Below are 47,889 nucleotides of genomic sequence, written 5' to 3'. Positions count from 1 at the left end.
GCTTGCGCCGGCCTGACCACCCGCGCCACCACAACCAGCAGGCGAGCCGCTCAACGGCGAAATGTAGACGCCGAGGGCGTGATGAATAATCCGGGCTAGGAGGAGCAGTGTCAGCCTGAGTAGGACACTGCGCGCGGTGCGTGTTTTTCGACTTCATGGACATGACCACCTCTACAAAGACCGCCTGCACCGAGTCGCACCTCCTCCGCCAGTTCCCATACGAGCCGTGCTCTCCGCCTGACCGACCGCCGCGCTGAGTGGCAGGTTTCCTGGGGTTTTCACCGCAGACCTGTTGACTGGCCCGGCGCGGAGACGGCGGAAAATCGCTCTCCGGAGGCCCTTTCTCTCCGGACCTCCTGACTTGGCCGTTTTAGTACGGAACTCAAAAACCTAGGTCAAAGGCCGGTTTCAGCGCGGTCGAGACTTGCCCCGGTTCGAACCCTACTTGCCCGAAATCCGTGCTTCAAGAACGAAACGCTGGTACGGCGTCCAAGCGGTGACCGATCGGGCCACGAAAGGCCTTAACCGTGCGCCGCGAGCGCGGCGCCTGATTGAACCTCCTGACGCTTTCGACCTCTAATGCAGACATCTGCGTCTCCCAAAGATGGGAGGAAAGCTCCTTCGCAGCCTTTTGGGAACCCCGGAGCAATGCTGAAGAGTTCTTGACCTTCCGCCGCCTCCCGAGAAATTCGGGGTCAGTCTTCCACGGCTGGCATCAGTCCTTGCTCGAGCCACAGGGCCTCGTGACGATGAAGGTTCCGCAAAAGTAGACCAGCGCGCTGGGAGCCGCGATCCTGATTTACTGACAATGGAACTGGCTGTGCGGGGTCCTGTATTCGACGCAGAATCAACAATTGGATCAAGAGAAGGAGCATGCGTGTGACTGAGTAGAACCTCGAACACGCTGCTCGACTGTCGCCGATTGGCATCTTATCGGCACCATGCGCAATGTAATTACGAAATACGCGACCCAGTTCAGCAGCAGCAGATGCTCCAGACAGGCAGTATTTTTTCTCAATGGAGTCGACTGATTCTTTTAGCGCAGGGAGTTTTGAACAAATATGCCTGGCAACTCGATATGAAATATCAAATGCCCAAACATCCGAGGTAAGTCCAGGCTCGGCTTTAAATAGCTGGCGGGCACGTACGGGCACCTTGTCCACCGAGAAAAGTGTGCCAGCAGAAATCTCTGTCGCCGCCTCATAGGCATTCCAAACAAAATTGAAAATGATGAGCGCTGCCGCGTATTTGGAAGCAGCTTCTCTATCCTCTTCATCGTGCTCCCAAGCTGCACTGCACCACAGACCTGCCTCGCTGTCGTCCACGTGCGACGGGTCCGCGAACACGTCTTCCACGCTCGCCGCCATCTGCAGGGCATAGATCACACCGGGCCAAGTTTCCTCTGCTTGGCCTCGTATTCCAAATTGTCCCTCGAAATCGCAAACTACAATGGCGCGAAACAGCGCGACCATATGCTCGCGCAGCGGCACGATTTGCTCGGTCCAGCAGTCTGGTTTTCCGCAGCTGCAGTGAACATAGCGATCTGCGGGATCGATGGCGCGATACTTTAGCCTCGGCTTTCCATCCTCCGAGTACCCAATGCGCCCCAAATGGCCCAGAATTTTTAGCGAATCGGTATCCATGATGTCGACTCTATGCGGGTGCTGCTAATAACAGCCACCGATTTCGGCATCATTTCGGCCAGTCAATTCGATGGATGTAGACCGGGGTGGCGGTCCGCCCAAGGGCGAGTTTCTGTCTTCGGTGGCTGGGCGGGTCCGGTAGAGACGCTCACTTCTGATCGCCCTGACCAATCGGCCCCTTGGTCGCTCTATAACTTTTCAGCATCTCTCTCAGTTCGGCATAGCCTGGCCCTCTTCCCTCATTGTCAGCGATCCCGGCAGCCGCAAGTTTGCGGTCAAACGCCAACTGATCGGCTAGGCCCGGCGCGTCTCGCGGCAAGAAGCGGGCTTTGAGATACAGGACCATGCCCTCAGGCTGGTCGACCGAAACCCTCAGCCGAGTAAGGTCCACACGGGTGCGTTCGGCGCAGATGGGCAATCGCGCAGTCGCATCTTTGCAGGCGAAGAAGGTAAGCCGGCGGCCATCCAGTTTGATGTCGATGAAATCCGCTCCTTCGGTACCTCCGCGCAGAACGCCGGCGCAGCCAACTAGGACGCGTAGCACAGCGCCCAGACGATTTAGGGCGGGAGCATAGAAGCGGAAGGTGGCTGCGTCTCGCATGCCGCCGAGCCCAGCCTCAACAGCGGCACTCACAGCCTGACGCACGACCTCCGGCTTCCCGACCGAGAACAGCAGAGCGTTCGCCTCCTGCATCCCCGTAGCGTGACTTCCAAAAAATACGCGGAGATCTCGTTGGATCGAACGCGCGAGGGTCGTGTAGCGTGGTGCGCCGGGAAACAAGGTGAGGGCAAGGTGAATAAGCAGGTCTTCCTTTCGGGCTGTGGCAGCCGCGGCAAGGCCGTCTCGGTTGACGGAATCTGAGAGGCACAGGTCGGTGGCCCGCCCGATCGACACGTTGGCAGCACGCAGCCGCTCGCGGAGGGCACTGGGGACTTCCTCGGTATCGAGGACGCGGCCGCGGTCGACGATAGCCGCCCAAAGCATTTGCAACTCTGCACCGATTCGCTCGACGAGTTCCGGGCGAGCATTGACCGTTCGGCTCGGCCGTTCCGGGGAGTGCCAGCCCGAGTGCCGAGTGATATCGCGGACCTGACGCCTGAACAGGACCTCCTGCTCAAGGTCCTTATCTCGGAACACCACGAAGATACCTGGCGCAAACGCAACCGGCGCGTCGCCAAGGGTCTCCGCGATGAAGTCACGGAGCTCCTGCTGGGCGAAGTACTTCTGAAAGGTCCCGCGTGCCGTAAGGTAGCCATCGCCATGGGGCCGCAGGGCGCCGAAGCTATATTTGCCGAGCGGCATCACGGCGACACATAGAGCCCGCTTCGCGAACCTATAGGCGGCTGTGAGGGTTTCAGCGCGTTCATGCCGATCCTCGATGACGTTCAGCACGAAGCCAAGGTTGACGACGTCTGCCGGCCGCCGCAGGCCGTCTGGCGCATAGTGAGGATCCCACCCGTGCGCCTGGAAGCCATTGGCCGCCAGTGCCGCCACATCGTCGCCCTGACCGCACCCATAGTCGAAGACGGTGTCTGCTTGGGTGAGGATGCGATGAGAGACCAAGACCTGGACTGGCTGTGATAGGTCACGGCGAGTGATCGCAGTGCGATGCCGAACCACATCCACGATTGAGGTGCTGCCGGTTTGGTGGACACGGAGATAAGGTTTTTCAACCGTATCGGAGTTCCAGATGCAGCGACGAGTGTTCAGCCGAGAGTTCAAGCTTGAGGCGGTGAAGTTCGGCGGCGTTGAAGTCGACACGAAGGGCAATGGGGGGTGGCATGGTGAGCCTCCGAGGATCACCAGCTTGAATCACATCAGCCCCGCGTCGGGGAATCCCCATTGTGAGTCAGGGGCCACGGGAGTTGGTATTAGCTGTAGACGCCCAGCTATTTCCGGTTCCGGGTCTGGCACAAAAGGTCATAAAACCTACCAATAGGGCTATACGAGATGCAAGTGTGAGATGTAGCTTTATCGGCAGACCGCTGGCTCGGCAGCTCGCTTGATTCGGCGGTCTGAACGTGCCGAACATGGAACAAAAGAGATGTCTGGCGCGACGGTCCGCCGTGTCTCAGGCCACGCATGTCGCCGCTTGCCCTGCCGGGCTCGCATCGGCGTGAAGGCGCGCTTCGCTGTCCAGCAAAGCTTGCAAACAATGAAGGGTGCCAAACGCCCTGCATATCAAGGAGAACCTCCATGACACGCCGCCGCGACCTGATTCTGGGCAGCGCCGCTGCCGCCGCCGCAGCGCTTTGCCTGCCGCGTTTGGCCGCCGCCACCGACTTCCCCGATCACCCGATTCGTCTAGTGGTGCCCTTTCCGCCGGGCGGGAATCTGGACTTCACGGCCAGGCTGTTGGCTCCGACGATGTCGCGCGTGCTTGGGCAACCCATCGTGGTCGATAATCGCGCCGGGGCCGGTGGGATACTGGGGAGCGAAGCGGTCGCCCATGGCCGACCCGATGGCTACACCTTGCTTGTTGGCTCGAGCGGCCCGCTCTCGCTGCTGCCGGTCACGACGCCGAATCTCCCCTTCGATCCCGTGCGCGATTTTGCGCCAATTGGGCCCGCTTACCGCATCCCCATTGTGCTGCTGGCCTCGCGCAATCTATCTGCGAACTCGCTTGCCACTTTCCTGGAACTGGCAAAGATGCGGCGAGGGCAGCTCTCCGCCGGGTCGTCCGGAATTGGAACCGGCGCACATCTCGCCATCGAACTGTTCAACCACGGCAGCGGCGTGCAACTCCTTCATGTCCCTTACCGCGGCACCGGCCCAGCCTATTCTGATCTGATTGCCGGCACGATCGATACACTCTTCGATCAGCTTTCCAATGCACTGCCGCTACACCGTGATGGCCGCGCGCGGATCCTGGCCGTCGGCTCGGCGGAGCGCGTGCCGGAGCTGCCGGATGTTCCCACTCTCCGCGAGGCGGGGATTGTCCAGCCTGAACTTAGCACCACGATCGGATTGCTTGCACCGGCCGGCACTCCAGCCGCCGCTGTCGAAGCCCTGCGCGCGGCCTTGGCGATGGCCTTGGCGGATGGTGTCGTGCGCGAGCGGTTGGAGAGCCTCGGCGCCGAGATCGCCACGCCGGATGACGTTACCCCGGCGCGGTATGCGGCCCTGATCCAGGAAGAGCTTGCAACATCGCGCGCCGCCGTCGCGCTACCAGGCGTCAAGCTCGAATAGCGAGCCCCTTCGGGCGCGGACCGCGCGACGAAGGGTTACCTTCCTTCCACGCAGTGCAAGAAAGCTTATTCATGGAACCCGATCACGACTTCACTTATATCGACTGCGCCGAGATCGATACTGCCACCGCCTATCGTCTGGTTGTCGGCTGTGTCGTCCCGCGGCCTATCGCGTGGATCACCACAGTCGATGCCAGAGGGCGGGTCAATGCCGCGCCGTTCAGCTCGTTCAACTATGTGGCGACAAGTCCTCCCATGCTGGCGGTCAACATCGCGACTCGTGCTGGTTCCGAAGGTTTGGTCAAAGACACGGCGCGCAATATCCGCGAGACCGGGGAGTTCGTCGTGAACGTCGCGACGGAGGCCATGATGGAGGCCATGCATCTCTCCGCCCAGGAATTTCCGCCGGAGATCAGTGAGCCAGAGGCCCTCGGGCTGAAGTTGCTTCCGAGCCGCCGCATCGCGCCGCCGCGGATCGCCGGCTCGCCCGTGCACATGGAATGCCGATTGGACCAGGCGGTGACACTCGGGCGGGGCATCAATACGCTCTACATCGGAGAGATCGTCGCGTTTCACCTCGCCGGCACCGTGTTCGATGGCACGCGGGTCGATAGCGTGAAACTGCGCCCGATCGCGAGGCTGGGCGGGCCCTTCTATTCAGCGCTGGGCGAGATCTTCGACCGCCCCATGCTGCAGCGTCCGCCTGGCGGTGAGGGTTGGGCGAAGCCGCCCGGCGGTCAGGCCTAGCGCCCGACCGCCTTCGTGGCACCAGGGCGTCGGCGAGGTTTTCCCTACCCCGTCACGCTCGCCAGGACTTCCTCTTCGGCAACCAGATGGACTTGTAACAAAACTTCCAGCGCGAAAAACGCCCGGCGCAACTCGGCAACGCTCGTCGCCCAGCCGCCCTCTTGCCCGGCGGCCTGCAGCAAAGCTGTGACACGATCGACCAGCTGCTCGATTTCAGTGTGCATGCGGATCAGTGGCGCCATCGGATCCTGCCCGCCCAGACGCAGGGCGGCGGCAGGGTAGAGCGCACGCTCCTCCTCGCGTTGATGCGGCAGGAGTTCTGTCCGCAAGCGAACCTCAAGCGCCTTCAGCGAAGGCAACTCTGATGCCGTGGCCCCGATCGTATCGCCCGCGGTCCTCAAGGCCTCCACGAGGCGTCGTAACTCCGCATGCTCCGCCGTTCGCTCCTCGAGCCCCGCCTCGGCCGGGAGCAACGAGGCCTCGGTCTCGGCCGATCCGGGGCGCAGCGCGGTCAACGCGAAGAGAATCGCGAAGACGTCGATAGCCTCCTGCACGAAGGCCCCGGTAAGCGGCGCGAGAAATCCTGCCGCAGCCACTCCCATCGCGCAAATCGATAATCCCATCCCGATCAGGATGGCCGTAAGCGCAACCTGCCGCGTGCGTTTGGCGATTGCGATGGCCTCGGCGACGCGATCGATCCGGTCGACCAAGAGGACAACATCACTTGCCTCGGCCGCAGCGGCGGTGCCGGCGGCACCCATCGCAATGCCGACGTCGGCGGCCGCGAGCGCCGGAGCGTCATTGACACCATCGCCAACCATCGCAGTCCGCGCCTTCGATGCCTCCGCCCGGACAGCAGCGATCTTCTCGGCTGGGGATTTTTCCGCCAGCACCGCATCCAGGCGCAATGCGCGTCCCACCGCAGTTGCCGCTGCGATGCGGTCGCCGGTGAGCAAGGCAATGCGGTTGACGCCGAGTGCCCGCAGTCGCCTGACGGCTGAGGGCGCTTCCGGCCGCAGCCCGTCGGCCATGACGAAGGCTGCGACGGTATGCCCATCGGCCGCGAGCCAGGCGATCGATCCCGCGGCTACCTGCGACGCGAGGCCGAAGGCGGCGCTGGTGTCGATGTGCGTCTCTTGCAGGAAGCCCTTGCTGCCGAGCGCCAGCGACAGTCCATCCACAAGACCCGTGACGCCGCCACCAGGGCTTTCCGTCACCTCCACCGGCTTGGGCAGATCGAGACCCCGCTCTTTTGCTGCGGCCACCAAGGCTGCCGATACCGGATGGGTGGAGCCCTGGGCCAGAGCCCCCGCCAGGCGCAGCGCCGCGTCGCGTCCCAGTGCGGGATCGGCGTCGACCGCGGCAAGGCGGAGCCGGCCTGGGGTCAGGGTGCCGGTCTTATCGAAAAGCACCGTCTGAATGCGCGACAGCCGTTCCAGGGCTCCACCGCCTTTGACGACGATGCCGCGCCGGGCCGCTCGGCCGATGCCTGCAATCAAGGCGATGGGCGCGGCAAGGATGAGCGGGCAGGGGGTCGCAACGACCAGCACGGCCAAGGCCCGCAAGACATCCCCCGTCGCGGCCCAGGCCCCCCCAGCGAGAAGCGCCGTCAGCCCGACGAAGCCGAGGGCCCATCGGTCAGCGAGGCGGACCAGGGGGGCGCGCGTGGTCCGGGCCTGCTGCGTCAGTCGCAGGATGGCCGCATAGGTGCTCGCCCCCGCATCCTGAAGTGCCCGCATCCGGAAGGCTGGGCCTGCGTTGATGGCGCCGCTGCGGAGCGCAGCCCCTCGCGCCATCAGCCTGGGCAAAGGCTCGCCCGTCAGCATGCTTTCATCCAGGGTGGCGCCATCCTCCTCCAGCGCCCCATCGGCTGGTATGGTGTCGCCCGGGCGGACCAGCAGGCTGTCTCCGGGGCGGATATCAGCGACGTCGATGTCGATGATGCCGTTCTCGGTAAGCCGTGCCGCCCGGCGGGGCGCGCGGGCCATCAGATCGGTCAGCGCGCCGGCAGCCCGCCCCTCTGCCCAGGCTTCCAGTGCCTCCCCGCCCGCAACCATCAGCGCGATCACTACGGCGGTCGCGCCTTCTCCGAGCGCGACGGCGCCAAGGATGGCCACCAGCGCCACCGCATCGACCCCCACCCGCCCGCCGAGTAGCGATCGCGCCAAGCCGATGCCGACCTGCGCCGCGACCGGAAGGGCAGTGGCTGAGAAGACCCACCCCGCCGTTGGTGCTTGGCCCGCGAGCAGGAGGACGACCCCCGCAACAAGGCCAAAGAGCACCCAGGCAAGCAGAGCGAAACGCGGCATCAAGGTAGCTCCCCGGGGTCGGCTGCGTGGTCCTGCGCTATGCTCTGAGACGTGAGGACTTGCGGCGAGCCCAACCTCTGCTCAGCGCAGCGCCGTGGTACAGTGCAGTCAGGACGGTATCGATAGCGAGGCCGATGCCTGCTGTGACGGGCGAGCATTGGGCAGGCCGTAGGCACGCCCGATGGTCGAGCGACTCGGGCCGGCTCGGCGGCAATGGCCCTGTGATCGGTAGTCGCTAGCCCCGTTGCAACGCCGCGGTGGCGAGACCTGCTGCGATCAGCGCCCCGCCGCCGACCCTGTTGCAGGCCCGTCGAACGTGCGGCTGCCGCACGGCGCCGGAGAGCCGCCCGGCCAACAGCGCATAGGCCGCCGCGTTCATGGCGCCGAGCGTCACGAAGGTCACTATCAATGCAATCGCTTGTGGCACATAGGCGGCGGCAGGGTCGATGAAGAGCGGGACGAAGGCCACGAAGAAGGCGATCCCCTTCGGGTTCAGCGCCGTCACGACGAAGGCCTGGCGCGCGGCGTGGGCGGGCGGTAGCGGTGGGACTGCCATCGTGCCGACCGGGGCGCGCCACTGCCGCAGCCCGAGCCAGACCAGGTAACCGGCGCCCGCTACCTTCATGATCGTGAAGGCTGTCGCCGACGTCGCGAGGATTGCACCCAGCCCCGCCAGGGACACGGACATTGCCACTGCATCGCCCGCCGCCACGCCCGCCACCAGCGGCAGCACCTGTCGCCAGCGTCTCAAGCCGCCCATCGGCGCCGCGGCCAGGGACTGGCCGATGACCATCAGGATCGTGGGTCCCGGCACCACCAGCATCGCCGATGCTGTGGCGACGAAGGCAAACCAGAGCTCGATGCGCATCGAGGCTTATTCCTCCGCCGGGTGGGTTTCGGGAAACATCTCCCGCGAGGCTTCGGCAAAAAGGTCGGCTTCCGTGCGGCGCGTGGTCCGCGCTTTGGGTGTCGTCGAAGCAGGCTCCGGAGCCGGGGCGGCCGGCTTGGCCCGGCGGCGAACGGAGGCGGGCTCGGCGGCGTCGAGTGCTGCTGCCAGATCCTCGATAATGTCCGAGACATCCTCCAGCCCGACCGAAAGACGCACGCTTCCGCCAGAGATGCCCAGCCGTGCCCGTTCCTCCTCCCCCAGACGCATATGCGTGGTGGTGGCGGGATGGGTCACGAGGCTCTTCGCATCGCCGAGGTTGTTCGAGATGTCGATCAGCGACAGTGCGTTCAGCGTCCGAAAGGCCGCATCCTGCCCGCCCTTCAGGTCGAAGGTCACGAGGGTGCCGCCCGCGGCCATCTGCCGCTTGGCCAGCGCATGCTGCGGATGGTCAAGCCGGAAGGGGTAACGAACCTGGGCCACCTCCGTCCGCTCGGCCAGGAAGTCGGCGACGGTGGCAGCGGCGCGACACATTGCGGGCACACGCAGATGCAGCGTCTCGAGCCCCTTGAGGATGGTCCAGGCGTTGAAGGGGCTCAGCGCAGGGCCGGTGTTGCGGATGAAGGGCTGGAGAATCTCATCCACCCATTTCTGGCTGCCGAGCACGGCGCCGCCGAGCACGCGGCCCTGGCCGTCGAAATGCTTTGTGGCGGAATAGACCACGACATCGGCGCCGAAGTGCATCGGGCGCTGCAGCAGCGGCGTCGCGAAGACATTATCCACGACCACGATGGCGCCGGCCGCGTGAGCGAGGTCGCAAACCGCGCGAAGATCGACCAGGTCCAGCATCGGGTTGGACGGCGTCTCCAGCAGGACGAGCTGGCACGGCTTGCGGAAGGCGGCCTCCCACGCGTCCAGATTCTCGCCATCCACGAATTCCGCCTCAATGCCGTAGCGCGGCAGGAGGGTGGAGACGATCCAGTGGCAGGAGCCGAACAGCGCCCGCGCCGCGACCACCCTGTCCCCCGCCTTGAGGTGGGACAGCATGGCGGCATGCACCGCGGCCATGCCGGTAGCGGTGACGCGACAGGCTTCCGCCCCCTCAAGGGCCGCCAGACGCTGCTCCAGCATGGAGACGGTCGGGTTGCCGAAGCGGCTGTACTGGTAGTGCTCGACCTCATTGCGGAAGGTCGCCGCGGCCTGCTCGGCACTGTCGTAGACGAAACCGGAGGTGAGGAAGAGCGCTTCCGAGGTCTCGCCATACTCGCTTCGCATGGTGCCGCCACGCACCAGCTGTGTCGCCGGGCGGTAGGTCTTGGCGGGGGCGGGCGGGGTCTTGGCCATGGTGCAGCTTTCGGCATCCGGATACGACTTGCATCCAAGGGGCCCGGCCCGGTCAGGCGCAATCCCCCCGTAGGAAGACGACACCAGGCCGTTTAGCGCGATTGTTTTTCGCATCCTGGTTGAAGGGATGCGACCCTGAAGGGACCTCGCCGCAAGCTGGCCGGACAAATCGCGAGGGGCGGGGGTGCCGCCACTGCTTGCGTAGAGCCGGCAGCCCTTTCGGGTCAAGCGGCGGGCTGGACGTGGCCGGCGAGGGCAGGGTAGGATGCAGGCCGCGCGGGTGTAGTTCAGAGGTAGAACGTCAGCTTCCCAAGCTGAATGTCAGGGGTTCAATTCCCCTCACCCGCTCCATCCCCCACGACCCACCGTCTTATATGCCGCTTTTCCCGGCACGCGCCGGTTGCCGATTGCGCGTTCAGGCGCCATCGTGCCTGCCACGAACAAGCACCGGGAACTCGGCAATGGCTCAGCGTGGCGTAAGATTCGGCATATTTCTGGCGCCGTTTCACAGGGTTGGTGACAATCCGACGCTTGCGATTGGGCGCGATCTCGAATTGATCCAATGGCTTGACCAGTTGGGCTATGACGAGGCCTGGATCGGCGAGCATCACTCCGCCGGCTGGGAAACCATCGCGAGCCCCGAAGTGTTCATCGCGGCCGCAGCGGAACGCACCCGGCATATCCGTCTCGGTTCGGGTGTCACAAGCCTGCCCTACCACCACCCGCTATTGGTAGCGCAACGCTTTGTGCAGCTCGATCACATGACCCGCGGGCGAGTCATGATGGGGGCAGGGCCGGGGGCATTGGTCTCCGATGCCTATATGATGGGCATAGATCCGGCCCATCAGCGACGGCGCATGGAGGAATCGCTCGATGCGATCCTGCGTCTGCTGGCTTGCGAGGAGCCGGTCACTATGAAGACCGACTGGTTCGAACTGCGCGACGCGCGGCTGCACCTCGCCCCCTATACCGATCCCCGCTTCCCGATCGCCGTCGCCACCAGCACCACGCCGTCTGGCGTGCTGGCTGCGGGAAAGCATGGGCTGGGGATGCTTTCGCTCGGCGCGGGCCTGGCAGGCGGTCCTCAGAAACTGGCCGAGCAATGGCGCCTCGCGGAGGCGACCGCGGCCAAACACGGAAAGACCATGGATCGCCGGGACTGGCGCCTGGTCGTGAATGTCCATGTCGCCGAAGATGATGAACGAGCGATGCGGGACGTGCGTCTGGGCGAGCGTCTGGAAACCGTTACCTATTTCTCGGAGACTTTGGGGCGTCCACCCATGCGTTCCGAAAACCCGCTGGCCGAAGGCCTCGCCGCCGGCACCACATTGGTGGGTTCGCCGGAAACGGTGGCCGCCGGGATCGAGCGCCTGCTCGGCTTCACCGAGGGCGGCGCTGGGGCGGTGCTGTTCCGGGCGCATGAATGGGCCAATCGGGAGGACACTCTGCGGAGCTACGAGCTGTTCGCCCGCTGGGTCATGCCACGCTTCCAGGGCTCGCTGGTCAGCACCACCGGCTCGCGGGAATGGGTCAGCAGCCATCGCAGCACCATCTTCGCCCCGGCCATTGAGGCGATGAAGCAGGCCTTCGTCGCGGCGGGTCAGGACGTACCGGACAGCATGCGCTTGCGGCTTCACGACGAGACGGCCGCCAAACCCGAGGAGTGAGATCCATGAGCCTCTCCTTCACCCCGCTGCATCCCCTATTCATGGCAGAGGTAAACGGCGCCGATCTGACCAAGCCGTTGCCGGAGGACCAGGCGGCCGAAATCGGGGCGGCGATGGACCGCTATGCCGTGCTGGTGTTTCGCGATCAGGATATTGACGACGCCCAGCAAATCGCCTTCGGCACCGCCTTCGGCCCATTGGAGGCGGAGACCGCGACCGTCGATGCCGATAAAAGGCGTCTGCAGCACGCCCAGATGAACGACATTTCCAACCTGGACGAGAAGGGGCAGCTACTGGCGGCCGATGACCGCCGGCGGATGTTCGCCCTTGGCAACCGCCTCTGGCATAGCGACAGCAGCTTCAAATCCACGCCAGCCCGCTACTCGCTGCTGCACGGCCGCGTCGTCCCCCCGGAGGGCGGCGAGACCGAATTCGCGGATATGCGGGCAGCCTGGGACGCGTTGGACGCGAAATCCCAAGACAAGCTGCGCGATTTGGTTTGTGACCACTCGCTGCTCTTCTCGCGCGGGCTTCTCGGTTTCTCGGACTACACGGATGACGAGCGTCGCAAATGGGAGCCGGTGCCGCAGCGCCTGGTGCGCCGCCACGAGGGATCTGGACGCTTGAGCCTGTATCTTTCGGCCCATATTGGCCGCATCCATGGCTGGCCGGTGCCCGAGGCCATGGCGATGATCCGCGATCTGATGGAGCACGCGACTCAGCGGGAGTTCGTGTACCGCCATAATTGGCGCCGCCAAGATCTTCTGATGTGGGACAATCGCTGCAGCATGCATCGGGCCCGCCCCTTCGAGGATCGTGCCTACCCCCGCGACCTGCGCCGCGTGACGATCCAGGATAGCCGGCCGACGCTGGAACAAGCCGCGGCCTGACGGGTCACAGGCTACAAATCGGGGGCGGGACATGAACGCATATCGCACAGTGGCAGAGCTCCTGATGCGGGGCGCGCCCACAGCCGCCGCCCTGCGTGCCCCCGACCAGCGGCCGAGCCTTGATTATACCGGGCTGCGTGCCTTGCTGGCGCAGACAGTCGCGACGCTGAATGGCATCGGAATCGGGCGCGGCGACCGGGTCGCCATCGTGTTGCCCAATGGCCCGGAGATGGCGACGGCGTTTATCTGCGTCGCCGCGGGAGCGACGACGGCGCCGCTCAACCCTGGCTACCGCACCGAGGAGTTCGCATTCTACCTCGAGGATCTGAAGGCCTCGGCGCTCATCGTGGCCAAAGGCACGGAGACGCCGGCGCGCACGGCAGCGACTGCCCTTGGGGTCCAGATACTCGAACTGGTGCCCGGCGAGGCGGCTGGCTCCTTCACCTTGGAGGGGGGCACCGCCGGCAAGGCGGCCCGCCCCGGCCTTGCCGAGGCAGAAGACGTCGCACTGGTCCTGCATACCTCGGGCACCACAGCGCGGCCGAAGATCGTGCCGCTGACGCAGGCCAACATCACCGCCTCGGCTGCGCATATCGAAAGGTCGCTGTCGTTGGCCGCGGATGATTGCTGCCTGAACGTGATGCCACTGTTCCACATTCACGGGCTGATCGCGGCCGTGCTGTCCTCGCTGGCCGCGGGGGGAGCCGTGTGTTGTTCGCCCGGCTTCGACGCGCTTCGTTTTTTCCGCTGGCTCGATGAGGAACGGCCGTCCTGGTACACGGCGGTGCCGACCATGCATCAGACTATTCTCGCGCGGGCGGAACGTAACCGCGAGGTCATTGCCCGGGCACCGCTGCGCTTCCTGCGATCCTCCTCCGCCTCCATGCCGGCTGCGGTGATGCGGCAGTTGGAGGAGGTGTTCGGCGCGCCGCTGGTGGAGTCCTATGGCATGACCGAGGCCGCGCACCAGATGGCCTCGAACCCCCTCGCCGGGCCACGCAAGCCGGGATTGGTTGGCCTGCCTGCGGGCCCCGAAATGGCGATCATGGCCGAGGATGGCAGCCTGCTGGCGCAGGGCGAGATTGGGGAGGTCGTCATTCGGGGCCCCAATGTGACGGCCGGCTATGAAGCCAATCCCGAGGCCAATGCCAAGGCCTTTACCAACGGCTGGTTTCGCACTGGCGATCAGGGGATGTTCGACCCTGATGGCTTCCTGATGCTGACAGGACGGCTCAAGGAACTCATCAACCGTGGTGGCGAGAAGATTTCGCCGTTGGAGGTCGATGGCATTCTGTCGGACCACCCTGCTGTGGCCCAGGCGCTGACCTTCGCGATCCCGCACAGCAAGCTTGGCGAAGAGGTCGGCTGTGTCGTGGTCCTGCGGGAGGGAATGGTGCTGACTGAGCGCGAATTGCGCGACCACGCGGCCCTGCACCTGGCCGATTTCAAGGTGCCGCGAAAGGTCGTCTTCTTGGCTGAGATACCAAAGGGTGCAACCGGCAAGTTGATGCGGATCGGCCTTGCTGAAAAACTGGGAATCGCCTTGTGAGGATTGCGATCTTCGGCGCCGGCGCGATCGGCGGGCTGATGGGCGCCCGGCTCGCCGCCAAGGGCGCAGCGGAGGTCACCATAATCGCGCGGGGGCCCCATCTCGCGGCAATGCAGGCAAAAGGCCTGACGCTGCGAAGTGGTGGTGAGGAGATGACCGTCCATCCGCGCTGCGTCGCAACAGCCGAAGAAGCCGGTCAGCAGGATTACGTCGTGGTCACGCTGAAAGCGCATTCACTCCCTGGCGCTGCACGGCAGATGCAGCCTTTGCTGGGGCCTGAGACAGCGATCGTTTCCGCGGTGAATGGCATACCCTGGTGGTATTTCCATAAGCTCCCCGGCCCCTTCGAGGATAGGCGGGTCGCCTCGGTCGATCCCGATGGCACGGTGTGGGATCTGCTTGCACCGTCGCGTGCGATCGGCGCCATCGTGTACCCCGCTGCCGAGGTCTCCGAACCGGGCGTGATCGAGCACAGCTATGGCGACCGCTTTACCCTGGGTGAGCCTGACGGCAGCCGTACCGCCCGCGTGGCGGCGCTGTCCGAGGCGCTGATCGCCGCGGGCTTCAAGGCGCCGGTACGCCCCCGTATCCGCGACGAGATTTGGGTCAAGCTCTGGGGCAACCTCGCCTTCAATCCGATCAGTGCGCTGACGGAGACGACTTTGGATGTGATCACCGGTGATCCCGGTCAATGCGGCGTTGCCCGGACGATGATGCTGGAGGCCCAGGCTGTTGGGCAGGCACTCGGCATCCGCTTTGGCATCGATGTGGACAAGCGTATCGCCGGCGCCGCCGAGGTCGGGGTGCACAAGACCTCCATGTTGCAGGATCTGGAGCGCGGCCGCCCCATGGAGATCGACGCTCTGCTTGGGGTCATTGTCGAGTTCGCCGAAATGACCGGCCTGCCGGCCCCGACATGCGCGACTGTCCTGGCGCTGCTGCGGGGCAGGGCGCGAGCCGCGGGCCTTTATCCGTAGGGGTTGGCCAACACGCCGATCCCCTTGATCGACACCTCGACCAGCATTCCCGGCCGCATCGGCAATGCGCCCAGCGAGGTGCCGCAGGCGATCACGTCCCCAGCGTGTAGCGTCATCTCCCGAGATATCAGGGAGACGATCCGGGCCGGGGGCAGGATCATGTCGGATAACGGATAATCCTGCCGCACCCGTCCGTTCAGCGCCGTCTTCACCCGAAGGCTCGACCAGTCGAGCCCCGTTGCGATCGCCGGGCCGATCGGTCCGAATCCATCGCAGCCCTTGGCCCGCGCCCATTGTGGGAAAGAGGGATCAGCGATCAGCAGGTCGAGCGCCGTCACGTCATTCACGCAGGTAATGCCGAAGATCGCGCCTTGGGCCTCGGCTTCATCCAGATCCTTGCAACTCCGGCCAATGACCAGGCCGAGTTCACCCTCATACAGCACACGCCCGGTGTAGCCGGACGGCGGCCGGATCGGGTCCCCCGGGCCGGCAAAGCTGCGGGGCGATTTAAGGAACCATAGCGGCTCGGTCGGGATGGCATTCCCCTGCTTGGCCGCTGCCTCAAAGAAGTTATTCCACAACCCGATGAAAGCTCCCGGAACCACCGGGGCCAGCAGGCGGGCGTCTGCCAACGACACCACCTCGCCCGTCGATCGTGGCGCCTCGAACATGTCGCCCGCATGGACGTGGATGCGCTCCCCATCCAGCAGGCCAAAGCCGGTCGCCTCGCCGTGTCGGAATCGGACCCAGAGGTCAGCCATGGTGCAGTCGCAGACCCGGTTCGTGCCACGGCATCGACACCAGCTTGCCGGTTGTGGAGAGGGTGATATAGGCGGTCCGCAGATCGGCCCCGCCAAAGCAGATATTGGTCGGCATACGCTCCGGCATCTTCGCCACATGCAGGATCTCGCCTGTGGGGGAGACGGTGGTGATCTCTCCGGCAACCAGAGTGGCAACGCAGATATTGCCCGCGGCCGTCACCGCCAGGCTGTCCAGGCGCCGATAGCCGGGGAATTGGCACAGTACTCGCCCGCCGCAGCTGGAGGGCCAGGGCTCCTTCCGCAATTGGCCAGGCCCTTCGACATCCCAGGCCCACAGCCGCCCGGTCTCCGTTTCCGCTGCATAGAGGGTGCCGCCATCCGGCGAGAGGCCGATGCCGTTCGCGCCGCCAAAAACCGGATAGCCGGCTTCCACGATCCGGCTGCCATCGCAGGCTCCCCAATAGACACCGCCATGGTCGCGGTCCCGGGCCCGGACCTTGCCCAGGTCACTGAACCAAAACCCACCCTGCCCATCCATCACGATGTCATTGGGGCCGCTCAGCCGGTGCTCGCCGATCCGGTCGTAGAGGAGGGTGACCTCACCGGTCTGAGGATCGATCACCTCGATGCGACCACCGGAATAATCGGCGGACTGCCCCGTGGGACGCAGGATTTCCTCGGCCTCAAGCCAGGAAAAACCGCCATTGTTGCAACAGAATATCTTTCCGCCTGGCCCCATGGCAATCCCGTTCGGCGCGCCGCCACGAGATACCACGCTGCGTCCGCCGTCGGCTGCGATGCGTGAGATACAGCCGGCTTCGATCTCTACCAGCAGGACCGAGCCATCGGCACAGGCGATGGGCCCTTCGGGGAACCGCAGTCCCTCGGCCAAAGTTTTCAACTCGTTCATGCGTGCTCCCCCAGGTTTGGGTGACAGCATGCCCTAACTCCCGGTGCCTTCCGATCCCCCATTGGGCGTCAATCGCATTCGCACGGACAGACCTTCGGGGGCGAAATCGAAGACCGCAGCATCCTGCCCATCGTACCGCGCGAAGGCGGCCTGGATCAGCGCCGAGCCAAAGCCACGGCGTCCGGGAGGCGGCGCGACCGGCGGACCGCCGCGCTCTTGCCAGTCGAGCAGCACATCGCCGTCATCGGTCGTCAACCAGCTCAATGTGACCTGTCCGCCCGTCACGGACATGGCGCCGTATTTCGCGGCGTTCGTCGCAAGCTCGTGCAGTGCCAACACCACCATCATGGCCTGCTGCGGCCCGAGCAGGGCGTCCCCACCCTCACCAGCAGCGACGACGGCCTCACCCCAGGGACCCAAGGCCGCCGAGACCGTGTCGTTGAGTGTGCTGGTGGTCCAGCCGCCGCTGTTCAACATGTCCTGCGCCCGGGCCATGGCCCGGAGTCGGGCGCCGAAGGCTTCGATGAAGCGCTCGCCATTACCGTCCGCCCCAGCCCAGGTCTGGCCGGCCAACGCCTGGACGGTCGCCAGAACATTCTTCACCCGGTGCTTCAACTCGAACAGCAACAGATCGCGCTCGCCTTCAAGCGCGCGCTGGTCCGTGATGTCCTGCACTGCGATGGTCAGCGTGACGGTGTATCCGGCCTGTTCGGCGCGATGCAGCACACGCCAGTGCCGGGTCGTCGCCCCGATGTTTCGCGCGACGACGATTTCCCGCAAAAGGCCAGGGTTCGCCAAGGCCTCGCGAAAAGGCTGGTCGAGCTGTTCTGCCAGATCAGGGGCAAGATCTGCCACGGTCATGCCGATTTGCGCCTTGGTCTGTCCTTCCTGTGCTTCAGCAAGCCAGGGGTTGATCGCGAGGAACCGGAGGTCGGCGTCCAACACTGCCAGCCCCAGTGGCGCAGTGGCGAAGACGCCGCTGGCGCGCGCCGTCGCTTCGGTTGCCCGGGCACCCGCCGAGATGGCCTCGGCTTCGGCGGCACGGGTTCCCTCCAACGCCGCATCCGCCGAGGCGCGGCTGCGGCGCAGCGCCACAAGCAGCATCGTGGCGCCGAGACTTGCCAAACCGAGGACGGCCCCCAACGCCAGCGCCATGCGCCAGCCCCCTGCGATCTGAAGGCGTCGTGCGGCCTCGGCCGTCTCGCCGCGGAGCAGGCCAGCTTCGTTGCGCGCCTCGTCCATCAACCTCCGTCCCTCATCGGTGCGGATGAGGACGATGGTGGCCTCAGGTCCCTGCGTCCGCAGAGCGGTGAGGGTGGCTTCCAGCTCGGCGAGCTTCAGATCGGTCAAGCCGCGCAGGCGCTCGGCCCGTGCGGCGACGCCAACGGGCTGCCGCACGCCCGCTGCCCGGCTCAGTAGTGTCGAGGCGGCAGCACGTGCGCCTGTGACACCGGCGTTATAGGAAACGAGGTACTCGGGTTGGACCGTCAGCAGATAGCCCCGCTGGGCCGTCTCGGCCTCGCGTAGCTGCCCGATCACCACCTCGGCCTGAAGTGCCAGCGCGTCGAGGCGCCGGGTGGTGCGAATATCCTCGGTGACGGTCCAAATACCTGCGCCCACAGCCAGCGCTGTGCCGGCAAAAAAGGCGATGGCCGCAAGCCCGAGGCCCGAGCGCAGAGCACGTCGCCGCATCGTACGTTCGCCAGGGGGAGGCGGGAACGGGGTCGACTGCTCCAGCGCGCCCGAGCCGTCTTGCAGGAGCCGGTCCGTCGCGGAGGGAAGCATGCGTCTTCATAGGGGGGGCGCCGGGCGGCAGGCAAGCACTTGCAGCCACGGTCTTTTGACGTCTCAGGAGCGGCGGCGTCGCCAGCGTCCATCCAGCAGAACAAGACCGCCCCCAATCAGCAGCATGCCAAGGAGCTGACGCAGCATCAGGGCCTCGCCCAGTCCCAGCCAAGCCAGCAGGATCGCCGAGGGCGGAACCAGAAACGTGACCAGCAGCGCATTGGACATGCCCGCCAGGGCAACGATGCGGAAATAGACGAGGTACGCCAGACCCGTGGAAAGCAGCGCAAGGGCAAGAAGTGACAGCGCCGCGGTCCGGCTCGGCACAGGCAGGAGCCATGGCCGGTCGACAACGAGCATCACCGGAAGCAGGATCGTGGCCGCGAGGCCAAGCTGCATTGTCGCAGCCACCAAAGGCTTCAGCCCATGCCGTCGAAGCCGGCGCGCGTAGACGCCCGCCAGCCCATAGGACAGTGCCGCCCCGAGGCACGCCAGGATTGCCAAGGTCGCCGCCCCCTGTGGCCAGCCCATCAGCACGACGACGCCCAGAAATCCGGCGCCCAGCGCCGCGGCGCGCATCGGCGTGAGATTGTCGTCGCGGGTCAGGAAATGGGCGGCAACGGCCCCCCAGAGCGGAGTCGTGGCATTTAGGATGGAGGCCAGCCCCGCCGTGATATGCGTCTGGGCCCAGACGATCAGACAGAAGGGCAGGGCGCAGAGCAGCACCGCGATCACCGCCATGTCCCGCCAAGCGGCCTGGGCGCGCGGCAGAGGCTCGTTGGTCAGCCACAGTGCCATCCCGAGCGCCGCGGCGCCAATGCTGATGCGGATCCAGACGACTGTCAGTGGCGGCACCTCGCGCACGGCAAGGCCGATGAAGAGGAAGGAGCCTCCCCAAAGCAGGGACAATAGCCCCAGCATCAGCCAGGCTTTCAAAGGAACGGGAGGAGAGCTCATTCTACCAGGCTGCGCCATGCCTGCGCTGGGCGCGCTCCGGTTCTTGCGGTCAGCGCCGCCTGGTCTCTGCCAGGACCCCGGAGTCGCGAAGGGCTCCAATTTCCACGTCGGAGAAGCCGTGGGCGGTGAGAACCTCCTGCCCATCCTGGCCAAAACAGGGCGGCGGGCGGCGGGCACCGCCTGGAGTCCGGCTCATCTTGATCGGCGTGCCGAGGGCGCGGAACCAGCCATCCTCCACCACCATCTGCCGATGCGCCGCATGCGGAGAGGCCATGGCCTCATCCACATATTTCACAGGACCGGCCGGTAGCCCGGCGCGCAGCATTGCGTCCGTCAGGGCGTGGCCATCGGCCTCCGCGAAGCGACCATTCAAAATGGCGTCGAGATCCGCGCGATTGGTGACGCGATCGCCGTTGGTGAGGAAGCGTGGGTCGGTCGGCAGATCCGGCAAATCCAGGAACGCACAGAATTTGCGGAAGGCCGGGTCATTGCCGATGGCAATGAAAATTTCGCAGGTCCGCGTTGCATATTTCGAATAGGGGCTGATGTTGGGATGTGGATTGCCCGTCGCGATGGGGCGCTTGCCATTCAGCAGATGGTTCGCCGCCTGCGGATGCAGCAAGGCCATCCCGCAATCATGCAGCGTCATGTCGAGATACTGGCCGAGGCCGCTGCGGGCGCGTTCCTGCAGGGCCATCAGGATGGCAATCGCGGAATACAGCCCGGTGGCCAGATCCACGACCGGCGTGCCCATGCGCAGCGGCGGATCGCCGTTGATGGACATCAATCCGACCATGCCCTGAATGACCGCATCATAGCCCGGCAGCCCGCCGAGCGGCCCATCCGCGCCAAAACCCGAGACGCGGCAATGCACCAGGGCAGGAAATTTCTTCGAAAGGGACTCCTCATAGCCGAGGCCCCATTTCTCCATCGCACCCGGCTTGTAGTTCTCGATCAGCACATCCGCGCCTTCGAGCAGCCGCAACAGCACGGCTCGGCCTTCAGGCTTGCCGAGATCCAGAGCCAACGACTTCTTGTTCCGGTTCACGCCAAGAAAATAAGAGGCATCGCGGCTGCCGTCGTCATGTTCGGCGAAGGGAGGGCCCCAGTCGCGAACCTCATCGCCCTGGGGCGGTTCGATCTTTATCACTTCGGCGCCGTGATCGGACAGGATCATCGTGCAGTAGGGACCGCCGAGCACGCGCGTCAGATCGATGATCTTCAACCCGGCGAGCGCGCCAGGGGACAGCGCCATGCCCGTCTTGTTGGTGACGGCGTCGTTCATGCAGCGGCTTTCCTGTCGAATACCCGGGCGCAGAAGGCGGGGTAGGTTTCCATCATCTCCGCACGGATCGGGCCGCGCAGCAGCGCCAGATCCGCCTCGGTCGGGTCGGGCGTGCCAGGCACTTCGGTCGCCTCATCATAGTCGAAACCGGTCGCGGCGCGCACCCCAGCCGCGGTCTCCCCGGGATGCAGGCTCTGCAAGCGGAAGCGACCACGTTCGGCATCGAAGGAGAACACGCAGCGCCCGGTCACCAGGGCCTGCGCCGTGCCGCGCCGGAACACATCAGGCGGAGAAAGGCCCGGCGCAGAGATATGGGCAACGCGATCCACCAGGACCCGGGGAGAATGTTCCTCGCGGAACAGGATCGTGCGCGGGCACATGAAATACATGAAGGCGCTGCCGAAGCTTCCGGGAAACCGCACCGTGCCGCCCGGCCACGCGCCAGTACCGAGCAGGTTCAGATTGGCCTGCCCGTCGATCTGCCCACCGCCGAGGAAGAACAGGTCGATGCGGCCCTGACCCGTCAGGTCGAATAATTCCCGCGAGCCCTCCGTAAACGGATTTCCGCTACGCTTGTGCAGAAGCGAGAGCCGCACCGGATGACCCCGTTTAGCCACCAGCCAGCAGGCGGCAGCAGGGATTGGACTGGCCGCGCCGACGGCGATGTGGCGCGCTGGCGGCGCAGCCGGGTCCAGAATCAATTCGGCAAGCGCGACCGCAAGGCGTTCCTCGAGCGCAATCATGCCGCCACCGCCCGGCCGAACACTTCCCGCGCACACCAGTCGTCAAATCCGGCCTGCGTCTGCGCGGCGCGGGCATAGGTCGCGACGTACTCCGCATCGAAGCTATATTCATCCAGCAGAGCGACGGGATGCGCACCCCGTTCGGCGAGGGCAACCGCCTCGACATAGGTGCCGCTGATGGTGCCGGGGGCCAGGCGTTCATCCTCCAACAGATTGCCGTCAAAGAAGCGTTCCACGGTGACAAGCACGCGCCGGGATGCATGTGCCAGGGTGGCGCATTCGCGTCGACGTCCCAGCCAGACATTGCCGTCGCGATCAGCCATCACGGCATGGAACGCCGCAATATCGGGCGAGAGCGCGGGAAGCAGCACGATCCGGTCGGGCACATCAGAAAGCGGGTTCTGAACAATCTTCCAATCCGGCCGGTGAAGCAGGATGTCACTGCCGATCAACCCGCGCAGCGGCATGAAGGGCACGCCCTTTTCCGCGGCCTGCAACATGGCGTGGATGGCCGGGCATGTGGCATCCCGCATGACGATGCTGCCCGCACGGATCGCCGCCGAAAAACGCGGCGCGAAGCCGGCCTCGCCGAGAGAAACGGCGCTGCTCTGCACCTCGGCAACGCAACCGGCGCCGATCAGCAGATCCGTCGCGAAGCCCGAGACCGGGACGCCGAGCAAGCGCAGGTTCCGCACGCCCCTGCGTACCAGCGCTTTGGCCAGTGCTACAGAGGGAAGGGAATTGTCGGGCGGCAGGGCAAGCATGGCGCCATCAGGCACCGACGCGGCCATCGCTTCGATCGTGATCATTGGCTGTTGCTCCCATCCGTCGAGGCATCCGGCATGCCTCGTGGCGGCCTCACCATCCGCCATTGTGATGATGCCATGGCACTGGCGCGCTGGCCATCGGGGCGGGAAGGAGGAGATGTGCGGTAGCCGGCGGGGGCTTGCCATTGGTCGCTGGGCGGACGTAAGAAGGTGGTATTGAAACGAGATATTAGTCTCACTATGATCCTGCCTACCCAAGCACGATGAAGCAGGAGCAGATCATGGTCATCGTCTCCCCAACTGGAAATTTCTTCCCCACTGACCTCACTCTCGATGAGCCGCGGCATTCATTCCACCCGGCCTAGCCCCTGGTGGGCTGACCTCCGCCCATGAACCGCCGCCGCTTCCTTCGATACGATGCCCGGTGCCGTGGGATGCGCCGGCAGAAGTGCCGCCTGGTGTCTGGCTTGAATACCTCGACAAGCTTGCCGCCCAGGCTCGGCGCGCAGCGTGAAGGTTGGAATGCGTGCTGCGGAGGATCCTCGCCTGCCGGGGGGGGGCGCTGACATCGGAGCCCAGACGCTCGCGGAGAAAGCACCGTAGGGATGTGACTTTGGGAGCGACCACGTCCTATCGAATGGACCGGCGCCGTTGGCGCTCTGCGGGGACTTTGTGGCGATGCAGCGATCTATTGCATGCATGCCAGATCAAGAATTTTCCAACAATAGGACAAATGTTTTACGAAAAGACTATTATCTTAACGTTCTCTATATTTTTCGTATCAGCAAAAGGAGGCTGTCATGGCGTTAGCCCATAGCGAAATGGACCGGAAGATCGACGAGCACTTCACCTACGAGGCCCAGGACAACGTCGATGGGGTCTTGGCAACCCTCACGCTGGATGTCGAACATGACATCGTCGGCTGGCCTGGCGGACCTACTCTCGGCCGCGATGGAGCCAAGCCGTTCTACGAAACATTATTTTCCGATCTGTCGGACGGCCGAATCGAATGTTTGAAGCGACTCTACGGCGACGACTTTCTCGTCGATGAATCGATATGGCGGGGTCGAGCGCCAGGCCGGCCCTTCGGCTTGGATGGCCGGGGGCGACCGCTGGAATTCCGCCTGCTGCACGTGATCGAGTTTGCAGAAACGGGTGACATCAAGCGGGAAAATGTCTGGATTGATCTGGCCGCGATCATCCAGCAACTGCCGCAAGTCTGACGTGGCGGAGGATGTGACGACCATTCCTTCCAATCAGAAGAAGCGGACGCGGAAGGATTTACTCCAGGCCGCGTCACGCCTGATGAAGCAAGGAAAGAAGCCGAGCCTGGAAGAAATCGCCGAGGAGGCGCTGGTCTCGCGGGCCACTGCCTACCGCTACTTCCCCGGCGTGGAAGCACTGTTGATCGAGGCATCGGTTGATGTTGCGATGCCGCGCGCCGAGGATTTGTTCTCAAATGGCCTGCATGAGGATCCGGTGACGCGCCTACAACGCCTAGATAGCGCGGTCCATGATATGGTTCTGGCCAATGAGATGCCGCTCCGCATGATGCTTATCCATTCGATGGAACGGAACGTCAGAGGTCCCGGCGATCTGCCAGCGCGGCAAAATCGGCGGACGCCGCTCATTGAGGCGGCACTTGCGCCATTCCGTGAGGAATTCACGCCGACGGCGCTCAAGCGGCTGACCAGGGCACTGGCGGTTGTCATAGGTACGGAATCCATGGTGGCGACCAAGGACGTCCTGCAAATGCCAGATCCCGAGGCTCGGAAGATGAAGCAGTGGATGATCCGCGCCCTGGTTGAGGCAGCACGTAAGCCCCCCCCGCGCGGGTGATGCGCGGGGGGGGCGGGGTCAGCCCTTCTTCATATCCGCCTCATAGCGGGCCTTGGTCTCGGCGTTGGCCGGGTACAGGCCTGGCAGCGGAACACCGCGGCCGACTTCCTGCATGATCCAGGCTTCCAGCTGCTCCTGCTCGACGGCGGCGGTGGTGACTGCTTCCAGCAATGCCGCAGGAATGACCACGGCGCCATCGCCGTCAGCAACGATGATATCGCCCGGGACGACGCAGACACCGCCGCAGCCGATCGTCTCTTCCCAGCCGACAAAATTCAGGCTGGCGACTGAGGCCGGCGCGACGGTGCCCTTGCACCAGACGGGTAGACCGGTGCCGGCCACGCCCGCTCCATCGCGAAGCATCCCGTCCGTCACCAAGGCAGTGACTCCCTTCTTCGCCATGCGGGCGCAGAGGATGTCCCCGAAGATACCGGCATCCGCGATTCCCATGGCATCGGCCACGGCGATGCAGCCCTCTGGCATGGCCTCGATGGCGGCACGGGTGCTGCGCGGGGAAGACCAGGATTCCGGGGTGGACAAGTCTTCACGGGCAGGCACGAAGCGTAGTGTGAAGGCGGGGCCAACGAACCGGCGGCCCTTGGCGGCATCGGTGAAGGGGACCGGGCCGGAAATATAGGCGGTCCGGACCCCCTTCTTGAGCAGCACCGTAGTGAGCGTGGCCGTGGTGACGCACTCGAGGGCGGCGCGGATTTCGGGGGAGAGGGTCATGTCAGGCTCCGATGGTGCGACCGGTGAAGCGCGGAACGCAGGTGTTAGCAAGACGTCGGCACCGATTCGGCCTGGGTTCCAGTGGCGCGATTGCCGCCCCCCTCATCAACAGATGAAGCGGTCGCGCATTGGCGGCTCGACGATAATCGTGCCTACCTCGACATTAATCCCCGCGGCGATCGGAGCGGGTGCCCCGCGGGCGCGGGCAGACCGCTTCAAGCGATGCTCGGCGCCGCGATGCATCTTCGCCCCCGCTCATCAAATCGCCGCCGGTCCCACTGGCCGATCCCCGCGGATCGTCGTCCGGTACAGCGTTCGGGCCTGATCTGGCGGGCAGCCGGTCGCCAGATGCTGCACCGCCCGGTTATCCCAGAGCACCATGTCATGCGGCTGCCATTGGTGACGGTAGGTGACCTCCGAAGCCTTGGTCGCGGCGAAGAGGATGTCCAGCAGGCGCCGGCTTTCCTCTTCGGATACGCCTAGAATCCGACTGGTGAAGCCTTCGCTGACAAACAGCGCCCGGCGGCCGGTCGCCGGGTGCACCCGGACTACGGGATGCACCACCGGCGGGACTGCGGCACGCTGCGCCTCCGTCAGCGGGGCGCGGGTGCCGCTGGCGGTCAGGATATCCATGCGGAAGGCGTAGGAATGTTCGGCCTCCAGGTGTGCGATCTGCGTCTTGATCGCCTCCGGCAGCCCATCATAGGCGGCGTGCTGGCTTGCAAAGAGCGTGTCGCCGCCGTCGCGCGGCAGGATCTGCGCATGCAGGGCGCTGCCGAGGCTGGGTTCAGCCAAATAGGACAGGTCAGAGTGCCAATAATGACCGGCATCGGCGAGGCCGATGTTCTTGCCATCCCGCTTTTCATTGGAGACCAGCAGGATCTCAGGTGCGCCGGGCAGCAGGAACTGGGAGAGCACATGGATTTCCAGCTCGCCGAGCCGGCGGCTGAAGGCGATCTGGACGGCGGGTGAAATCTGCTGATCGCGCAGCACCAGCACGGAGTGGGTCTCGAAGGCCGTTTTCAGCGCTTCGAAGCTCGCGTCGTCCAGCGCCGCCAGATCCACATCAGTCGCCTCGGCGGCGAGCAGCGGATGCAGGGGGGCGATGTGCATGGGGTTTCTCCTGGTTTCTTCGTTACCGACAATCTCCACCCGTCGCCCGAGGCTGCCAAGCCCTCCGTCAAGCGTCGCGCAATGCAGCGCCGGCCGCGAGGGGCATGAGTGGCGCCAACAGCGCGGCCTGGGCCGCCAAGAACAGCAGGAAGGCGCGCGGGGAGACCCCGCTGGCCTGGGCCTCGATTGCTCCCGCGGCGAAGATCACGGCCGGGATGGCGAGCGGCAACACCAGCAAGGGCAGGAGCACCCCACCCCGCCGCGCGCCGAGCGTCAGGGCTGCCCCCAGCGTGCCTAGCAGCGACAGCACGAGCGTCGCAAGGCCGAGCGCCAGCATCGCGACCCCCCAAGCCTCGATCGGCAGGTTCAGCATCGCCGCCGCGATCGGGACCGCCACCAGCAACGGCACGGCCGTCGTCAGCCAGTGCCCGGCCGCCTTGACCATGGCGAGGCCGGCAGGGGAAACGCCCGAAAGCAGCAACAGATCGAGTGAGCCGTCCTCGGCCTCCGCCCCAAACATCCGATCGAGGGGCAGGAGGGCGGCGAGCAGCATGGCTGCAACCAGCGCTCCAGGTGCGAGCCGTGCGAGAGCGGCCGGTTCGGGTCCCACGCCGAAGGGAAAAAGTGCTGCGACCAGGATGAAGAACAGCACGGCGCCAAGGCTATCGCCGGGCGTACGCAACGCCAGACGCAATTCCCGCTCCAACAGGGCGATCATAACATCAGCTTCCTGGCACCTGGCAGAGGGAGCGGCAGGTGGGTGGCGACAATGACCATGCCCCCCCCGGCCCGATGCGCGGCCAGCAGCGTGCCAAGCTGCTCCACCGAGATAGCGTCCAATCCCACCGTCGGCTCATCCAGCAGCCAGAGCGGCGCCTGCCCGAGCGCTAGCCGTGCCAGCGAGGCCCGCCGCCGCTGGCCAGCCGAGAGGGCACGTACCGGCAGATTGGCCAGCGGGCCAAGCCCGACGGCGGCTAGCGCTGCACCAACCGTCGTCGACGAATCGCTCGACAGGCGGGCGAAGATCGCCAGGTTCTCGGCGACGGTCAGGCTTGGCTTGAGCGCATCGGCATGGCCTAGCCAACGCAGGCGGCGGGCATGGGCGGGGCGGTCCTCGGCGGTGTCCTCGCCATCCCAAAGCACACGGCCCTCGGCTGGCGCCAGCAGCCCCGCAAGGATCCGCAACAGGCTGGATTTGCCCGCGCCATTGCGCCCGGCGAGGACCAGGGCCTCCCCGGCGGTCAGCCCAAAGGACAGCCCGGCGAAGACCGCCCGCTCTCCCCGCCAGCAGGCGATCGCATCAACCGCCAGCACACGGCACCCCCCGCATTGTTTCGAAGCCCCCCCCTGCTATAACCCCCGCCATCGCAGTCAAGACAGGATCGATCCCCATGCGCATGATCGGGCAGGACACGCTGAAAACTCAGCGCACACTTTCAGTGGACGGCAAGACCTACCACTATTTCAGCCTGCCTGAGGCCGCGAAGTCGCTGGGCGACATTTCTCGCCTTCCCTACAGCCTCAAGGTGCTGCTGGAGAACGTCCTGCGTTTCGAGGACGGCCGCTCCTATTCGGTCGCCGATGCTCAGGCTGTGGTGGATTGGCAGAAGGAAGGGCGCTCTTCCAAGGAGGTGCCGTTCCGCCCGGCCCGCATTCTGCTGCAGGACTTTACCGGCGTGCCGGCCGTGGTCGATCTGGCCGCCATGCGCGATGCGCTGCTGACCCTTGGTGGCGATCCTCGCCGGGTGAACCCGCTGGTGCCGGTCGATCTGGTCATCGATCACTCGGTGATGGTGGATTTCTCGGGCACGCCGACCGCGATGCAGAAGAACGTGGACGTCGAGTTCGAGCGCAATGGCGAGCGCTATGAGTTCCTGCGCTGGGGCCAGGAAGCCTTCGCGAACTTCCGCGTGGTCCCGCCCGGCACCGGCATCTGCCACCAGGTGAACCTGGAATATCTGGCCCAGGTCGTCTGGACGATGACCGATGCCGGTGATGTCTATGCCTTCCCGGACAGCTGCTACGGCACCGACAGCCACACCACGATGGTGAACGGCCTTGGCGTGCTCGGCTGGGGCGTGGGCGGAATCGAGGCCGAGGCTGCGATGCTGGGCCAGCCGATCGCCATGCTGATCCCTGACGTCATCGGTTTCCGCCTGACCGGCAAGCTGCCGGAAGGCGTGACTGCGACGGATCTGGTGCTCACCGTCACGCAGATGCTGCGCAAGAAGGGTGTGGTCGGCAAGTTCGTTGAGTTCTTTGGCGAGGGCCTCGCCAGCGTGGCGCTGGCCGATCGGGCGACCATCGGCAACATGGCGCCGGAATATGGCGCGACCTGCGGCATCTTCCCGGTCGATGATGTGACCCTGGAATACCTCCGCCTGTCCGGCCGCGACGAGCACCGCATCAACCTGACCCGCGAATGGTGCAAGGCGCAGGGCATGTTCCGCGATGCCTCGACGCCGGACCCGATCTTCACCGATGTGCTGGAGCTCGACCTGTCGACCGTGGTGCCGTCCATGGCTGGGCCGAAGCGGCCGCAGGACCGGATTGCACTGCCGGGTGTCGCCTCTTCCTTCAACAGCGACCTGGCCGCCGGCAATATGGGCGTTCCTGGCGACAAGGCCGACCTGCGCCTACCGGTCGAAGGCGTGGATTACGATATCGGCAATGGCGACGTGGTCATCGCGGCCATCACCTCCTGCACCAATACCTCGAACCCCTATGTCATGGTTGCGGCCGGTCTGGTCGCACGCAAGGCGCGCGCGCTCGGACTGATGCCGAAGCCCTGGGTGAAGACCTCCCTGGCCCCCGGCAGCCAGGTGGTGACGGAATATCTGGACCGCTCCGGGTTGACCGAGGATCTGAACGCGCTCGGCTATGAGACGGTCGGCTACGGCTGCACCACCTGCATCGGCAACTCCGGGCCGCTGAAGGATGGCATCGGCGAGGTCGTGGACAGCAACAAGATGGTCGTCGCCTCGGTGCTCTCGGGCAACCGCAACTTCGAGGGCCGGGTGCATGCCAGCGTGCGGGCCAACTATCTCGCTTCGCCCCCGCTGGTCGTAGCCTATGCGCTGGCCGGTTCGGTGAAGATCGATTTGGCGACGGAAGCGCTTGGCGTCGGCAGCAATGGCCAGCCGGTGTACCTGCGCGACATCTGGCCCACCACGGCCGAGGTCAACGACACTGTCCATAAGAACGTGACGCGCGAGATGTTCCGCGAACGCTATGGCGACGTCTTCAAGGGGCCGATCCAGTGGCAGGCCATCCGGGTCGATGCCGATAGCGACACCTATCGCTGGAACTCGGGCAGCACCTACGTCCAGAACCCGCCCTATTTCGAGGGCATGCAGAGCGAACCGAGCCCGATTGCCAGCGTGCATGGCGCCCGGGCCCTCGCGGTTCTGGCCGACAGCATCACGACCGACCACATCTCGCCTGCCGGCAACATCAAGAAGGCGTCGCCGGCCGGTGAGTACCTGGGCGAACACCAGGTCCGGCAGGAGGACTTCAACTCCTACGGCGCCCGCCGCGGCAATCATCAGGTCATGATGCGTGGCACCTTTGCCAATATCCGCATCAAGAATGAAATGGTGCCGGGGACCGAGGGCGGTGTGGCCAAGCACTACCCCTCGGGCGATATCGCGCCGATCTATGACGTGGCGATGCGCTACAAGGCCGAGGGCCGGCCGCTGGTGATCTTCGGCGGCAAGGAATACGGCACCGGCTCCTCCCGTGACTGGGCGGCCAAGGGCACCTTCCTGCTGGGGGTGAAGGCGGTCATCGTCGAAAGCTTCGAGCGCATCCACCGCTCTAACCTCGTCGGCATGGGCGTGTTGCCGCTGATGTTCAAGGATGGCGAGAGCCGCAAGACCCTCGGCCTGACGGGTGATGAGGTGATCGACATCCTGGGCGTCGAGCAACTGTCCCCGCGGATGACGATGGAAATGGTGATCCATCGCGCCGATGGAACGACCCACACCACCACCTTGCTGTGCCGCGTCGATACGGCCGATGAGGTCGAATACTACAAGAACGGCGGCATCCTGCAGTACGTGCTGCGCGGGATGGCCAAGGAAGCCAAGGCGGCCTGACCAGTCGCCTGGCGCGCTACGGCGCGCCAGGCGACTCCCTCTCACCCCCTTGCGTAACAAGTGATCTACAGGTCAGGCTTTGCCCCAACCGTCGGCCTCGACGCCGCGGTCTGGAGGAAGCCATGAGATCACATCCTAACCGTCGCGTGTTGCTTGGCGGGCTTGCGGCCGCGGCGCTGATACCCTCGGCCCGAGCCGCAGGCGTTGCCGGCGCCGTCCCCTTTTCTGGTGGTGCCGAGGCGCCCCGGCTGATCGTCCCCCCCGGCGCCACCGACTGCCACCATCACATCTACGATTCGAGCTTCCCCGCCGATCCGCGCACGTCGCTGCGGCCACCCAACGCTTCGCCCGCCGACTACGAGGCGCTGCGCCGCCGGCTCGGCACATCGCGTTCCGTCCTGGTCACCCCCAGCACCTATGGCACCGACAACCGCCTGCATCTGCAGGCGATGCAGGCACTTGGTCCGCAGCGAACGCGTATGGTCGCCGTGGTCGATACCAGTGTGACGGATGAGGCGCTGCGGTCGATGCACGCAGCGGGGGTACGCGGGATCCGCTTCAACCTCGTCCAGGCCGGGGTTACCACATTCGACATGGTGGAGCCGTTGGCCGCGCGTATCGCGCCCATGGGCTGGCACATCCAGTTCCATCTGCTCGGGCCGCAGATCGCGGAGAAAGAGGCAATGATCCGGGGCTTGCCGGTGCCGGTGGTCTTCGACCACCTCGGCCGCATTCCGCAACCGGAGGGGGTGAACAGCCCAGCCTATGCGGCCGTGCGCCGACTGCTGGATGGCGGGCGGGCCTGGGTCAAGCTGTCCGGTGCTTATATGGACACCAAGGTCGGCGCCGCGGGGAATTGGGCCGATACCGTGCCGATCGCAGCCGGCTATGCCCTCGCCGCCCCGGAACGCTGTGTCTGGGCCAGCGACTGGCCGCATGTGACCGAGGGGGCCGAGAAGCCCGATGATGCCCGACTGCTGGATCTGCTGACCGAATGGGTCCCGGATGACAGGGTGCGGCATCGCGTGCTGGTCGAGAATCCGTCCCAGCTCTACGATTTTCCTAGGGGCTGATCCGCTGCAGGGTGGCCTCCACCCTGTAGAAGCACCACGACCAGGGCGATGGCGCAGAGGGCTGCCATCGCCCAGTAGGCGCTGCCGCCAGCCGCAGCATAGAGCGGGCCGGCGGCAAGAGTGAGCACGCCCAGTGGTAACCCAACCCCAATCGCTGCATGCAGGGTCTGGGCGGAGCCCTGTGCATGCGGCGGCACCAATTCGACGAGCGTCCGCATCGCGGCCAGATGCTGGCAAGCGAAGCTGGCCGCATGCATGGCTTGAGCAAGGGCGAGGGCGGGCAGCCAGGCGGTCGTCCCTGTAATCCCCCAACGGATGAGCCCGAAGCTCGCCGCGATCATGGTGAGTCCACGCCAGCCGAGCCGGTCGACGAAACGCCGTGCGACCAGGAACAGGAGCACCTCAGCCAGGACCCCCTCGGACCAGAGCAGGCCAATGACGGTGGGGGAATGCCCCTCGGCCAGCCAATGGATCGTGCCGAAGCTGTAGTAAAGCGCGTGGCTGCCCTGAATCAGGCCGGACAGTAGCAAGAGCCGGCGGAAGGCCGGCAGGCGCCAGGCCTCGCGCAGCCCGCCCTTTCGGCCGGCGGTGCGCGGCATGGGTGGCAATGCGCTGGCCGCCAATGCCGCGCACAGGAACAGTGCCGCGACAATCCATGGCAAAGGCGCATGTCCGACTTGGCCCACCACAATGCCAGACAAGGTGGCAAAGACGATGAAGGCGAGGCTGGCGAAACCCCGAACCCGTCCATAGTCGAACAGCCCGTGCCGCGCCCCTTGAACGGTCAGCATTTCGGCGATCGGCAGGAGCGGCGCCTGAGCCGAGCTGTGCAGCACCTGCACCAACAAAAAAACCAGAAGCCCGGACGCCATGCCGAATCCGCCTACCGTCAAGCCGGCCAACAATGCCGCAATCGCCAGAAGCCGGCGCGGGTCGCCGAGTGCATCCACGAGCCGCCCCGCCAACGGCCCCGATATGATTCGGGTGGCACTACCGGCCGCGAGGACGACGGCAACCTCGGTCGAGGAGAGGCCGGAGGCCGCCAGCAATGCGGGAAGGAAGGGCAAGAACACGCCGACGGCGCCGAGCAGCGCCATCAACAACAGGGCATGGGCGATACCGGGGGACACGGCTGGTAAACTGCACATCCCACGGCGCCCCCGGCAAGCCGTGAACCGGCGATCAAGCGCTGGCGCGCACCCGCGTCAGGAAGCCATCGACCGTGCCTCGCAGAGCTGCGGACTGGCCCTTCATCGCCTCCGCGGCCATCACCAGATCGCGTGCCTGCCCATCCGCCTCGCGCGAGACGGTGCCCAGTGAACCGATCTGGCTGCTGACCCGTTCCGTGCCCCGGGCGGCGGCGGTGCTTGCGCGGGCAATTTCGGCCGTTGCGGCGCCCTGTTGCTCGACCGCGGCGGCAATACTGGTGCTGATCCCCTCCAGATCTCCGATGGTGCCGGCGATGGCGCGGATCGCCTCCACGGCCTCTCCGGTCACCTGCTGCATCGCCCCGATCTGGGCAGAGATCTCCTCAGTCGCCTTGGCGGTCTGCGCGGCCAGATTCTTCACCTCGCTTGCCACGACGGCAAAGCCCTTGCCGGCTTCACCGGCACGCGCTGCCTCGATCGTCGCGTTCAAGGCGAGCAGATTGGTCTGCCCCGCGATGTCACCGATGAGGCGCACGACATCGCCGATTCGGGAGGCGGTTTCCGCCAGGCTCCGCACGGTCCCGTCCGTCGCCCGTGCTGCCTGTGCCGCGCGGCTGGCGGCTGCGGCGCTCTCACCGACGCGGCGTGAGATCTCGGCAATCGAAGCCGACATCTCCTCGGCCGCGGCCGCGACGGTGGAGACTTCATTGGCGGCGTCTCCAGCAGCACCGACGACCGCATCGCCCGCGGCCAGGGTTGTGGCGGCGGTGTCCCGGATCGCGCTGGCGGCGCCGTCGACGGTGACGGTCGCATCAGTCATCTCGCCCATCGCCTTGGCGACATCGCTCTCAAATGCAGCGACGGCTTTGGCCAGGCTTTCGCCCCGCTGGGCCCGAGCCAGGCCTGCGTCCCGCGCCGCGGCCTCGGTCTCGGCGTTGCGCAACAGGGCCTGACGCAAGGCCTCGGCCGCAACGGAGATCTGGCCGATCTCATCCTTCCCCGCCAAGCCAGGGACCGGTGCGTTCAGATCGCCCCTCGCCATACTGGCAAGGCGCTGCTGCAGCGCGCGCAAGGGGCGCAGCGCCGTGCGGCGCAGCGTGATGACGGTGAGGATGCTGCTAAGCAGTACGGCAAGCGCCGCGGCGCCTTCCAGGATCCAGGCCGATTGCTGGGCGGTGATATCGGCATGCGCCGAGCGAGCCTCGCTTTCGGCGGTCGCAACTGCGGCAGCGGCGGAGAGGCTCGCGTTCAGCGCCTGACGATTGGCACGGTTGGCGTCGGTGTTTCCGAGCGCTTCGGCGGCGGCGGGCCCATCCTTGCGGGCTGCCTCGATCATCGCGTTGCGGAATTGGACGAAGCTCGCGACATCCCGGTCCATCGCCGCAAGGCCCGGCCGCGCTTCCGGCGGCAGGGCTGCACGCCAGCCCGTGATCTCCTCCTGCAAGGCGCCAAGGGCGCGGGTGAGGCCCGCGGCGAAGCGGGCGACCTCGGTAGGATTCTTGGCGATGTACAATCCACGGCTTTCCATCACGACCTCGGTGACGCGCCCATTGGCGCGTTCGGCGTGCATGGCTGCTCTGGCCCCATCATCGGCGAGCGCGACATCCGTGCGGTACGAAGCCAGCAGGCCAACCGCGAGCGTCGCGGTGGCGAGTGTCGCCACCCCAAGCAGCGCGAAAAGTGCCAGGAGGCGGGCGGCGAGCGACCGGCGCAGCAAGGTCATTGACGTATCCTAAGGGCGTGGAGGAACGCCTCTTTTGCCCGCGTCATCATTGCTATGCGGTGAACGCCGTCGCCGAGGTTGCCAAACGGGGTCGCGCCGTCCACACATTTCCCAATGTCCGATTTCAGCCCCCCCATGTTCGCCTCCCGCGTGAAGGCCGTGCTTGGGCCCACCAATACCGGTAAGACGCATCTTGCGATTACCCGGATGCTGGGCCACGCCTCCGGCATCATCGGATTCCCGCTACGCCTGCTTGCGCGGGAGAATTACGACCGAATGGTCGCGGCCAAAGGGGCGCGCTACGTCGGCCTGATCACGGGCGAGGAGAAGATCGTCCCGCCTGAAGCCAAGTGGTTCGCCTGCACGGTCGAGGCTATGCCGCTCGATCGCCGCACCGAATTCCTGGCCATCGACGAGGTGCAGCTCTGCGCCGATCCGGATCGGGGCCATATCTTTACCGATCGGGTGCTGCACGCCCGCGGCCTCGTCGAGACGATGTTTCTGGGCGCCGAGACCATCCGGCCGCTGCTGCAGCGTCTGGTGCCGCAGATCGAGATCGAAACCCGCCCGCGTCTGTCGCAACTCACCTATGCGGGACCGGCGAAGCTGACGCGTCTGCCCCCGCGCTCCGCGGTCGTCGCCTTCTCCGCCGGCGAGGTCTATGCGATTGCCGAAGCGATCCGTCGCCGCCGGGGGGGCTGCGCCGTGGTGATGGGGCGCCTATCGCCGCGCACCCGCAACGCCCAGGTCGCGCTGTACCAGAACCGGGAGGTTGATTTCCTGGTAGCGACGGATGCCATCGGGATGGGGCTGAACATGGACGTGGACCATGTCGCCTTTGCTGCCTTGCAGAAGTTCGACGGACATCGGCCGCGGCCGCTAACCACCCAGGAAGCCGCCCAGATTGCCGGTCGCGCAGGTCGCGGCCTGCGCGATGGTACCTTTGGCACCACGGCAGAATGCCCGGGGCTGGACGAAGATCTCGTGCATGGGATCGAGGCTCACCGCTTCGAGCCCCTGGTCGCCATCGCCTGGCGCAATTCGAACCTCGATTTCTCCAGCATCGATGCGCTACTGGACAGTTTGGCTGCTCTGCCGCCGCAGGCTGGCCTTGCCAAGGGCAATGACGCGACCGACCACATCACGCTGAACGCCCTCGCGCGCGACGAAGCTGTCCGCAGCATGGCGGGCGGAAGGTCCCGCGTGAAGCTTCTGTGGGAAACCTGCCAGATCCCGGATTTCCGGAAACTCGCCGATGACAGCCACACCCGCTTCTGCCAGCGCGTCTTCACCCATCTGGTTGAGGATGGCGCCTTGCCCGAGGACTGGATCGCCAGCCAGATTGCCACGACCCATCGCACGGATGGCGACATCGACACGCTGATGGCGCGGCTCTCGGCCATTCGGGTCTGGGCCTATGTCGCAGCCCGCGGCGACTGGCTGCGCGACGCTGATCGCTTCCAGAATGAAGCCCGGGCCGCAGAGGACGCGGTCAGTGATGCGCTCCACGAGCGTCTGACCGCACGCTTCGTGGATCGCCGCGCGGCCCATCTGATCCGGGCGTTGGATGATACCGAAGAAGAGCTGCTCTCTGCGGTGACGCGGCAGGGCGAGATTGTGGTCGAGGGCCACTCGGTGGGCAAGATCGAGGGGTTCGTATTCACCCCGGATCCCTCTGCGGTCGAGGCTGACGACAAGAAGCTGGTCCTGCGCGCCGCCCGCCGCGCTTTGCGCGAGGAGATGCCGCGCCGGGTCGGGATGCTGGAAGCGGGCAAGGACGAGGATTTCGCCCTTACCAACCTCCATCGCATCCTGTGGGAAGGCCATGAGGTCGCGCGGCTGAAACTCGGCCCTGAGCCCATCAAGCCTCAGGTCGAGCCCCTGCCGTCCGAGTTCCTGGATGGTCCGGCGCGCGAGCGGGTGCGGGTGCGTCTTCAGGCCTGGCTCGATGGCGTGATCGCGCGCGACTTTGCGCCGCTTTTCAACGTTGAGGCCAAGGCGGCCGAGGATGCCGCGCTGCGTGGCCCAGTCTTCACCTTGCGTGAGCACCTGGGCCTACTACCGGGTGGCACCGATCCACGCATGAGCCAGGATGACCGCGCCAAGCTGAAAGCGATTGGCGTGCGTGCCGGGCGTTTCGCGCTTTATGTGCCGGAAATGCTGAAGCCCCGCGCCATGGCCATGCGGGCGCAGATCTGGGCCCTGCATGCGCAGCAGAAAGTGCCGTCGCTGCCTGGCGGCGGCTTGGTTTCGACATCACCGGGACTGGACTGGCCGCGCGGCTTCGGCGCCGCGATGGGCTGGATGCCGATGGGCGCGGCGGCGCTTCGGCTTGATGTGGCGGAACGCATCGCGGGCGAGTTGGGCCATATGACCCGGCGAGGCCCCGCCGTGCTGCCTCCGGAAATTGTCAGTCGGATGGGGGTGAAGGCGGATGCGCTGGCCGGCGTGCTGGCCGCACTCGGTTTCGCCCAGGTCCCGGCGGAAGCCTTGCCGGAGGGCGCCTTCGGTCCGCCGACACCGCCGCTGGTTGGTCCCCGCCCGCGTGGGCATGAGGGCCAGCCGCGCCGTCGTGGCGGCGAGCGCCCGCAGCAGAACCGTGCGCCGCGCTCGGAAGGTGAGGCGGAGCCCGCCGAGACCTCCGCCCCCACCGCCGAGGGCGCCCCCGCTGCGGCTCCCGCCAGCCGCCCGCCGCGCCGTGATGGCCCGCGCCAGGACCGCCGCGACCGCCCGCGCGGACCGCGCCCGGCCGAGGCCCAGCCGCCGACCGAGGGCCAGCAGGCCCCGCCGGCGCGGGAGGCACGTCCCGCTCCTGGCCGTGAGGGGAGCACTCGCGAAGGCGGCAATCGTGGTGCCGGTGCTGCGCCGCGCCGCGACGGTCCGCCGCGCGAAGGGCAGCGCCCTTGGCAGCCGCGTGGGCCTGAGGGTGCTCGTGGTGGCGCCCGTGGAGGCGACCGCGCTCCGCGCAGCCAAGTGCTGTTCGAGCCGAAGCCGAGCGGCGGCCGTGGGCCCGATCCAGACAATCCCTTTTCCGTCCTGGCGAATCTGCTCCGCAAGCCCTGAGGTGTCTGCCGCCCCGTGACCGAGCCGTACCAACGCCTGGATTTCTGGCTCTGGTGCGCGCGGGTGGCGCGCAACCGCGCGGATTGCGCCAAGTTAGTGGAAAAGGGACGGGTCCGGCTCAATCGTCAGTCGACCGACAAGCCACATGCCAAGCTGCGGCCGGGCGATACGCTGACCATCGCGCTTGGCGGCAATGAGCGTGGTGTGATCCGTATCTGGACGGTATTGGCGCTGGCTAAGCGGCGTGGCCCGGCCAGCGAGGCGCGCGCCCTGTATGATGACCTTTCAGACGCCGGCTAAACCAGGTCGCGCTGTTCCAGCCCTGGCACGGTCGGACCGGGCCCACCCGGCGCCTCTGGCCCGCCTCGATCCTCATCCTCAGGCCCGACGGCGCGTGCCTCCAACTCGGCGATGCTGGGTGAGATGTTGGTCGTAGTGGCATAGGCACGTATCGCCGCTTCGATGATCGCCGCCACGGAACGACCCTCCCGTGCTGCCAAACGTCCGGCGAGAACGAGCACCTCAGGGTCGATTTTCATGGGGAACTTGTCCATTAGGCTATCTCCTTGCCGGTGCCTCCAACTGAAATGCGCTGCATGGCGGCTGGTTGCTGGTTGGTAGCAGCGGCACGGCCGTTGCTCCTGGTCGAGCATGCGCTTCGCTCTGCCGTTTGCCCTCGTCCTGATGCTCTCGCTCCTGCGCGCCGCCGGCGCCGATGAGCTTCCGGGGCCCTTGGCCAGGGATGGCGGCTGTCGGGCCGCGATCGCTGTCGCCGAGCGCGAAGCATCGATTCCGCCGGGCTTGTTGCAGGCGATCGGCCGGGTGGAATCCGGCCGCCGCGACCCCGCCACAGGCGCCTTCGGTCCCTGGCCTTGGACCTTGAATGCCGAGGGGCGCGGCCAATTTTTCCGCTCACGGGAGGAAGCGATTGCCGCTTTGCGGCAGCTTCAGGCGCGTGGGGTTCGGGTCATTGACGTCGGTTGCATGCAGATCAACCTGCTGCACCACCCGAATGCCTTTACCAGCCTGGAGCAGGCTTTTGATCCGTTGGCTAACGCCCGCTATGCCGCGCGTTTTCTCCGCGGGCTGCAGGATGCCTCACCGGAGTGGCTGCAGGCGGCAGGGCATTACCATTCGCATACACCGGATCTCGCCGCCACCTATCGTGCCCGGATCGCAGCGGCTTGGCCGGAGGAGGCGCGGCTGGCCGGCGGGCATCCGGCCTATGTCGCGATGAGCCGGCCGCCAGTGTCGCTACCAGTGGCAAACCGGGGGGGCGGCCTGGCCGGTGGGACGATGCCATCGCTATCGCATGGCGAGCGCGGGCGAGGGATCGAAGCCTATCGTGCGGCGCCGATCCCCCTGGCCTCCCGCGCCACCCCTCGTCTGCTCGGGGGGCGCGGCTACTGACTATGGCCTCTTCGGCTGCCTCAGCCTTTGCTGGGACGCGGGAGGCGAGTGCCCCCAACCTCCGTTCGTCTCAAGTGAACGTCAGGCCGGTCCGGTGAACTCCGCCCGCACTGCGGCGGTGTGTTCGCCAAGCCCTGGCACCGGGCCCAGCGGTCGAACTCCATCGGAAAGCACCGCCGGTGGCGCCGCCAGGGCCACTGGACCACCCGGTGTGGCCACCTCCACCCGCCGCAGGGCAGGGTGCGAGGCGAGCCCCGCCATGTCATTGACGAAGCCGAAGGCAATATCCGCCGCGCGCAGCTTGGCCGCACAGGCGTCGCGGGTCAGCGCGGCAAACCCTTCTCCTACGCGGGCATCCACCATGGTCCGATGGGCGACGCGTTCGACATTGCTCCTGAACCCTTCGCGCTGAGGCAGCGTCGCATCCCCAAGAAATACCGCGCAGAGGCGCGCGAATTCCCGCTCGTTCTGGATACTGATAAGTACCAGCGCCCCATCGGCGGTGGCGAAGGCGCCATAGGGGCAGATCGAGGGATGGGCGAGGCCGACGCGGGCCGGCGCGGTCCCGGTACCTTCGAAATACAGCAGCGGGACGTTCATCCAATCGGCCATGGCATCGAATAGGGAAACGGCGATACCGCTGCCCCGTCCGGTCAGGCTGCGGGAGATCAGCGCCTCCAGGACCGCGGATTGGGCGTTCATCCCGCAGGTGATGTCGCAGGCGGAAACGCCCACACGTCCCGGACCGGCCGGGTGCCCGGTGATCGAGGCGAGGCCGACCTCGGCCTGAACCAGCAGGTCATAGGCCTTCATGGTCGCGTAATCGCCGCTCTCGCCATAGCCAGAGATATCGACGGTGATCAGCCGCGGATATTTGGCGCGCAACTCCGCGCTTCCGAAGCCCGCGCGGGCCATCGCCCCAGGCGCGAGATTTTGAATGAAGACGTCGGCGCGGGCGATCAATCGGTCCAGCAGCGCCTTGTCCGCGGGCGCCTTGATGTCGAGGCAGACGCTTTCCTTGCCCCGATTCAGCCAGACGAAATACGTGGAAAGTCCCTGAGCCGCCGCATCGTAGCCGCGGGCGAAATCACCCTCGGCGCGTTCGATCTTGATGACCCGTGCGCCCGCATCTGCCAGTCGCATGGAACAGAAAGGGGCGGCAACCGCCTGCTCCATCGCGACGACGAGCAGGCCTTCGAGCGGCCGCATCAATAGGAACGTGGCAGGCCGAGCACATGCTCGCCGATGTACGACAGGATAAGGTTCGTGCTGATCGGCGCCACCTGATAGAGGCGCGTTTCGCGAAACTTCCGCTCGATGTCGTATTCTTCGGCGAAGCCGAAACCGCCATGGGTCTGTACGCAGGCCTCAGCTGCGGCCCAGGACGCCTCGGCCCCGAGCATCTTGCCCATGTTGGCTTCCTCGCCGCAGTTCTGGCCCGCCTCGAATTTTTGGAGGCCACGCTGCAGGATGCCTTCGGCCGCGCGCATTTGGGCGTAGGCGCGGGCGATGGGGAACTGCACGCCCTGGTTTTGGCCGATCGGCCGGCCGAAGAGCACGCGCTCCTTGGCATAGGCGGTCGCCTTCCCGATGAACCACTTGGCGTCGCCGATGCATTCGGCGGTGATCAGCAGGCGCTCGGCGTTCATTCCGTCCAGGATATAGCGAAAGCCCTTGCCCTCGACGCCGACCAAGGCGTCAGCCGGGATCACCATGTCGTCGAAGAACACCTCGCAGGTGTTGTGATTCATCATTGTGCGGATCGGCCGAATGGTCAGGCCATTGTTCAGCACCTTGCGCATATCGACGAGGAAGGTGGAGAGCCCCTCGGTCTTCTTCGCCACCTGGTCGCGCGGTGTGGTGCGGGCCAAGAGCAGCATCAGGTCGGAATGCTCGGCGCGACTGGTCCAGATCTTCTGTCCCTTCACGACCCAGGTATCACCCTCCCGGCGTGCCGTGGTGCGCAGCGCGGTGGTGTCCGTGCCCGACGTGGGCTCGGTCACACCGAATGCCTGTAGGCGAAGCTCGCCCGAGGCAATCTTGGGCAGGTACTCGGCCTTCTGCGCCTCGCTGCCATGCCGCAGCAACGTGCCCATGATGTACATCTGGGCGTGGCAGGCTCCGCCATTGCTTCCCGAGGCATGAATTTCCTCCAGGATGGCTGCGGCGGCGGAGAGCGGCAGGCCGGAGCCGCCGAATTCCTCGGGGATGAGGGCGCCAAGCCAACCTTCGCGCGTCAAGGCGTTAACGAATTCAGTTGGATAGCCCCGTTCGGCATCCAACTTACGCCAATATTCACCAGGAAAGCGTGCGCAGAGTTTTCCGACTTCACGCCGGATTTCCGCGTGAGGGTCCGCCTCCGGATTAATCGACTGGTCCATGCCCATCCCCAAATATTGCGCCGCTTCGGCGCTGCTTGCTCATCCGACCGTGTCCCCTACGGGACGCGGTTGCAAGGGGCACGGAGGCGGATCAGCAGTTGCGTCCGGCACGCGCCCGGCATGCGGGCTGACCAAAAGGCGGGGACAATACCAACCCCGCGAGGCGCAACCGGCTCCCCATGGCGAGGGCATGGCCCATCGCACAGTAGGCGTTTTGAGGTGGCAGGATGGCGCACCAGGCCGCCAGCGCCTCAGTACGGCTCGCACGTTGGCAGATGGTGCAGGCAAGTAGCAGCAGGGTCTCATCCCCCACTACCTGGGGCGTCGCGGGCAGGCCAACGCGAAGCGAACGACCCCCCGCCACGGCCCGGATCATGGCCTCGGCAGGGCCGGCGGCGTCGCTCGCATCCTCAGCGACAAAGGGCGGCATGATGGCGGGCAGCGTGGGGCGGCCGCTGAGCCATGCCGCGGCCCATCGCCGCGTGACGTCGATCAACAACGCCTCCGGCAGGGGCAGATCGGCGGTGTCATGTCCGGTCCAGGGCCAATCGGGAAGTCCGCGGGTCGTCATCGGCATCTCCATTGAGGTGTTGATTACAGAGAATGCGAGTGATTCGCAATTGAGAAGCCTCACTTGCCGTATGGCGCGCGGGATGGTCGCATGGCCCATGCCTCATGCGCCCGTTCCGTCATCTCCACTGCGCCAGATCCTGGTGCTGGCGGCTCCCACCAGTCTGATTGCCGCCATTCAGGCTTGCGCGCAGATCGCCGAGACGATTCTGGCAGCCCGCCAGGGCACTGCGGCGCTGGCGGGCTGGGCGGTCGTGTTACCCTTCGCCCTGCTGATGCAACAGATGTCCACCGGGGCGATGGGGGGCGGAGTTGTCGCGGCGATCGCGCGGGCCCTCGGTGCGGGCAAGCCGCAGGAAGCCTCGGCATTGGTGTTGCATGCTCTGCTGATCGGGCTTGGCTTCGGGCTCGGCTTCATGCTGCTCATGGCGGGCTTCGCCGAGCCAATCCTGACCGCGGTGGGCGGTGCCGTGGTGGCAGCGGCTGCGACACCCTATGCCGTCATGTTGTTCGGCCTGGGGGCGGTGCCGGCCTGGATGGCAAATACCCTGGCCTCAATTCTGCGCGGCGGCGGGCAGCATGGGCTGGCGGCGCGGACCATGGTCTGGGCCTGGGTGCTATATCCCTTGTTCGCCTGGGTGCTGGCAGAACCGGCCGGGCTTGGGCTGCCAGGCGTGGCGCTTGCATTTGGCCTGGTGTTTCTGGCGGCCACTCTCAGCATGGGGTGGCGGGTCGCCACCGGTGGAGCCGGGTTCATGCCGCACTGGCGGGTGGGTGTTCAGGCGATGTTGTTTGGGCGCATCCTCAAGGTTGGGCTGATCGCCTGCCTTCTGGCGACGATGGCCAATCTGACCACCATTTTGGTCACGTCGCAGCTTGCCCCTTGGGGAACGACCGCCGTCGCCGCCTATGGCATCGCCGCCCGGTTGGAGTTTTTGATGGTGCCGCTGTCCTTCGGGATCGGATCGGCGCTGACGGCGCTTGTCGGGCGGGCTGTCGGGGCAGGGGATTGGGCGCGGGCACGCACGTTAGCCTGGGCTGGGGGCGGGCTGGCGTTGGTTGCGGCGGGATCGGTCGGGATCGCGGTCGGGCTGTTTCCTGGGGCTGTTGCGCGCGCATTCACGGGGGATGCGGCGGTGGTGGCGATCGCGGCCACGGTGCTAGCGATCACGGGCCCGGCGCTCGGCGGGTTTGGTTTGGGCATGGCGATGTACTTCGCCTGCCAGGGGGCCGGGCGGATGATGGGGCCGGTCCTGGCTGCGTGCTGCCGCATCGGACTGGCGGTAGGCGGCGGCTGGGTGCTGGCGGAGCCCTTGGGGATGGGGCTTACCGGGCACTTCTGGGGGGTGGCGGCAGGGATCACGGCCTATGGGGTGGTGACCGCGGCGAGCGTCCGGCGGGGCATTTGGGGTGGGTGAAGCGTAAGACCGAAGCGGTAATGTCAGCGACCGGCCGAGCGCAGCACCGAGAGTGCCGCAACCGCATGTTTCTGTCTGAAGGCCGCGACCCTAAGAGCCTGTGAGGCTCGACGGCGACCCTTCTGATGTGCCGCCGCAGCGATCCGCTCACAATACGAGAGGACATCCCCGCCGCTATCGGGCAGACAATAGGGACGCTCCAGGCGGACGATTCGCTTCTTAACAACCGCCAAAACGGCTGGCCGACCCAGGATGGACCTGGTCGATCCATACACTCGTCCGCTGCTCTGTGGGCGCACCCGGGTGCAGCAGCGGGGGAGGGGAGTCTTGGTTATATCCATAGATGCTGCTTTCAGCCTGCCTTGCGCAGGGCGTAGGGTGATGTGGCTGACCCGTGGGCTGATGATCGCACTGCTCGCCGCCGCCACCGGCTGCGCTCCGGGGCTGCAAAGTCAAGCTGCCGGAACGCCTGCTGCGGCTCTGTTGCAAGGCGGCTTTGCCACGGTACTCAGCGCGGGACCTGGCTCGGGTCCCCACGGGTCAGCCATTGCGATGGACCGGGAATACGTCCTGACCAGCGCACATCTCCTGCGAGCGGGTGAAAGAAGCCTCTGGTTGCGTCGCCCTGATGGCATGATGGCCCATGCACAGGTCGTCGCGCTGGGCGCTGGCCTCGACTTGCTCGTACTTCGAACGGAGGTGGATTTTCTTTCCGCCCCCAAATTTGCACATCGCGCCCCATTGGCCGGCGAGGCGGTTTGGGCGCTTGGCGCGCCTGGCATCGGGCCGTCATTGTCCGTGGGACGGGTGGATTGGGCGCAGGTGGTGTTGGAGGGGAGCGGTCCTGGCTTCGTCGCCCAGATGCCGGCGCTCATGGGCTATTCGGGCGGACCCGTCGTGAACGCCGATGGCGCGGTGCTTGGGCTGACCACTGCAATGCTGCGAACCGGTACGGCAGTGACCCTGGGCCATGCGACCGGTATCGATCTCGACGGTCTGACACAGGGACAAACGCGGCGTGTATTCGCGTTGTCCGCAGAATCGGCGCTAGCCGAGGCGCGGCGGCTCACCGCCGCCGCGGCCCAGGCGATTGAACGGCACGTCAGCGCCGGTGCAGCACTTCGAGATCCCAGGGCGCCCGGTTAACTTCCCGCATCGCATCGGCGCGACTTACGCCGATGTCATGGAGCATCCGGGCATCCATCTCTGAGAGATCCCGGCGCGTCTCGATGGCGACCCAGGCGCGCTTCAACCCCTGCGCGAGACCGCGCAGCAAGCCGGCCCGGAAACGCGGGCCAGCAAGGGTGGGGGTGTGGCCAAAGAACTGGGCGGACATGGATGGTCTCCTGTTGAGATCGCCTCTGTGCAGGGCCGGTTCGAATAAGCCAAACGAGTTGTTTTGACAGGGCGCATCAATTCCATTGATGTGCCACTCATGATGTCGCTGCCCCCGGGACTCGACCCCGATCTGCTCCGCGCCTTCGTGCTGATTGCCGAGGGTGGCAGCGTAACGCGTGCTGCTGAGCGTGTTGGCCGCACCCAATCGGCTGTGTCCATGCAGATCCGTCGGTTGGAGGAAGCGGTCGGCCAGACGCTGCTGATCCGCACGCCGGGCGGCATGGTCCCGACCCCGCGAGGCCTCTGGCTGCTTGAGCGCGCCCGCGCCGTCCTGGCCCTGAACGACGAAATACTGGCAACGTTGCGAGCGCCACCGATGACCGGCACGGTTCGGCTCGGCACCCCGGATGATTACGCGCTGAATTGGCTTCCCGGCATTCTTGCCCGCTTCGCCGAGGCGCATCCGTCTGTCGAGCTGGACGTCACCTGCTTGAACTCCGGTGGGCTCGCGGAGCGCATGCGAGCGGGGCAACTCGACCTCTCGCTGCTGACCGAGGGGCACCAGCCGCACGGGATGATGGGCAAGCAGATCTGGCGCGGTCCATTGCGCTGGGTCGGCAGTCCGAGCCATGCCTTGCACCGCCGGGACCCATTGCCGCTGGCGCTGGCGCTGGATGAATCCGGCTGTCCCTGGCGGCGGGCGGCGCTGTCTGCGCTGCACGACGCAGGGCATCGCGCACGCGTCACCTATAACTCGGCGACCCAGACCGGGTGCTTCACCGTGGCGTTGGCCGGGCTGGCACTGACGGTAAGCACGCCGACCGCGCTACCTGAAGGGTTGACCTGGATGGGGGAGGCCGAGGGACTGCCGCCTCTGCCTTTGATGGGAATTGTCCTGCTTCGCAGCCCGGCGATGGCCGGCGACCGGGCCGCCGAGACGCTTGCCATGTACATCGAGGAAGGCTTCCGCCAAGCCGAATCAGGCCGGCTTGGGCTCTCGCCCGTGCTGGTCGGCGCTTGATCGTGGCTTGATAGGAGGGACCGGGGCATGCCCAATGCCCTCACCAAAAAGGGGGAAGGCATGAAACAGCACCGTCGTAGCCTGCTGACGTTCGCCGTTGCGGGAATGGCCCCGGCGCTTGCCGCGCCCTCAATCGCGAGGGCGCAGGGTGTGTGGCCCGACCGGCCGATCCGCATTATCGTCCCCTATCCTCCCGGCGGGTCGAATGACACCGTCGCCCGCATCATCCAGCCGCGGCTGCAGGAACTCCTCGGTCGGTCGATCATTGTGGATAACCGTGCTGGCGCTTCGGGTTCCGTTGGGTCCAACGAGATGTCCCGCTCAGCACCTGACGGCTACACATGGCTCCTGGCCAATGACACCCTGGCGGCCAATGATACGCTGCTTCCTCTACCCTATAAGGTCGCGACGGATTTCAGCTTCTGCAGCGTGCTTGGCACCTGCCCCTATGCGCTCACCGCCCACCCGAGCCTGCCTTATCGCACCCTCGCGGATGTCATTGCGGAGGCCAAGGCGCGGCCCGACTTCCTGAGCTACGCGACGACCGGAGTCGGCAGCTTGGCGCATGTTGCAGCCGTGCTTTTGCAGCAACGGGGTGACTTTCGCATGACCCATGTGCCCTATCGCGGTGGGGGGCCAGCCCTACAGGACAGTCTGGCTGGTCATGTGCCGCTCTTCATGTCGAATATCGTGATCATCCTGCCGCATATCCGGGCCGGCGCCTTGCGCCCCATTGGTATCTCGACCCGGGCGGAAAGCCGCTACCTGCCTGGTTTGGCGCCCTTCGCGGCGCAGGGCTTCCCTGGATTCGAGGCGCTGACCTACTGGACCCTCGTGGGACCGGCGAATATCCCGCCGCCTATTGTTGAGAAGATGCAGCAGACGATCGCACAGGTTCTCGCAGAACCCGCGGTCCAGGCCCGCATGGCGGAACAGGGGGCCGACATCGTGGCCAGCACGCCGGAGGAGACCAGAACCTTCCTGCTTGGCCAGGTGGAGACCTGGGGCAAGGTCATCCGCGACAATGGGATCAGCACGGATAGCTGATCCGCTTGCGACGGCGCTCCGCTGGTGCGATGTCTGACAACAATGCCGATCGGCAACGTGTCGGGGGACGGCATCAGGGGAGAGTCCAAGCCAATGCTGCAGCGCCGTCATCTTTTGGCCTTGACCGCGACCGGGCTGGCCGCCCCGGGTATCGTGATGGGGCAAGGGGCATGGCCGGATCGGCCGATCCGGCTGATCGTCCCCTGGCCTCCCGGAGGGTCCACGGACACTATCGCGCGGATTTTCCAGGCCCGGCTGAGCGAAGTGCTTGGCCGAGCAGTGGTGATCGATAACCGCGGCGGTGCTTCGGGTGCGATCGGCGCGCAGGAAGCGGCGCGTTCCGCGCCGGATGGCTACACCTGGATGCTGGCCTATGACAACGAGGCCACAAACCAGACTGTCATGCGCCTGCCATACCGTGCCTTGGAGGCATTTGCGCCGGTGAGCCTGGTGGCAACCGGGCCGTTGGCCATGGTGGCGCATTATTCGACACCCTATCGGAGCTTCCAGGATGTGATCGACGCCGCCAAGCGCGCCCCGGATACCATCCCCTATGCGACCAGCGGCGTGGGTGGTCTGGCCCATGTGTCGACCACGCTGCTCCAGCAGCAGGGGGGATTTGGCCTTGTGCATGTGCCCTACCGCGGGGGTGGCCCGGCTGTTTCTGACGCGGTGGGCGGGCAGGTGCCGCTGTTCATGTCGAATGTGGTCATCATCAGCCAGCACATCCGGGCCGGGACACTACGTCCGCTTGGCGTGACCACGCTGGAGGAGACGCGGCACGTCCCTGGAACCAAATCTTTCGCGCAGCAGGGCTTCCCTGCCTTCGCAGCGCCCACCTGGTGGGCCTTTCTCGGCCGGGCGGGGACGCCCGCGCCGATCGTGGAGCGGATGCATGCGGCACTGACGCAGGTTCTGGCCGAACCGGAGGTGCGCTCGCGGATCGAAGAACAGGGCGCCGATGTGGTCGCTTCCACCCCCGAGGCCTGCGGAACCTTTCTCGCGGCTGAGATCGAACGGTGGGGACAGGTGATCCGAAGCGCCAATATCACTGCAGCATCCTAGCTCAGAGGCCGGTTTCATGACGATGACATGCATGGCGTGCAGGCTTTTTCGTGACATATGCGGAAAAGGCGCAACTCCCGTTTGACAGACCTGTGTCACCCGCCTAGAACCCGCCTCACCGAAGCGGCGCTGGCCGCTCCGGTCCACCGGCCCCGGAGACGGGGCGAGGCAGTTGACGAAAGGCCATTGGCCGAGTAGATCGCCTGCCCCGCCGCCTTCTCAGGCGGCCGGTTTTCCATCCGCTGATGCGGAGTTGTTGGGCTGGTTGCCTGGTGGCTTCCTCGTGGTTGGTTGCTGTTTGACCTTGTGGATCGGTTTTCTGGAAGGAACTTGTAAGTTCTGGTTAACCTGTGTGGGTTGACTTGGGGCTGACTGGTTCATGTTCTGGTGGATGTATTCTACCTTTATTAAGGGGTGGGATGCGCGGCTGGTGTTTCTATGTTGG

42 protein-coding genes and 1 tRNA gene are annotated in these 47,889 nt (G+C 65.8%); 19 read left to right on the top strand and 24 right to left on the bottom strand.

The genetic code is table 11. The features are described from left to right. Nucleotides 1–695: 695 nt before the first annotated feature. Nucleotides 696–1,643 (bottom strand): hypothetical protein, encoded by a 948-nt coding sequence (locus tag C8P66_RS23660; protein ID WP_146423006.1) that lies wholly within the window; start codon nucleotides 1,641–1,643, stop codon nucleotides 696–698. Between the two features lie 148 nt (nucleotides 1,644–1,791). Then, nucleotides 1,792–3,366 (bottom strand): DNA phosphorothioation-associated putative methyltransferase, encoded by a 1,575-nt coding sequence (locus C8P66_RS20900; protein WP_158537338.1) that lies wholly within the window; start codon nucleotides 3,364–3,366, stop codon nucleotides 1,792–1,794. Between the two features lie 474 nt (nucleotides 3,367–3,840). On the opposite strand from C8P66_RS20900, the gene C8P66_RS20895 reads away from it, so the two are divergent. Together C8P66_RS20895 and C8P66_RS20890 are read left to right on the top strand one after the other, a co-directional pair. Beyond that, nucleotides 3,841–4,833 (top strand): Bug family tripartite tricarboxylate transporter substrate binding protein, encoded by a 993-nt coding sequence (locus C8P66_RS20895; RefSeq protein ID WP_158537337.1) that lies wholly within the window; start codon nucleotides 3,841–3,843, stop codon nucleotides 4,831–4,833. A gap of 71 nt (nucleotides 4,834–4,904) precedes the next feature. After that, nucleotides 4,905–5,579 (top strand): flavin reductase family protein, encoded by a 675-nt coding sequence (locus C8P66_RS20890; protein ID WP_111400221.1) that lies wholly within the window; start codon nucleotides 4,905–4,907, stop codon nucleotides 5,577–5,579. Nucleotides 5,580–5,623: 44 nt separating this feature from the next. On the opposite strand, the gene C8P66_RS20885 is transcribed toward C8P66_RS20890, so the two are convergent. The 3 genes from C8P66_RS20885 to metZ all read right to left on the bottom strand — a co-directional run bounded on the left by C8P66_RS20885 (nucleotide 5,624) and on the right by metZ (nucleotide 10,118). Continuing rightward, complete coding sequence (locus tag C8P66_RS20885) at nucleotides 5,624–7,888, bottom strand: heavy metal translocating P-type ATPase (protein ID WP_111400231.1); 2,265 nt, start codon at nucleotides 7,886–7,888, stop codon at nucleotides 5,624–5,626. A gap of 235 nt (nucleotides 7,889–8,123) precedes the next feature. Then, complete coding sequence (locus C8P66_RS20880; RefSeq protein WP_111400220.1) at nucleotides 8,124–8,756, bottom strand: LysE family translocator; 633 nt, start codon at nucleotides 8,754–8,756, stop codon at nucleotides 8,124–8,126. Nucleotides 8,757–8,762: 6 nt separating this feature from the next. Then, a complete protein-coding gene (metZ, locus tag C8P66_RS20875; RefSeq protein WP_111400219.1) occupies nucleotides 8,763–10,118 on the bottom strand; it encodes an O-succinylhomoserine sulfhydrylase in 1,356 nt (451 codons plus the stop codon). 276 nt (nucleotides 10,119–10,394) lie between these two features. On the opposite strand from metZ, the gene C8P66_RS20870 reads away from it, so the two are divergent. The 5 genes from C8P66_RS20870 to C8P66_RS20850 all read left to right on the top strand — a co-directional run bounded on the left by C8P66_RS20870 (nucleotide 10,395) and on the right by C8P66_RS20850 (nucleotide 15,201). Next, nucleotides 10,395–10,469 (top strand) — tRNA-Gly (locus C8P66_RS20870). A gap of 110 nt (nucleotides 10,470–10,579) precedes the next feature. After that, nucleotides 10,580–11,785, top strand: a complete 1,206-nt coding sequence (locus C8P66_RS20865) for an LLM class flavin-dependent oxidoreductase (protein ID WP_111400218.1) — start codon at nucleotides 10,580–10,582, stop codon at nucleotides 11,783–11,785. A gap of 5 nt (nucleotides 11,786–11,790) precedes the next feature. Beyond that, nucleotides 11,791–12,675 carry a TauD/TfdA dioxygenase family protein gene (locus C8P66_RS20860; RefSeq protein WP_111400217.1) on the top strand — a complete coding sequence of 295 codons (885 nt, stop codon included), beginning with the start codon at nucleotides 11,791–11,793 and terminating at the stop codon, nucleotides 12,673–12,675. Between the two features lie 31 nt (nucleotides 12,676–12,706). After that, nucleotides 12,707–14,224 (top strand): acyl--CoA ligase, encoded by a 1,518-nt coding sequence (locus tag C8P66_RS20855; protein ID WP_111400216.1) that lies wholly within the window; start codon nucleotides 12,707–12,709, stop codon nucleotides 14,222–14,224. After that, nucleotides 14,221–15,201, top strand: a complete 981-nt coding sequence (locus C8P66_RS20850; RefSeq protein WP_111400215.1) for a 2-dehydropantoate 2-reductase — start codon at nucleotides 14,221–14,223, stop codon at nucleotides 15,199–15,201. The genes C8P66_RS20855 and C8P66_RS20850 overlap by 4 nt, the downstream gene beginning before the upstream one ends. Here C8P66_RS20850 and C8P66_RS20845 read toward each other — a convergent pair. The 7 genes from C8P66_RS20845 to C8P66_RS20815 form a co-directional block, all read right to left on the bottom strand. After that, nucleotides 15,192–15,962, bottom strand: a complete 771-nt coding sequence (locus C8P66_RS20845) for a fumarylacetoacetate hydrolase family protein (protein ID WP_111400214.1) — start codon at nucleotides 15,960–15,962, stop codon at nucleotides 15,192–15,194. The two genes, C8P66_RS20850 and C8P66_RS20845, sit on opposite strands and share 10 nt — an antisense overlap. Beyond that, entirely contained in the window at nucleotides 15,955–16,854 is a 900-nt protein-coding gene (locus C8P66_RS20840) for an SMP-30/gluconolactonase/LRE family protein (protein WP_245903713.1), read from the bottom strand. Before C8P66_RS20840 ends, C8P66_RS20845 begins: the two co-directional genes overlap by 8 nt. 51 nt (nucleotides 16,855–16,905) lie before the next feature. Continuing rightward, nucleotides 16,906–18,657 carry a sensor histidine kinase gene (locus C8P66_RS20835; RefSeq protein ID WP_111400212.1) on the bottom strand — a complete coding sequence of 584 codons (1,752 nt, stop codon included), beginning with the start codon at nucleotides 18,655–18,657 and terminating at the stop codon, nucleotides 16,906–16,908. A gap of 63 nt (nucleotides 18,658–18,720) precedes the next feature. Next, the gene (locus C8P66_RS20830) at nucleotides 18,721–19,632 is read right to left on the bottom strand and encodes a DMT family transporter (RefSeq protein WP_245903712.1); all 912 of its coding nucleotides are present in this window, start codon (nucleotides 19,630–19,632) and stop codon (nucleotides 18,721–18,723) included. 31 nt (nucleotides 19,633–19,663) lie between these two features. After that, complete coding sequence (locus C8P66_RS20825) at nucleotides 19,664–20,899, bottom strand: CaiB/BaiF CoA transferase family protein (protein ID WP_211314230.1); 1,236 nt, start codon at nucleotides 20,897–20,899, stop codon at nucleotides 19,664–19,666. Beyond that, nucleotides 20,896–21,642, bottom strand: a complete 747-nt coding sequence (locus C8P66_RS20820) for a CoA-transferase (protein ID WP_111400210.1) — start codon at nucleotides 21,640–21,642, stop codon at nucleotides 20,896–20,898. The genes C8P66_RS20825 and C8P66_RS20820 overlap by 4 nt, the downstream gene beginning before the upstream one ends. Then, a complete protein-coding gene (locus C8P66_RS20815; RefSeq protein WP_111400209.1) occupies nucleotides 21,639–22,451 on the bottom strand; it encodes a CoA transferase subunit A in 813 nt (270 codons plus the stop codon). Before C8P66_RS20815 ends, C8P66_RS20820 begins: the two co-directional genes overlap by 4 nt. A 758-nt stretch (nucleotides 22,452–23,209) precedes the next feature. Between C8P66_RS20815 and C8P66_RS20810 the strand changes: the two genes are divergently transcribed. Further along, nucleotides 23,210–23,632 carry an ester cyclase gene (locus C8P66_RS20810; protein WP_111400208.1) on the top strand — a complete coding sequence of 141 codons (423 nt, stop codon included), beginning with the start codon at nucleotides 23,210–23,212 and terminating at the stop codon, nucleotides 23,630–23,632. Then, nucleotides 23,583–24,248 carry a TetR/AcrR family transcriptional regulator gene (locus tag C8P66_RS20805; protein ID WP_111400207.1) on the top strand — a complete coding sequence of 222 codons (666 nt, stop codon included), beginning with the start codon at nucleotides 23,583–23,585 and terminating at the stop codon, nucleotides 24,246–24,248. Before C8P66_RS20810 ends, C8P66_RS20805 begins: the two co-directional genes overlap by 50 nt. A gap of 18 nt (nucleotides 24,249–24,266) precedes the next feature. On the opposite strand, the gene C8P66_RS20800 is transcribed toward C8P66_RS20805, so the two are convergent. From C8P66_RS20800 to ccmA, 4 genes are all read right to left on the bottom strand, one after another. After that, nucleotides 24,267–24,977, bottom strand: coding sequence for a ribonuclease activity regulator RraA (locus C8P66_RS20800; RefSeq protein ID WP_111400206.1), 711 nt, complete (start codon nucleotides 24,975–24,977; stop codon nucleotides 24,267–24,269). 258 nt (nucleotides 24,978–25,235) lie between these two features. Continuing rightward, complete coding sequence (locus C8P66_RS20795; RefSeq protein ID WP_211314229.1) at nucleotides 25,236–26,129, bottom strand: TauD/TfdA dioxygenase family protein; 894 nt, start codon at nucleotides 26,127–26,129, stop codon at nucleotides 25,236–25,238. Nucleotides 26,130–26,157: 28 nt separating this feature from the next. Further along, nucleotides 26,158–26,808 carry a heme exporter protein CcmB gene (gene ccmB, locus C8P66_RS20790; protein ID WP_111400204.1) on the bottom strand — a complete coding sequence of 217 codons (651 nt, stop codon included), beginning with the start codon at nucleotides 26,806–26,808 and terminating at the stop codon, nucleotides 26,158–26,160. Next, a complete protein-coding gene (ccmA, locus tag C8P66_RS20785) occupies nucleotides 26,805–27,404 on the bottom strand; it encodes a heme ABC exporter ATP-binding protein CcmA (RefSeq protein ID WP_170141596.1) in 600 nt (199 codons plus the stop codon). Before ccmA ends, ccmB begins: the two co-directional genes overlap by 4 nt. Before the next feature lie 77 nt (nucleotides 27,405–27,481). Between ccmA and acnA the strand changes: the two genes are divergently transcribed. Next, nucleotides 27,482–30,187: an aconitate hydratase AcnA gene (acnA, locus tag C8P66_RS20780; RefSeq protein WP_111400203.1), complete on the top strand. Its 2,706-nt coding sequence runs from the start codon at nucleotides 27,482–27,484 to the stop codon at nucleotides 30,185–30,187. A 122-nt stretch (nucleotides 30,188–30,309) separates the two neighbouring features. Next, nucleotides 30,310–31,260: an amidohydrolase family protein gene (locus C8P66_RS20775; protein ID WP_111400202.1), complete on the top strand. Its 951-nt coding sequence runs from the start codon at nucleotides 30,310–30,312 to the stop codon at nucleotides 31,258–31,260. Here C8P66_RS20775 and C8P66_RS20770 read toward each other — a convergent pair. Together C8P66_RS20770 and C8P66_RS20765 are read right to left on the bottom strand one after the other, a co-directional pair. Then, the gene (locus C8P66_RS20770) at nucleotides 31,239–32,357 is read right to left on the bottom strand and encodes an MFS transporter (RefSeq protein WP_158537336.1); all 1,119 of its coding nucleotides are present in this window, start codon (nucleotides 32,355–32,357) and stop codon (nucleotides 31,239–31,241) included. The genes C8P66_RS20775 and C8P66_RS20770 overlap by 22 nt on opposite strands. Nucleotides 32,358–32,442: 85 nt before the next feature. Continuing rightward, nucleotides 32,443–34,131: a methyl-accepting chemotaxis protein gene (locus C8P66_RS20765; RefSeq protein ID WP_111400200.1), complete on the bottom strand. Its 1,689-nt coding sequence runs from the start codon at nucleotides 34,129–34,131 to the stop codon at nucleotides 32,443–32,445. A gap of 114 nt (nucleotides 34,132–34,245) precedes the next feature. Between C8P66_RS20765 and C8P66_RS20760 the strand changes: the two genes are divergently transcribed. Beyond that, the gene (locus tag C8P66_RS20760) at nucleotides 34,246–37,194 is read left to right on the top strand and encodes a helicase-related protein (protein WP_111400199.1); all 2,949 of its coding nucleotides are present in this window, start codon (nucleotides 34,246–34,248) and stop codon (nucleotides 37,192–37,194) included. A gap of 15 nt (nucleotides 37,195–37,209) precedes the next feature. After that, complete coding sequence (locus tag C8P66_RS20755) at nucleotides 37,210–37,494, top strand: RNA-binding S4 domain-containing protein (RefSeq protein WP_111400198.1); 285 nt, start codon at nucleotides 37,210–37,212, stop codon at nucleotides 37,492–37,494. Here C8P66_RS20755 and C8P66_RS23655 read toward each other — a convergent pair. Further along, nucleotides 37,491–37,733 (bottom strand): ribbon-helix-helix protein, CopG family, encoded by a 243-nt coding sequence (locus C8P66_RS23655; protein ID WP_146423004.1) that lies wholly within the window; start codon nucleotides 37,731–37,733, stop codon nucleotides 37,491–37,493. The genes C8P66_RS20755 and C8P66_RS23655 overlap by 4 nt on opposite strands. Before the next feature lie 112 nt (nucleotides 37,734–37,845). On the opposite strand from C8P66_RS23655, the gene C8P66_RS20750 reads away from it, so the two are divergent. After that, on the top strand, nucleotides 37,846–38,604 hold the full coding sequence (locus C8P66_RS20750; RefSeq protein ID WP_245903711.1) for a lytic transglycosylase domain-containing protein: 759 nt from the start codon (nucleotides 37,846–37,848) through the stop codon (nucleotides 38,602–38,604). A gap of 81 nt (nucleotides 38,605–38,685) precedes the next feature. Here the strand turns inward: C8P66_RS20750 and C8P66_RS20745 are convergent, their stop codons facing one another. The 3 genes from C8P66_RS20745 to C8P66_RS23950 form a co-directional block, all read right to left on the bottom strand. Then, on the bottom strand, nucleotides 38,686–39,813 hold the full coding sequence (locus tag C8P66_RS20745; protein WP_111400197.1) for a CaiB/BaiF CoA transferase family protein: 1,128 nt from the start codon (nucleotides 39,811–39,813) through the stop codon (nucleotides 38,686–38,688). After that, nucleotides 39,813–40,985, bottom strand: coding sequence for an acyl-CoA dehydrogenase family protein (locus C8P66_RS20740; RefSeq protein ID WP_111400227.1), 1,173 nt, complete (start codon nucleotides 40,983–40,985; stop codon nucleotides 39,813–39,815). The genes C8P66_RS20745 and C8P66_RS20740 overlap by 1 nt, the downstream gene beginning before the upstream one ends. A gap of 91 nt (nucleotides 40,986–41,076) precedes the next feature. Beyond that, nucleotides 41,077–41,481 carry a hypothetical protein gene (locus tag C8P66_RS23950; protein WP_158537335.1) on the bottom strand — a complete coding sequence of 135 codons (405 nt, stop codon included), beginning with the start codon at nucleotides 41,479–41,481 and terminating at the stop codon, nucleotides 41,077–41,079. On the opposite strand from C8P66_RS23950, the gene C8P66_RS20730 reads away from it, so the two are divergent. Together C8P66_RS20730 and C8P66_RS20725 are read left to right on the top strand one after the other, a co-directional pair. Next, nucleotides 41,468–42,973: an MATE family efflux transporter gene (locus tag C8P66_RS20730; RefSeq protein WP_245903710.1), complete on the top strand. Its 1,506-nt coding sequence runs from the start codon at nucleotides 41,468–41,470 to the stop codon at nucleotides 42,971–42,973. The genes C8P66_RS23950 and C8P66_RS20730 overlap by 14 nt on opposite strands. A 381-nt stretch (nucleotides 42,974–43,354) precedes the next feature. Continuing rightward, the gene (locus C8P66_RS20725) at nucleotides 43,355–44,119 is read left to right on the top strand and encodes a S1 family peptidase (protein ID WP_158537334.1); all 765 of its coding nucleotides are present in this window, start codon (nucleotides 43,355–43,357) and stop codon (nucleotides 44,117–44,119) included. Here C8P66_RS20725 and C8P66_RS20720 read toward each other — a convergent pair. After that, nucleotides 44,076–44,309, bottom strand: coding sequence for a DUF1127 domain-containing protein (locus C8P66_RS20720; protein ID WP_111400194.1), 234 nt, complete (start codon nucleotides 44,307–44,309; stop codon nucleotides 44,076–44,078). The genes C8P66_RS20725 and C8P66_RS20720 overlap by 44 nt on opposite strands. Before the next feature lie 99 nt (nucleotides 44,310–44,408). Between C8P66_RS20720 and C8P66_RS20715 the strand changes: the two genes are divergently transcribed. The 3 genes from C8P66_RS20715 to C8P66_RS20705 are packed head-to-tail and all read left to right on the top strand — an operon-like array spanning nucleotide 44,409 to nucleotide 47,444. Next, entirely contained in the window at nucleotides 44,409–45,332 is a 924-nt protein-coding gene (locus tag C8P66_RS20715) for a LysR family transcriptional regulator (protein WP_111400193.1), read from the top strand. A gap of 27 nt (nucleotides 45,333–45,359) precedes the next feature. Beyond that, a complete protein-coding gene (locus C8P66_RS20710; protein WP_245903709.1) occupies nucleotides 45,360–46,379 on the top strand; it encodes a Bug family tripartite tricarboxylate transporter substrate binding protein in 1,020 nt (339 codons plus the stop codon). Between the two features lie 42 nt (nucleotides 46,380–46,421). Continuing rightward, on the top strand, nucleotides 46,422–47,444 hold the full coding sequence (locus tag C8P66_RS20705; RefSeq protein WP_245903708.1) for a Bug family tripartite tricarboxylate transporter substrate binding protein: 1,023 nt from the start codon (nucleotides 46,422–46,424) through the stop codon (nucleotides 47,442–47,444). A gap of 219 nt (nucleotides 47,445–47,663) precedes the next feature. Here the strand turns inward: C8P66_RS20705 and C8P66_RS24155 are convergent. Continuing rightward, the coding region (locus tag C8P66_RS24155) for a hypothetical protein (protein ID WP_211314228.1) at nucleotides 47,664–47,889 on the bottom strand (226 nt) is incomplete at its 5' end.

This window comes from Humitalea rosea (assembly GCF_003253705.1).
Taxonomy (GTDB): Bacteria; Pseudomonadota; Alphaproteobacteria; order Acetobacterales; family Acetobacteraceae; genus Humitalea; species Humitalea rosea.
Note: the sequence above shows the minus strand (reverse complement) of the source record. Positions and strands in the feature narration are given on the sequence as shown.

Bases quoted from the DNA above. Each gene is read 5' to 3' on its own strand.
- C8P66_RS23660 (WP_146423006.1), bottom strand. From the start codon at position 1,643: ATGGATACCGATTCGCTAAAAATTCTGGGCCATTTGGGGCGCATTGGG.
- C8P66_RS20895 (WP_158537337.1), top strand. From the start codon at position 3,841: ATGACACGCCGCCGCGACCTGATTCTGGGCAGCGCCGCTGCCGCCGCC.
- C8P66_RS20890 (WP_111400221.1), top strand. From the start codon at position 4,905: ATGGAACCCGATCACGACTTCACTTATATCGACTGCGCCGAGATCGAT.
- C8P66_RS20885 (WP_111400231.1), bottom strand. From the start codon at position 7,888: ATGCCGCGTTTCGCTCTGCTTGCCTGGGTGCTCTTTGGCCTTGTTGCG.
- C8P66_RS20880 (WP_111400220.1), bottom strand. From the start codon at position 8,756: ATGCGCATCGAGCTCTGGTTTGCCTTCGTCGCCACAGCATCGGCGATG.
- metZ (WP_111400219.1), bottom strand. From the start codon at position 10,118: ATGGCCAAGACCCCGCCCGCCCCCGCCAAGACCTACCGCCCGGCGACA.
- C8P66_RS20865 (WP_111400218.1), top strand. From the start codon at position 10,580: ATGGCTCAGCGTGGCGTAAGATTCGGCATATTTCTGGCGCCGTTTCAC.
- C8P66_RS20860 (WP_111400217.1), top strand. From the start codon at position 11,791: ATGAGCCTCTCCTTCACCCCGCTGCATCCCCTATTCATGGCAGAGGTA.
- C8P66_RS20855 (WP_111400216.1), top strand. From the start codon at position 12,707: ATGAACGCATATCGCACAGTGGCAGAGCTCCTGATGCGGGGCGCGCCC.
- C8P66_RS20845 (WP_111400214.1), bottom strand. From the start codon at position 15,962: ATGGCTGACCTCTGGGTCCGATTCCGACACGGCGAGGCGACCGGCTTT.
- C8P66_RS20835 (WP_111400212.1), bottom strand. From the start codon at position 18,657: ATGCTTCCCTCCGCGACGGACCGGCTCCTGCAAGACGGCTCGGGCGCG.
- C8P66_RS20830 (WP_245903712.1), bottom strand. From the start codon at position 19,632: ATGGCGCAGCCTGGTAGAATGAGCTCTCCTCCCGTTCCTTTGAAAGCC.
- C8P66_RS20825 (WP_211314230.1), bottom strand. From the start codon at position 20,899: ATGAACGACGCCGTCACCAACAAGACGGGCATGGCGCTGTCCCCTGGC.
- C8P66_RS20820 (WP_111400210.1), bottom strand. From the start codon at position 21,642: ATGATTGCGCTCGAGGAACGCCTTGCGGTCGCGCTTGCCGAATTGATT.
- C8P66_RS20815 (WP_111400209.1), bottom strand. From the start codon at position 22,451: ATGATCACGATCGAAGCGATGGCCGCGTCGGTGCCTGATGGCGCCATG.
- C8P66_RS20810 (WP_111400208.1), top strand. From the start codon at position 23,210: ATGGCGTTAGCCCATAGCGAAATGGACCGGAAGATCGACGAGCACTTC.
- C8P66_RS20805 (WP_111400207.1), top strand. From the start codon at position 23,583: ATGTCTGGATTGATCTGGCCGCGATCATCCAGCAACTGCCGCAAGTCT.
- C8P66_RS20800 (WP_111400206.1), bottom strand. From the start codon at position 24,977: ATGACCCTCTCCCCCGAAATCCGCGCCGCCCTCGAGTGCGTCACCACG.
- ccmB (WP_111400204.1), bottom strand. From the start codon at position 26,808: ATGATCGCCCTGTTGGAGCGGGAATTGCGTCTGGCGTTGCGTACGCCC.
- acnA (WP_111400203.1), top strand. From the start codon at position 27,482: ATGCGCATGATCGGGCAGGACACGCTGAAAACTCAGCGCACACTTTCA.
- C8P66_RS20775 (WP_111400202.1), top strand. From the start codon at position 30,310: ATGAGATCACATCCTAACCGTCGCGTGTTGCTTGGCGGGCTTGCGGCC.
- C8P66_RS20770 (WP_158537336.1), bottom strand. From the start codon at position 32,357: ATGGCGCTGCTCGGCGCCGTCGGCGTGTTCTTGCCCTTCCTTCCCGCA.
- C8P66_RS20765 (WP_111400200.1), bottom strand. From the start codon at position 34,131: ATGACCTTGCTGCGCCGGTCGCTCGCCGCCCGCCTCCTGGCACTTTTC.
- C8P66_RS20760 (WP_111400199.1), top strand. From the start codon at position 34,246: ATGTCCGATTTCAGCCCCCCCATGTTCGCCTCCCGCGTGAAGGCCGTG.
- C8P66_RS23655 (WP_146423004.1), bottom strand. From the start codon at position 37,733: ATGAAAATCGACCCTGAGGTGCTCGTTCTCGCCGGACGTTTGGCAGCA.
- C8P66_RS20750 (WP_245903711.1), top strand. From the start codon at position 37,846: ATGCGCTTCGCTCTGCCGTTTGCCCTCGTCCTGATGCTCTCGCTCCTG.
- C8P66_RS20745 (WP_111400197.1), bottom strand. From the start codon at position 39,813: ATGCGGCCGCTCGAAGGCCTGCTCGTCGTCGCGATGGAGCAGGCGGTT.
- C8P66_RS20740 (WP_111400227.1), bottom strand. From the start codon at position 40,985: ATGGACCAGTCGATTAATCCGGAGGCGGACCCTCACGCGGAAATCCGG.
- C8P66_RS20725 (WP_158537334.1), top strand. From the start codon at position 43,355: ATGTGGCTGACCCGTGGGCTGATGATCGCACTGCTCGCCGCCGCCACC.
- C8P66_RS20720 (WP_111400194.1), bottom strand. From the start codon at position 44,309: ATGTCCGCCCAGTTCTTTGGCCACACCCCCACCCTTGCTGGCCCGCGT.
- C8P66_RS20715 (WP_111400193.1), top strand. From the start codon at position 44,409: ATGATGTCGCTGCCCCCGGGACTCGACCCCGATCTGCTCCGCGCCTTC.
- C8P66_RS20710 (WP_245903709.1), top strand. From the start codon at position 45,360: ATGCCCAATGCCCTCACCAAAAAGGGGGAAGGCATGAAACAGCACCGT.
- C8P66_RS20705 (WP_245903708.1), top strand. From the start codon at position 46,422: ATGCCGATCGGCAACGTGTCGGGGGACGGCATCAGGGGAGAGTCCAAG.